The sequence below is a fragment of the Alphaproteobacteria bacterium genome, from assembly GCA_025210155.1.
In the GTDB taxonomy this organism is placed as follows: Bacteria; Pseudomonadota; Alphaproteobacteria; order Rs-D84; family CASDRH01; genus JAOASE01.
On record JAOASE010000006.1, the window covers coordinates 173,015 to 230,685 of the forward strand.

At 28.8% G+C, this 57,671-nt stretch carries 57 protein-coding genes and 2 tRNA genes (2 of these 59 running past the window's edge); 23 read left to right on the forward strand and 36 right to left on the reverse strand.

From position 1 onward, the window contains the following. The 4 genes from N4A44_02485 to metG all read left to right on the forward strand — a co-directional run. Positions 1–234: the end of a tetratricopeptide repeat protein gene (locus N4A44_02485; GenBank protein ID MCT4552509.1), read on the forward strand. It extends 1,413 nt beyond the left edge of the window; 234 of the gene's 1,647 nt are visible here — the last part of the coding sequence; its start codon lies beyond the left edge, outside the window; its stop codon occupies positions 232–234. 70 nt (positions 235–304) lie between these two features. Continuing rightward, positions 305–379, forward strand: a tRNA-Gln gene (locus tag N4A44_02490). Between the two features lie 30 nt (positions 380–409). Continuing rightward, positions 410–1,237, forward strand: a complete 828-nt coding sequence (locus N4A44_02495) for a polyprenyl synthetase family protein (GenBank protein MCT4552510.1) — start codon at positions 410–412, stop codon at positions 1,235–1,237. Positions 1,238–1,298: 61 nt separating this feature from the next. Beyond that, positions 1,299–3,026: a methionine--tRNA ligase gene (metG, locus tag N4A44_02500; protein MCT4552511.1), complete on the forward strand. Its 1,728-nt coding sequence runs from the start codon at positions 1,299–1,301 to the stop codon at positions 3,024–3,026. A gap of 30 nt (positions 3,027–3,056) precedes the next feature. Here the strand turns inward: metG and clpX are convergent, their stop codons facing one another. After that, positions 3,057–4,292, reverse strand: coding sequence for an ATP-dependent Clp protease ATP-binding subunit ClpX (clpX, locus tag N4A44_02505; GenBank protein MCT4552512.1), 1,236 nt, complete (start codon positions 4,290–4,292; stop codon positions 3,057–3,059). A gap of 31 nt (positions 4,293–4,323) precedes the next feature. Then, on the reverse strand, positions 4,324–4,920 hold the full coding sequence (locus tag N4A44_02510) for an ATP-dependent Clp protease proteolytic subunit (GenBank protein MCT4552513.1): 597 nt from the start codon (positions 4,918–4,920) through the stop codon (positions 4,324–4,326). Positions 4,921–5,068: 148 nt separating this feature from the next. Between N4A44_02510 and N4A44_02515 the strand changes: the two genes are divergently transcribed. Further along, positions 5,069–5,554 carry a ribosome maturation factor RimP gene (locus tag N4A44_02515; protein ID MCT4552514.1) on the forward strand — a complete coding sequence of 162 codons (486 nt, stop codon included), beginning with the start codon at positions 5,069–5,071 and terminating at the stop codon, positions 5,552–5,554. Positions 5,555–5,610: 56 nt separating this feature from the next. On the opposite strand, the gene N4A44_02520 is transcribed toward N4A44_02515, so the two are convergent. After that, on the reverse strand, positions 5,611–6,906 hold the full coding sequence (locus N4A44_02520; GenBank protein ID MCT4552515.1) for a D-alanyl-D-alanine carboxypeptidase: 1,296 nt from the start codon (positions 6,904–6,906) through the stop codon (positions 5,611–5,613). Positions 6,907–7,252: 346 nt separating this feature from the next. On the opposite strand from N4A44_02520, the gene N4A44_02525 reads away from it, so the two are divergent. Genes N4A44_02525 through N4A44_02535 form a run of 3 tightly spaced genes read left to right on the forward strand, consistent with a single transcriptional unit; the run spans position 7,253 to position 10,761 of the window. Continuing rightward, the gene (locus N4A44_02525; GenBank protein ID MCT4552516.1) at positions 7,253–7,546 is read left to right on the forward strand and encodes a VirB3 family type IV secretion system protein; all 294 of its coding nucleotides are present in this window, start codon (positions 7,253–7,255) and stop codon (positions 7,544–7,546) included. Positions 7,547–7,560: 14 nt separating this feature from the next. Next, entirely contained in the window at positions 7,561–10,035 is a 2,475-nt protein-coding gene (locus N4A44_02530; GenBank protein ID MCT4552517.1) for a hypothetical protein, read from the forward strand. Positions 10,036–10,047: 12 nt separating this feature from the next. Continuing rightward, entirely contained in the window at positions 10,048–10,761 is a 714-nt protein-coding gene (locus N4A44_02535) for a hypothetical protein (protein ID MCT4552518.1), read from the forward strand. 21 nt (positions 10,762–10,782) lie between these two features. On the opposite strand, the gene N4A44_02540 is transcribed toward N4A44_02535, so the two are convergent. The 3 genes from N4A44_02540 to N4A44_02550 all read right to left on the reverse strand — a co-directional run bounded on the left by N4A44_02540 (position 10,783) and on the right by N4A44_02550 (position 13,744). Next, entirely contained in the window at positions 10,783–11,976 is a 1,194-nt protein-coding gene (locus N4A44_02540; protein ID MCT4552519.1) for an MFS transporter, read from the reverse strand. Positions 11,977–12,063: 87 nt separating this feature from the next. After that, on the reverse strand, positions 12,064–13,107 hold the full coding sequence (locus tag N4A44_02545; GenBank protein ID MCT4552520.1) for a rod shape-determining protein: 1,044 nt from the start codon (positions 13,105–13,107) through the stop codon (positions 12,064–12,066). A 94-nt stretch (positions 13,108–13,201) separates the two neighbouring features. Continuing rightward, positions 13,202–13,744, reverse strand: a complete 543-nt coding sequence (locus tag N4A44_02550; GenBank protein MCT4552521.1) for a TIM44-like domain-containing protein — start codon at positions 13,742–13,744, stop codon at positions 13,202–13,204. Between the two features lie 98 nt (positions 13,745–13,842). On the opposite strand from N4A44_02550, the gene secB reads away from it, so the two are divergent. Continuing rightward, complete coding sequence (gene secB, locus N4A44_02555; protein MCT4552522.1) at positions 13,843–14,277, forward strand: protein-export chaperone SecB; 435 nt, start codon at positions 13,843–13,845, stop codon at positions 14,275–14,277. Between the two features lie 34 nt (positions 14,278–14,311). Here secB and nth read toward each other — a convergent pair whose 3' ends face one another. From nth to N4A44_02575, 4 genes are all read right to left on the reverse strand, one after another. Further along, positions 14,312–14,965 carry an endonuclease III gene (nth, locus tag N4A44_02560; GenBank protein ID MCT4552523.1) on the reverse strand — a complete coding sequence of 218 codons (654 nt, stop codon included), beginning with the start codon at positions 14,963–14,965 and terminating at the stop codon, positions 14,312–14,314. A gap of 12 nt (positions 14,966–14,977) precedes the next feature. After that, a complete protein-coding gene (locus tag N4A44_02565; GenBank protein MCT4552524.1) occupies positions 14,978–15,241 on the reverse strand; it encodes a hypothetical protein in 264 nt (87 codons plus the stop codon). A 90-nt stretch (positions 15,242–15,331) separates the two neighbouring features. Then, a complete protein-coding gene (lpxA, locus tag N4A44_02570; GenBank protein ID MCT4552525.1) occupies positions 15,332–16,171 on the reverse strand; it encodes an acyl-ACP--UDP-N-acetylglucosamine O-acyltransferase in 840 nt (279 codons plus the stop codon). 99 nt (positions 16,172–16,270) lie between these two features. Further along, positions 16,271–16,852: a hypothetical protein gene (locus tag N4A44_02575; GenBank protein MCT4552526.1), complete on the reverse strand. Its 582-nt coding sequence runs from the start codon at positions 16,850–16,852 to the stop codon at positions 16,271–16,273. Between the two features lie 131 nt (positions 16,853–16,983). Between N4A44_02575 and N4A44_02580 the strand changes: the two genes are divergently transcribed. Further along, complete coding sequence (locus N4A44_02580; GenBank protein MCT4552527.1) at positions 16,984–17,949, forward strand: ATPase, T2SS/T4P/T4SS family; 966 nt, start codon at positions 16,984–16,986, stop codon at positions 17,947–17,949. Here the strand turns inward: N4A44_02580 and rodA are convergent. The 6 genes from rodA to rplM form a co-directional block, all read right to left on the reverse strand. Continuing rightward, positions 17,946–19,112 carry a rod shape-determining protein RodA gene (rodA, locus tag N4A44_02585; protein MCT4552528.1) on the reverse strand — a complete coding sequence of 389 codons (1,167 nt, stop codon included), beginning with the start codon at positions 19,110–19,112 and terminating at the stop codon, positions 17,946–17,948. The two genes, N4A44_02580 and rodA, sit on opposite strands and share 4 nt — an antisense overlap. Before the next feature lie 12 nt (positions 19,113–19,124). Beyond that, the gene (mrdA, locus tag N4A44_02590; GenBank protein MCT4552529.1) at positions 19,125–20,954 is read right to left on the reverse strand and encodes a penicillin-binding protein 2; all 1,830 of its coding nucleotides are present in this window, start codon (positions 20,952–20,954) and stop codon (positions 19,125–19,127) included. Position 20,955: 1 nt separating this feature from the next. Further along, positions 20,956–21,486 carry a hypothetical protein gene (locus tag N4A44_02595; GenBank protein MCT4552530.1) on the reverse strand — a complete coding sequence of 177 codons (531 nt, stop codon included), beginning with the start codon at positions 21,484–21,486 and terminating at the stop codon, positions 20,956–20,958. Next, positions 21,467–22,336, reverse strand: a complete 870-nt coding sequence (mreC, locus tag N4A44_02600) for a rod shape-determining protein MreC (GenBank protein MCT4552531.1) — start codon at positions 22,334–22,336, stop codon at positions 21,467–21,469. Before mreC ends, N4A44_02595 begins: the two co-directional genes overlap by 20 nt. Before the next feature lie 131 nt (positions 22,337–22,467). Beyond that, positions 22,468–22,974, reverse strand: coding sequence for a 30S ribosomal protein S9 (gene rpsI, locus N4A44_02605; protein ID MCT4552532.1), 507 nt, complete (start codon positions 22,972–22,974; stop codon positions 22,468–22,470). Between the two features lie 2 nt (positions 22,975–22,976). Further along, positions 22,977–23,447 (reverse strand): 50S ribosomal protein L13, encoded by a 471-nt coding sequence (rplM, locus tag N4A44_02610; GenBank protein ID MCT4552533.1) that lies wholly within the window; start codon positions 23,445–23,447, stop codon positions 22,977–22,979. Between the two features lie 205 nt (positions 23,448–23,652). On the opposite strand from rplM, the gene mnmG reads away from it, so the two are divergent. After that, entirely contained in the window at positions 23,653–25,542 is a 1,890-nt protein-coding gene (gene mnmG / locus N4A44_02615) for a tRNA uridine-5-carboxymethylaminomethyl(34) synthesis enzyme MnmG (protein MCT4552534.1), read from the forward strand. On the opposite strand, the gene N4A44_02620 is transcribed toward mnmG, so the two are convergent. Beyond that, complete coding sequence (locus N4A44_02620) at positions 25,535–26,047, reverse strand: hypothetical protein (protein ID MCT4552535.1); 513 nt, start codon at positions 26,045–26,047, stop codon at positions 25,535–25,537. The genes mnmG and N4A44_02620 overlap by 8 nt on opposite strands. 193 nt (positions 26,048–26,240) lie before the next feature. Here N4A44_02620 and N4A44_02625 point away from each other — a divergent pair, with 193 nt between their 5' ends. Continuing rightward, positions 26,241–26,726, forward strand: a complete 486-nt coding sequence (locus tag N4A44_02625) for a peptidoglycan-binding protein (GenBank protein ID MCT4552536.1) — start codon at positions 26,241–26,243, stop codon at positions 26,724–26,726. A 1-nt stretch (position 26,727) separates the two neighbouring features. Here the strand turns inward: N4A44_02625 and N4A44_02630 are convergent, their stop codons facing one another. Continuing rightward, complete coding sequence (locus N4A44_02630) at positions 26,728–27,471, reverse strand: ComF family protein (protein ID MCT4552537.1); 744 nt, start codon at positions 27,469–27,471, stop codon at positions 26,728–26,730. A gap of 82 nt (positions 27,472–27,553) precedes the next feature. On the opposite strand from N4A44_02630, the gene mnmE reads away from it, so the two are divergent. Beyond that, entirely contained in the window at positions 27,554–28,867 is a 1,314-nt protein-coding gene (mnmE, locus tag N4A44_02635) for a tRNA uridine-5-carboxymethylaminomethyl(34) synthesis GTPase MnmE (GenBank protein ID MCT4552538.1), read from the forward strand. A 59-nt stretch (positions 28,868–28,926) separates the two neighbouring features. Here the strand turns inward: mnmE and N4A44_02640 are convergent, their stop codons facing one another. The 6 genes from N4A44_02640 to ileS form a co-directional block, all read right to left on the reverse strand. Further along, the gene (locus N4A44_02640; protein ID MCT4552539.1) at positions 28,927–31,131 is read right to left on the reverse strand and encodes a DNA translocase FtsK; all 2,205 of its coding nucleotides are present in this window, start codon (positions 31,129–31,131) and stop codon (positions 28,927–28,929) included. Between the two features lie 3 nt (positions 31,132–31,134). Then, positions 31,135–31,305, reverse strand: a complete 171-nt coding sequence (tatA, locus tag N4A44_02645) for a twin-arginine translocase TatA/TatE family subunit (protein ID MCT4552540.1) — start codon at positions 31,303–31,305, stop codon at positions 31,135–31,137. Between the two features lie 18 nt (positions 31,306–31,323). Further along, positions 31,324–32,118 (reverse strand): SPOR domain-containing protein, encoded by a 795-nt coding sequence (locus N4A44_02650; GenBank protein ID MCT4552541.1) that lies wholly within the window; start codon positions 32,116–32,118, stop codon positions 31,324–31,326. A 268-nt stretch (positions 32,119–32,386) separates the two neighbouring features. Further along, positions 32,387–33,154 (reverse strand): hypothetical protein, encoded by a 768-nt coding sequence (locus N4A44_02655; protein MCT4552542.1) that lies wholly within the window; start codon positions 33,152–33,154, stop codon positions 32,387–32,389. Positions 33,155–33,244: 90 nt separating this feature from the next. Next, positions 33,245–34,363, reverse strand: a complete 1,119-nt coding sequence (locus N4A44_02660) for an LptF/LptG family permease (protein ID MCT4552543.1) — start codon at positions 34,361–34,363, stop codon at positions 33,245–33,247. Continuing rightward, positions 34,350–37,448 carry an isoleucine--tRNA ligase gene (ileS, locus tag N4A44_02665; protein MCT4552544.1) on the reverse strand — a complete coding sequence of 1,033 codons (3,099 nt, stop codon included), beginning with the start codon at positions 37,446–37,448 and terminating at the stop codon, positions 34,350–34,352. Before ileS ends, N4A44_02660 begins: the two co-directional genes overlap by 14 nt. Positions 37,449–37,583: 135 nt before the next feature. On the opposite strand from ileS, the gene N4A44_02670 reads away from it, so the two are divergent. The 5 genes from N4A44_02670 (at position 37,584) to rpoD (ending at position 41,802) form a co-directional block, all read left to right on the forward strand. Continuing rightward, entirely contained in the window at positions 37,584–38,324 is a 741-nt protein-coding gene (locus tag N4A44_02670) for an outer-membrane lipoprotein carrier protein LolA (GenBank protein MCT4552545.1), read from the forward strand. Then, positions 38,305–38,742, forward strand: a complete 438-nt coding sequence (gene tsaE / locus N4A44_02675) for a tRNA (adenosine(37)-N6)-threonylcarbamoyltransferase complex ATPase subunit type 1 TsaE (protein ID MCT4552546.1) — start codon at positions 38,305–38,307, stop codon at positions 38,740–38,742. The genes N4A44_02670 and tsaE overlap by 20 nt, the downstream gene beginning before the upstream one ends. 23 nt (positions 38,743–38,765) lie before the next feature. Beyond that, positions 38,766–38,987: a hypothetical protein gene (locus N4A44_02680; GenBank protein ID MCT4552547.1), complete on the forward strand. Its 222-nt coding sequence runs from the start codon at positions 38,766–38,768 to the stop codon at positions 38,985–38,987. A gap of 159 nt (positions 38,988–39,146) precedes the next feature. After that, entirely contained in the window at positions 39,147–39,695 is a 549-nt protein-coding gene (locus tag N4A44_02685; protein MCT4552548.1) for a DUF1013 domain-containing protein, read from the forward strand. Positions 39,696–39,753: 58 nt separating this feature from the next. After that, complete coding sequence (gene rpoD / locus N4A44_02690) at positions 39,754–41,802, forward strand: RNA polymerase sigma factor RpoD (GenBank protein MCT4552549.1); 2,049 nt, start codon at positions 39,754–39,756, stop codon at positions 41,800–41,802. 93 nt (positions 41,803–41,895) lie between these two features. Here rpoD and dnaN read toward each other — a convergent pair whose 3' ends face one another. From dnaN to ruvA, 8 genes are all read right to left on the reverse strand, one after another. Beyond that, the gene (gene dnaN, locus N4A44_02695; GenBank protein MCT4552550.1) at positions 41,896–43,008 is read right to left on the reverse strand and encodes a DNA polymerase III subunit beta; all 1,113 of its coding nucleotides are present in this window, start codon (positions 43,006–43,008) and stop codon (positions 41,896–41,898) included. A 204-nt stretch (positions 43,009–43,212) separates the two neighbouring features. Continuing rightward, complete coding sequence (gene dnaA / locus N4A44_02700) at positions 43,213–44,562, reverse strand: chromosomal replication initiator protein DnaA (protein ID MCT4552551.1); 1,350 nt, start codon at positions 44,560–44,562, stop codon at positions 43,213–43,215. Between the two features lie 287 nt (positions 44,563–44,849). After that, complete coding sequence (recJ, locus tag N4A44_02705; GenBank protein ID MCT4552552.1) at positions 44,850–46,631, reverse strand: single-stranded-DNA-specific exonuclease RecJ; 1,782 nt, start codon at positions 46,629–46,631, stop codon at positions 44,850–44,852. 12 nt (positions 46,632–46,643) lie between these two features. After that, a complete protein-coding gene (locus N4A44_02710) occupies positions 46,644–47,333 on the reverse strand; it encodes an OmpA family protein (protein MCT4552553.1) in 690 nt (229 codons plus the stop codon). Positions 47,334–47,609: 276 nt separating this feature from the next. Then, positions 47,610–49,433 (reverse strand): DNA mismatch repair endonuclease MutL, encoded by a 1,824-nt coding sequence (mutL, locus tag N4A44_02715; protein MCT4552554.1) that lies wholly within the window; start codon positions 49,431–49,433, stop codon positions 47,610–47,612. 3 nt (positions 49,434–49,436) lie between these two features. Further along, complete coding sequence (gene argS, locus N4A44_02720) at positions 49,437–51,191, reverse strand: arginine--tRNA ligase (GenBank protein MCT4552555.1); 1,755 nt, start codon at positions 51,189–51,191, stop codon at positions 49,437–49,439. Between the two features lie 14 nt (positions 51,192–51,205). Then, the gene (locus tag N4A44_02725; protein ID MCT4552556.1) at positions 51,206–51,931 is read right to left on the reverse strand and encodes an SIMPL domain-containing protein; all 726 of its coding nucleotides are present in this window, start codon (positions 51,929–51,931) and stop codon (positions 51,206–51,208) included. 12 nt (positions 51,932–51,943) lie between these two features. Further along, complete coding sequence (gene ruvA / locus N4A44_02730; protein MCT4552557.1) at positions 51,944–52,579, reverse strand: Holliday junction branch migration protein RuvA; 636 nt, start codon at positions 52,577–52,579, stop codon at positions 51,944–51,946. Positions 52,580–52,670: 91 nt separating this feature from the next. Between ruvA and N4A44_02735 the strand changes: the two genes are divergently transcribed. From N4A44_02735 to N4A44_02750, 4 genes are all read left to right on the forward strand, one after another. Further along, the gene (locus N4A44_02735; GenBank protein ID MCT4552558.1) at positions 52,671–53,387 is read left to right on the forward strand and encodes a YebC/PmpR family DNA-binding transcriptional regulator; all 717 of its coding nucleotides are present in this window, start codon (positions 52,671–52,673) and stop codon (positions 53,385–53,387) included. Between the two features lie 227 nt (positions 53,388–53,614). Further along, complete coding sequence (locus N4A44_02740; GenBank protein MCT4552559.1) at positions 53,615–53,815, forward strand: cold-shock protein; 201 nt, start codon at positions 53,615–53,617, stop codon at positions 53,813–53,815. 127 nt (positions 53,816–53,942) lie between these two features. After that, positions 53,943–54,773 (forward strand): enoyl-ACP reductase, encoded by an 831-nt coding sequence (locus N4A44_02745; protein MCT4552560.1) that lies wholly within the window; start codon positions 53,943–53,945, stop codon positions 54,771–54,773. 103 nt (positions 54,774–54,876) lie between these two features. After that, positions 54,877–54,953 (forward strand) — tRNA-Arg (locus tag N4A44_02750). On the opposite strand, the gene N4A44_02755 is transcribed toward N4A44_02750, so the two are convergent. Together N4A44_02755 and N4A44_02760 are read right to left on the reverse strand one after the other, a co-directional pair. Then, positions 54,954–55,304: a GNAT family N-acetyltransferase gene (locus tag N4A44_02755; GenBank protein ID MCT4552561.1), complete on the reverse strand. Its 351-nt coding sequence runs from the start codon at positions 55,302–55,304 to the stop codon at positions 54,954–54,956. Next, positions 55,285–55,917 (reverse strand): hypothetical protein, encoded by a 633-nt coding sequence (locus N4A44_02760; protein ID MCT4552562.1) that lies wholly within the window; start codon positions 55,915–55,917, stop codon positions 55,285–55,287. The genes N4A44_02755 and N4A44_02760 overlap by 20 nt, the downstream gene beginning before the upstream one ends. 76 nt (positions 55,918–55,993) lie before the next feature. On the opposite strand from N4A44_02760, the gene N4A44_02765 reads away from it, so the two are divergent. Next, positions 55,994–56,929, forward strand: a complete 936-nt coding sequence (locus N4A44_02765) for a sensor domain-containing diguanylate cyclase (protein ID MCT4552563.1) — start codon at positions 55,994–55,996, stop codon at positions 56,927–56,929. A gap of 50 nt (positions 56,930–56,979) precedes the next feature. Here N4A44_02765 and N4A44_02770 read toward each other — a convergent pair whose 3' ends face one another. Continuing rightward, positions 56,980–57,243, reverse strand: coding sequence for a desulfoferrodoxin family protein (locus N4A44_02770; protein ID MCT4552564.1), 264 nt, complete (start codon positions 57,241–57,243; stop codon positions 56,980–56,982). An 86-nt stretch (positions 57,244–57,329) separates the two neighbouring features. After that, positions 57,330–57,671, reverse strand: the 3' portion of a protein-coding gene (locus N4A44_02775; GenBank protein MCT4552565.1) for a replication-associated recombination protein A. The gene runs 957 nt beyond the window's last position; only the last 342 of its 1,299 coding nucleotides appear in the window; its start codon lies beyond the right edge, outside the window; it ends in the stop codon at positions 57,330–57,332.

Genomic DNA, 57,671 nt, shown 5'->3' on the forward strand with positions numbered 1-57,671 from the left:
ACAGGGGATTCTAAATCTGCTTTAGAATATTTAGAACCTGCTAAAATGGTAAATAATCAATCTGCTATAATAAACTATCATTTAGCTGTTGTTTATGAGGATTTAAAAAGATATAGAGAGGCATTATATCAATATAAAAAAGCCCTAAGATTTAACGAACAAGATAACAGTTTAAAAGATGAAGAAATTAAAAAATCTAAAGATAAAATAAAGGTTCTTATTAAGAACATATAAAATATTAAATTTTATAAAAAAAATTCTTGATTTTTCTTTTTTTTAGGATTATATTGTTTTCATCTTTTCTTGGGGTGTGGCCAAGTGGTAAGGCAATGGTTTTTGGTACCATGTATCGTAGGTTCGAATCCTACCACCCCAACCATCTATTATTTTTTTCAAAAGGATCTATAAAATGTCTCTATTAAATAAAATCCTTGATCAAACAAAACCAGTAAAAGATTTTTTAGATAAAGAGATATCTGAAAATATTTATCCAGATAATAACTTAATAAAATCAATGAGATACACCCTTCTTGCAGATGGGAAAAGGCTTAGACCTTGGTTGGTTTTGACTTCTGCTGAAATTTGTGGAGCTAAATACGAAGATGCTATAAGAGTTGCTGGAGCGATAGAATGCATACATAGGTATTCTTTAATTCATGATGACTTACCATGCTTTGATGACGATAAGGAAAGATGGGGAATCCCGACGAATCATATGATTTTTAATGAAAATACTGCTATTATCGCAGGAGACTCTCTTCAAAGTAAAGCTTTTGAAATAATTTCTAATGAAAAAACACATAAGGATCCAAGTACAAGGTGTAAATTAATAAACTTATTATCTAATTATATAGGACACTTAGGTATGTGTGGAGGTCAAGAGATAGATACTCAAATGGAACAAGGGAAACTACCTATAACAGAAGATCTAATGGTTAGAAACCAAATCATGAAAACTGGTGCTTTATTTAAATTTTCTTGTAGTGCAGGATGTTTATTAGGTGACAACAGTCCTAAAAAATTAGAGTTATTAGAGAAATATGCTTATCATCTAGGTTTATTATTTCAAATGACTGATGATTTATTAGATAAAGATGGTTTTATGCATATATGGACCAGTGAAAAACTTAGATCTGAAATTGAAAAACATTCTATTGAAGCTCAAAATTCTGCCAGAGAATTAGGTTCTGAAGAAATGTATTCTTTAATAGAAATTCTTAAAAAACGAACTTATTAATTGGCTTTTATTAGTTGATTTAACTTCATTGAGTATATATAATTTATTAAAACAAAAATTTTTGGAGATTTTTATGGCTAAAAATATAGAAAATAAAAAGTATTTAATTACATCTGCCCTACCCTATGTTAATGGAATTCCACACTTAGGTCATATGGTTGGTTGCTTATTACCATCGGATGTTTATGCTAGATTTTGTAGAAATAAAGATAGAGAAACTTTATATATCCTTGGAACTGATGAATATGGAACTCCAACCGAAGTTGGTGCTTTAAAAGAAGGTATGGATGTAAAAGAATATTGTGATAAATACTTCTCTATTCACAAAGAGACTTATGAAAAATTCGATTTATCTATGGATAGACTTGGAAGAACTACTAATGAAAAGCATATAAAGTTAGTTCAGGATGTATTTAATGAGTTAAATAAAAATGGCTTTATATCTGAAAAAGAAATTGAACAAATTTATTCTATAGATGATGATATGTTCTTAGCTGATAGATATGTAGAGGGAACTTGTCCAAAATGTGGTTATGAAAAAGCTAGAGGAGATCAATGTGATGGTTGTGGATCTCTTTTAAATCCAACGGATCTAAAGGATGCCTACTCCACAGTATCAGGAAGTAAAAATCTTGAAGTAAGAAAAACAAAACATTTATTCTTAAAATTATCAAACATGCAAAAGTCAGTCGAATCATGGTTAGATACTAGAGATGGATGGTCTAAAACTGCTTTATCTATAGCACATAAGTGGCTAAAAGAAGGTTTACATGATAGATGTATTACTAGAGATTTAAAATGGGGCGTTCCCGTTCCTTTAGAAGGATATGAAAATAAGGTGTTTTATGTTTGGTTTGATGCTCCTTGGGGTTATGTTTCTATAAGTCAAGAATGGGCTGAAAATACTCAAGATAAAGATAAATGGAATGACTTTTGGTTACCGGAAAATGAAGAGGATGTTAAATATATTCAATTCATGGGTAAGGATAATGTACCATTTCACTCTGTATTTTTCCCTGCTGAAGAGATATCAACAGATAAAAAGTGGAAAACTACAGATATTATAAAAGCATCTAACTTTCTTAATTTTAAAGATGGTAAGTTCTCTAAATCATTAGGAAATGGATTTTCAGCGTTGGACTCTATAGATCAATTCCCTTCTGATTACTGGAGATATTGGTTAATGGCTAATTATCCTGAAAATGATGATACATCTTTTTCATTTGAAAAATTTTCTAGTGATATAAATTCTGATTTAAATAATGTTTTAGGAAACTTTGTATCTAGAGTTATCAAATTTAGTCTTAAAAACTTTTCAGATTATGATGAAGATATTATTGAATTAGATTTTTCTGAATGGGATAATAGATTGGAAAAGCTTGTTTGGGAGTTTGATAATTTAATGGATTCTTTAGAGTTTAGAAAATCCATGGGTAAATTAAGAGAAATTTGGGTTTTAGGTAATGAATTTTTAGAAAATTACGAACCTTGGAAAGTTGCAAAAGAAGATAAAGCTAAAGCCCATGCCATAATGCTTAAAGCTATTAATTACGTTTATCTTTATGCTTTAATTTCTAATTCTATAATTCCAAACACATCAAATAAGATTTTAGAATTATTAGGTAAAAATAAAGAAGATATTAAATTTCCAGTGGAATCAGGAATATTTAATAAAGAAATACTATTTAATATAAAATCTTTTAAAGGTATTAATAATATAGAAGAAATGTTATTTTCTAAAGTAGATAATGATAAAGTTGAAGAACTTTCTGAAAAATATAAGTCTTAATAAAAAACCTCTCAATTGAGAGGTTTTCTTTTATTTTTTATCAGTAATTATATTAGGAGATTTTCCCTTTATTATAGTATCCTCTTCTACAACAACTTTTTTAACTCCTTTTTTATGAGGAATTTCAAACATAGTATCTAGAAGTAGTCTTTCTAAAACAGTTCTTAAACCTCTTGCACCTGTCTTTTTATCTAAATTTTGTTTAGCTATAGCCGTAAGTGATTCTGGAGTGAATTCTAGTTCTACTTCCTCCATATCAAATAAGGCTTTATATTGCTTTGTAAGAGCATTTTTAGGTTCTGTTAATATACGAACTAACTCTTCCTCCGTTTGCTCTCTTAGAGTTGATATAACGGGCATTCTTCCTATAAGCTCTGGTATAAGTCCAAATCTTACTAAATCTTCAGACTCTATTTGTTCAAATAAATCTGAAATAGACTTATTTTTCTTATGAGCAATTTCAGCTCCAAAACCTATAGATGTTTTTTCTTGTCTTTTAGATATAATCTTATCAAGACCAGCAAAGGCTCCACCACATATAAATAACACATTAGATGTATCAAATTCTATAGTTTCTGCTCCCGGATGCTTTCTTCCACCTTGAGGTGGCACATTTGTTTTAGTTCCTTCAATAAGTTTTAATAAAGCTTGTTGAACACCCTCACCCGAAACATCTCTTGTTAAAGATGGATTTTCAGATTTTCTTGATATTTTATCTATTTCATCAATATAAATAATACCTTTAGATGCTTTTTCAACATCATAATTAGCAGATTGAAGTAGTTTTGAAATAACAGATTCTACATCATCTCCAACATAACCAGCTTCAGTTAATGTTGTTGCGTCTGCTATTGCAAAAGGAACATCTAATACTTTAGCTAAAGTTTTTGCTAGCAATGTTTTACCTGATCCTGTAGGACCTATTAACATTATATTAGATTTTTGGATTTCAACATCATTACTGCTTTTAATAAGAGATCTTATTCTTTTGTAATGATTGTGAACTGCTACAGATAATATCTTTTTAGCGTATTCTTGACCTATAACATATTCATTAAGATGATTTAATATTTGCTTAGGTGTTAATATTTTAAATTCATTAAGCTTCTTTTCTTCTTCTTCTTTTAAAATAACATCATTACATAAATGTATACAGTTGTCGCAAATAAAAACAGAAGGTCCTGCTATTAATTTTTGAACTTCATTTTGAGATTTACCACAAAATGAGCAAAATTTAGAAATATCTTTCTCTTTATTAGTTTCCATAGTTATTTTCCTTCATAAAAACCTGTTGAATCTATCTTTTTTCTACAATCTCATCAATAAGACCAAATTTCTTAGCCTCTTCCGGAGACATATAATTATCTCTTTCACAAGCTTCAACCATTTCTTCATATTTTTTATTAGAATTTTCAGCTAAAATCCTTGTTAATTTTTCTTTAGTTTTTAACCCTTCTTTTACTTGAATTTCCATATCAGTTATTTGACCTTGGGCTCCACCTAATGGTTGATGTATCATAACTCTTGAATTAGGTAAGGCTAATCTTTTACCCTTAGTTCCACCTGCTAATATAAAAGATCCCATAGAACAAGCTTGTCCCATACAAATTGTTCTTATATCGCATTTAATATATTTCATAGTGTCATATATTGCCATACCAGCTGTAACAGCTCCACCTGGAGAATTTATGTAAATAGAAATTTCCTTATTTGGATCTTCTGCTTCCAAAAAAAGAAGTTGGGCACAAATTAAAGAAGCCATATTATCTTCAAATTGACCTGTGATAAATATAATTCTTTCTCTTAATAGTCTTGAATAAATATCAAATGCTCTTTCTGAAACACCTGTTTTTTCAACAACCATAGGCACTAGACCAGACATATTTTCAATCATAATAATAAAACTCCTTATATCTTCTTTCTAATGCTTGTATTATAACAAATTAAGCTAAAAATTACCAGTCTAAATATTTTTTTATGTTAAATTAATTTTTTATATATTATAATGCTTTTCATTAACAATTAATTTATGTGAGGTTTGTATGAATTTAGAAGAAAGAATTGAAGATATTATAACTCCTACACTTGAAGATATGGGTTTTTCACCTGTAAGAATTTTAAAAACAGGAAAGGCTCTTCAAATAATGGTTGAAAAAGAAAATGGTGATGCTGTTTCTTTAGATGAATGTAGTAAAATATCAAATGCTCTATCAGCGGTTTTAGATGTTGAAGATATTATTCAAGATAAATATATGTTGGAAATTAGCTCTGCAGGTATGGATAGACCTTTAGTAAAGTTAAAAGACTATAATAAATTTTTAGGTAATCTTGTTAAGGTTGAAGCTAAATTTCCTTTAGAAGATTTTGGTTATAAAAAATTTAAGGGATTTATTAAGTCTGTTAATGATAATTTAATTACATTTGAAAATTCATCAAATAATGATTTAGTTGAAATTGAATTAGATGATATAAATAAATGTAATCTAGAAATAACAGATGACATGATAAAAAATCTTTTAAGAAAATAAAATTAAAAAGAAGCTTTTTAGCTTCTTTTTTTTAAATATTACTAGTCGAATCCAACTTAATTAATAGTTTTTACAAAACATGATTTATTATTAACCTTAAGACTTTCACATATTTTTTCAGCATCTGATAAATTGTTAGAATATATTTGAGATCTGTATATAGGATTATTATTATCTCCTCCAACTTCTATCATGTTTTTATAATTATATTTATTAGATATAATAAAATCAGTTTCTTTAAAATAATTTTCAGCTCTTACTTGTTCTGAGAAAGCTCCTATTTGAACTTTATATTTATATTCTGTAGGAGTAACTTTTACTTCATACACCTTATCATTTCTATTTATTTTTGAATTAGAAATAGGAGATTTGTTTTGAATATTGTTAGTTTTAGCTGTAGCACTTTTATAAAATCTAAATTTAGATCCATTATCTTCTTTATTTTTATTTGGCATTTCAACAAATGAATTTAATGGTTTAGGTTTAGATATATCTGTTGGTTGTGGCTTGTTTTTTTGATTTTTCCAACCTGTATAAGTCATGTTAGTTGTTTTATTTAGTTTTTCAAAGCCATAATCTAATAAATTAACCATCTCTTTATCTCTTTTTGAAGCTGAATTAAAGCCTATTAGAATACCTAATATCCTTTGTCCCTTATCATTCTTAGCAGAAGCTATTAAATTGTATCCTGAGGCAGCTGTATATCCTGTTTTAAAGCCATCAGCACCTTTGTACATATTTAATATGTTATTATGTGTATAAATAGTTCTATCTTTATATTTAAAAGATCTTTGATTAAAATAATGGTAATAGTGAGGAAAATGTCTTTTAATAGCCATAGCTAATAGAGCCATATCTTTAGCAGTAGTAACCTGGTTATTATTATTTAAACCCGAAGAATTCTTAAAAATAGTATCATCCATACCTATTTCATTAGCAACTCTAGTCATTATTTCAGCAAAATCTCTTTCTTCACCTGATATATTTTCAGATAGTACCATTGCACAATCATTAGCAGATTTAATTGTTAATGCTTCTATACAAGTTTTAACAGATATTTTATCCCCTGCTAATATTCCTAATTTGGAAGCTGGTTGATTTGCAGCAGATCTAGAAATTATTAATTTTTGGTCCAATTTTAAAATACCCTGGTCTAACGCCTCAAATGTTATATATAATGTCATTAGTTTAGTTAATGATGCTGGATATATTTTTTCTTCAGGATTATATGATTGAAGAACTATTCCTGAATCCATATCTAATATAAGAGAACTTTTATACTCCCTTGAAAACGAAATATTTGAAGCTAGCATAAATATAGATGTTAAAAGTAGTAGTTTTTTCTTGAACATTATTTACCTCTTTATTTATATATAAATATATAATTATTATATCTCGTTGAATAGTGTAATTATTACATTTTTTAACAAAGTTATCAACATATTTATTTTTTGTATGTTGTTGATTCTTTTCATATTGAGTCTATTTTAAACATTTATATACGAGTCTTTTTTGTATTGTTCGATTCTTGGTTGTGTTTTGTTGATAGTTTATGAGTTTTATAACATTTATATATTTATCAACATTTTATCAACAGCTTTTAAATGTAATATTTTTACTAATTTATTAGAGGGCTTTTTAACCTTGTATTAATTATATTATTTTGTTATAATTTGTAAAGAAGAGAGAGGTTTTTTTATGAAGGAAAGTATTTTAAAAGCAGTTGCGCAACCTCCTAAATTATTTGGGGCGCCGTATTTACCGGCTTTTATTAATTTACTAATTCATATGTTTCTTATTTTACTTCAAGCTTTTAGATTAAAAGGTGATACTATAATGTATATTATTTTAAGTTTAGGTATTACACATGGTTTAATAGTTTTATTTGGTAAGAGAGAGCCTCATATGTCTAATATTATTTTGAGTTATTTGAAAACTCCAAGTGGAAGTAATAATATTTTGAAAGAAAAAGGTGATAAGTTTATACCTTAATATGTGGTGATTAAATGGAATTTGCAGTTATTGATAAATTTATATTAACTGATATTGCTCCTATAAATTATATTTTTGGAGCTTTAGGTGTTTTGGGATTGGCTATTTTAGCTATTTTTTCGCTTTTTAAAATAAAGGGATCTTTTTTAAGAAGAGGGTTTGATACTAAATTAGCTGAATTTATACCCTTTTCTGAAATATTATCTGATGGAAAAACTGTAGAGTGTTCTAATAAAACTTTAGTTAGGGTATTTAAAATGGAAGGTGTTTCATCATTCTTTTATAAGAAAAATTTAAAAAATAATTTATTTGAAGCTAAGCAAAATTGGTTAGATTCTTTCGACAATAAAGATATTTCCTGTCGAATCATAACAATTAGAGAAAAACAGAAAAGAAATGTTAATTCTAAATTTGAAAATAGTATTTTACAAAAAATTAATGATATTTGGTCTAAAAATATAGAAGATATTTATATAAACACACATTATGTAGTGGTTAGTTACGAAGGATCTTCTTTAGAGAAATTAGATGAAATTTGTTACTCTTTTAAGGCTTATTTAGATAATTTTGGAATGAAAGAATTATCTATAACTGATTTTCCAGAAGATAATCCTTTAACTCCTTTTATTAAAGTTTTAAACCCTGTTTCTAAACCTAATATAGATATGAAAGGTGTTTCTGATGATATAGCTGATGCTATAACTTCTGAAGAAGTTTTCTTTTCAAATGAAGGTAATATTAGATTTAGATATGGTACGGAAGAAAAATATTTAGCAGTTATTGGAATTAAAAACATTTCTAATGTTGCAGATGAAGATATGATTGATAAGATATTATCTCTAAATTTCGAATTAAATATATTAGATACATTTTCAGTTGTTTCTTCAGAAAAAGCTAAAAATCTTTTACTTCATCAAAAAAATGCAGTATCAAGTAATAGTTATTCTTATGATACAGGTGCTCAGTTTGATGAAGCTCTTTCTCAATTAGATGAATATGATGAAGAACATCAATCTTTATTTAAATTTTCTCAAACTTTTTCAGTTTATGCTTCTACTGAAGAGGAATTAAATGAAAATGTTTTTGAAATAGTTAAAATTCTTAGATCTTATGGAGTTGTTCCTGTAAGAGAAGGTGTTATTGCACAAGCATCTTGGTTTTTAAATTTTCCAAGTTATGATATAGCTCCTAGAGTTTATAATGTTATGTCTCGCCCTATTTCTTGTTTGATTGATTTTGAGAAACAACCTAGCGGGTTTGATAGATCAGATTGGGGAGATGGATCTATAACAAACTTTTTAACGGCTCAAGGGACTAGTTATCAATTTCAATTTCATGTTTCTCCTAATGATGGAGCTGTTGGTCATACAGTTACTATAGGACCTACTGGTCAAGGTAAGACAACTTTATATGCATTTTTAGCATCTCAAGCTATGAAGAATAATAAATTAAGAACTTTCTTTTTTGATAGATATAGAGGTGTAGAAATTTTTTCTAACGCTATAAATGGAGATTATATAAATTTTAATTTAGGTTCTAAGTTTTTAAATAAGGTGGATCAAAAAAGTAAAGGAGATGATGTTCTTACTAATACTCTTTTTAGTAAAGAAGTAGCTTTAAATCCTTTTAAAATAAAGGATACTCCAGAAAATAGATCTTTCTTAAAAGTTTGGCTAAGAGAATTAGCTTTAGCTACTGATTCTAAATCAGAAGAAGAAATTGCACGAGCTATAACAACAAATTTTGATTATTTAGAATATGAAGATAGAAATCTTAAAAATCTTTATAATTCTTGTTTTTCAGCTAATGGCTATATGAAAAAAGAGTTGAAAAGATGGGTTGAAGATAATGAATATGGTGAGGTATTTAATGCAGAAAATGATTCTATGAGTTTAAATTCTAAATGGACTGCTTTTGATTTTACTTATATTTTAGATGATGAAGTTTTAGCTCCAGCTGTAGTTAGTTATGTTATGAATAGAATTCAGAATGTAACAGCTAGAACAGGAGACCCTTCTTTAATTATAATTGATGAAACAGCTCCATTACTTGCTAATAGTTTATTTAGGAAGAATTTTGCAATAGGTTTGCAGGAAGGTAGAAAGAAGAGACAAGTTTATTTAGCAGCTTTTCAACAACCATCTGTTATAGATAAATTAGGTATGGGTGAGGTTATTAGAGGGCAAGCTCAAACAGAAATATTCTTTAGAAATCCTATGGCAACAGAAGTTGATTATAAAAATTGGAAATTAACACCTAAAGAATTTGCATTTATCCAGGGTAAAATATACAAGGATCTTCCTTATGCAATTTTATTGAGAAAACCGTCTATTAATGAGTCTGTTATTTTAAATGTAGATTTATCATTTTTAGGAAATTATTTACAATTATTTAATTCTGGTAGAAAAAATGTTATTTTAGCTGAGGAATTAAAGAAAACTTATAATGATGAGTGGGTTAATATGTATTTAAAAAGTACTAAAAAATAAAGGTAATATTTAATGAAATCTTCTAAAAATCAGTCGAATCTTAAGAAACTGTATTTAACAATACCATTTTTATTAGTTTCTAAAAGTGCATTTTCTATTGGTTTCTGTTCTAAAGAAAGTATAGATGTTTCATTTAGTGTTGATTATGGTAAGCCTAAATATATAGATATTTCTTCAGGAGGATTAAAAAAACAGACTGCAAAAATAGTTTCTAATCATAAAAATCCAAGAGGACTTACAGAAGCTTCTTTTTCTGAAAAAATGGATATTTCTTTTAGTTTATCTCAATTTGGAAATCAAGTTTGTGTTTATCCTAAAGCTGTTAAAGTTTATATGGGATATCCTTCTTTAAATGTTTATCTTGATAATAAGTATAATAAGAATACTTGTGAATATGATACTGTTTTAGGTCATGAAAATCAACATGTAGAAATATATCAAATGGGTTTGAAAAAGTTTTCAAAGACTATTAGTAAAAGAATGTATGATATTATAACAAATGTTGAGCCTATGAGAGATACAGTCTCTTCATCAAATGATTTATCTAGTAGTCAATGGAGGGTTTATACTAAAAGATTTAATAGAGATATAGGTAATCTTATAGAGAATGATAAGGAATTACAAAAGTATAAAAATCAAATGGATGCTTATATAAAGCGATATAATGCAGCTTTAGATACTGAGAAAAATTATAATAAAACTCAATTGAGATGTAAAAATTGGTAGTTAATTAAAACTACCATTTTTTTAAGATTTTCTAATTTCTTTTTCATTAATAGTTGTTGCTATTAAGGCAAATAATAACATTATAAAGGCTATAGATAACCACATAGTTGTATATCCTCCTAATGTTAAGAATATAGAAGCTAGTCCTGGAGTAATCATTACACCTAGTGATTTTGCAGTATTAAATAAGCTTAAGAATTTTTCTCTTTCATTAACTTTACAAGCTTTAAATAAGTATATTTCTTGTAAAGGTTCAACATATGAAGCTCCAATGTTAGATAACATAAACATTATAAGTAATATAAAAGGCATACTGTCAAATAAAGTAAAACTTATAGCAGATATACCACAAAATAAGAAACCTCTACTGAAGAATATTGCAATACCAGTTTTAGCTACTTTTTTTCCAACTATTATTTCATTTATTATTAAAGGAAGGTAACTAACTCCTAATACAACACCTAATGTTGCAGCGGAAAACCCCTTATTAAGAATTGTTAAACTTTTATATATAGCTATACCCCACCAAACATGTAATCCAACAGACATTAAAAATGCTTTAACTCTATCTTTATTTTTAAAATATACTTTACTATCTTTCCACATTTCTTCTAATTGATTTTCATGTTTTTTATGATGAATTTTACCTTCATCCATAAAGTAGCATCTAACAAATAAATATATTAAAATTAATGCATTTGCTCCAGCTGCTGTGAAAAATGCGAATCCTTTTCCATATTCTTTTGCAATTATACCACCTATTATAGGTCCTAAAAAGATACCTATATTGGAGATAGAATAATATTTACCTTCATTTTTAGCTAATGTTTTATTTGTTGATAAATCTGCTATAAATAAGCCTAATCCTATCATAGATATACTATAGGTTATAATATCCAGAATATCAAAAGGAATATATATAATAAGATATTTAGATGATCCCATACCAATCATTGCTAAAACTCTTATAAAAAGAGTTATTAAAAGTATTCTTACTTTTGAAAATTCAGTATATAATTTGGCGCAATATATACATGTTATCAACATTATTAAGTATCTAATAGAAACATATATCCCAATCACATTGTCATTTTTTAAAAATTCTTTTAGGTATATAGGAGATACAAGAGTATCTAAACTATACCCTAGGAAAAATAACAATCCTAAAAGAGTAAATGTTTTAAAACTAGGTAATGATTGTTTTATTTTTAACATTTATAAATGTCCTTTCAATATAAAAACCCGACAAGATAAGTTGAAGGGTTTTTTATTTTCTAAAATATAATTTACTTTTCCTTACTATTAATAAACAGAAGAAAGAATTACTTTAAAGTCGTTCATAGATTCTAGTACTTTACCAGTTCCTAATGCAACGCATTTAAGAGGATCTTCAGCTATAAACACAGGAAGTCCTGTTGAATGTCTTATTGCAAAATCTAAATTTTTAAGTAATGCGCCACCACCTGTTAATATAATACCTTTATCAACAATATCAGCAGCTAATTCAGGAGCTGTATGTTCTAAGGCAGTTTTAACAGCGTCTATAATTTGTCCTACAGGCTCTGTTAATGCTTCAGCTATTTGAATTTCACTAATTTCCATTTCTCTAGGAACGCCATTCATAAGATCTCTACCTTTTATAGTAATCATTCTTTCTTGTTCATCTTCATCTGGAACAGCACATCCAATAGTTTTTTTAATTTTTTCGGCAGAAGATTCTCCTATTAGAAGGTTATGATTTCTTCTAATGTATGAAATGATTGCTTCATCCATTTTATCACCACCAACTCTAACAGAACGTGCATAAACAATATCACCTAAAGACATGATGGCAACTTCAGTTGTACCACCACCAATATCAACAACCATAGAACCATTAGGTTCTGAAATGTTTAAGCCGGCTCCAATCGCAGCAGCAACAGGTTCTTCAATTAAATATACTTTTCTAGCACCAGCTACTTCAGCAGATTCTTGAATAGCTCTTCTTTCAACAGCAGTTGCTCCAGAAGGAACACAAATAATAATTACAGGAGTTGCTATGCTATTTTTGTTTAAACTTTTTTTAATGAAGTGTTTTATCATTTCTTCAGCAATATCGAAGTCAGCAATAACACCGTCTTTAAGAGGTCTTATAGCTTGGATACTCATAGGAGTTCTACCTAACATCATTTTCGCTTCTTCACCAACAGCAAGAACTTGTTTTCTACCTTTTTTATCATCTGAAATCGCAACAACAGAAGGCTCATTTATAACGATACCTTTGTTTTTTAAATACACAAGAGTGTTTGCAGTTCCTAAATCGATAGCTATATCTGTTGAAAATAAACTTAGTAATTTTGATAACATATTTTTAAATCTCCTACTTTTAATTTCTATCTTATAAAATTTTTGATTTTAAATCAACAAAAAATTAGCTAAAAAGTGCTTTTAAGCGGGAAATTTATCTTTGAAAAGTTTTTATATCGACAACCTCTTCTAGTATCCATTTGTTTCTAGAATTTTTTCTGAATAACCAAAAGTCTTTAACTTTTATTATTTTATTTTTATTTCCTTGGATTATTTTTCCACTTTTATCTGTTTTATAAAACGTTTGAATGCTAGAAAATTCAACAAGTAATTTATTATTTTTTCTACTAGTTATTTTTACGTTTTCAACATCAATAAGATTTCTATTTTCTATTAAATCTTTTTTTATTAAATTTTCTTTTTCAATTTTTAAAGAGTTTAAAAGTTTTTTATCTATTAAGTTTTTAATGTTATCAATTTTATTTTCATAAAAGTTAGAAGTTATTTCTTTAAAATTATTACTTAATTGAGATGATGTGTTTTTGATATTATTTATTAGCTCATCGTTGTTTTTAATTATTATTTTGATAGTTTTATTTTTATCTTTCTTTTTATTTCCTATAATAGAAATTATTATTAATATAAATATTGATATAAATAGGAAATCTAAAGATGTTAAATTGATAGTTTCGTTCATTTATTTTTATCTTTCTTTTTTCAACTTTACTTTTGTTTTATCTCTATATATACTATAGTAATAATTTCGTTAAAATCAAGAAAGAAAGGGTATCTTTTATGTCTAATAAAGTTGATGAAAAGTTTAGAATTGTTGCTCAATATATTAAAGATTTGTCTTTTGAAGTACCAGGGGCTCCAAAATATTTTTTTGAAAAAATTGAAGGTGAAAAACCAGCTATAGAAATTGGTGTGGATATTAAAGTTAAAAAAGTTAATGATGATATATTTACAGTTCTTTTACATACTAAGGTTAATAATAAATTAAAAGATGAAGTTTTATTTTTAGCTGAGGTTGATTATGAAGCTGTTGTTAAATTAAATGTTGAATCTGAAAAAGAAGAAAAAGAAATATTATTAATAGATACTCCATCTATGATATTCCCTTTTGTTAGAGAAATTATTTGTAGTTTAACGAAGGATAGTGGCTTTCCTCCGATAGTACTTAATAGTATAGATTTTAAAGAAATGTATAATAACAAAGTTGCTAAATAATTATAAAAAAACCTCTCAATTGAGAGGTTTTATTTTATATTTTTTCATTAGAAGTGCATAGGTCATAAATAGGACACTTTTCACACAAAGTTTTTTTAGCTTTACATATATATCTTCCGTGAAGAACTATCCAATTACCAACATTAGTTAAATATTCTTTAGGAGTTCTTTTTAAAAGTTCTTTTTCTATTTTTAAAGTGTTTTTCCCAGCGGAATCATCTATAATATTAAGTCTATGAGATAATCTTATTATATGGGTATCTACTCCTATTGTAGGGGTTTTAAACAAGTGGTTTGCAATAACATTAGCTGATTTTCTACCTAGTCCAGGAAGAGCTTCTAATTTTTCAGGGGTATTGGGAATTTTACTGTTATGATCTTTAATAAGTTTTTCAGATAATAAAATTATATTTTTAGCTTTGTTATTGTAGAGCCCAATTGTTTTGATATGATTTTTAAGATTATCAATTCCAAGGGATAACATTTTTTCAGGAGTGTCAGCTATTTTAAATAGTTCTTTTGTTGCTTTATTAACACCTTCATCTGTTGATTGAGCTGATAATAAAACTGCTACAGTGAATGTAAAATTATTTGTTGATATTAAATCAGATGTTGGATTTGGATTATTTTTTTTCCAAACTTCTAGTGTTTCAATCCATCTTTTTTTACTTATTATTTTCTTTCCCATTTTATAACTTTCTTATTGATAATTTATCTTTTCATCTTTATTTTTTAATATAGCATTTTTGAAAAAGTTTTCTATTGTTTTTTCGGCGAAGTATAAACTTTCTTTATCATTTTTAAAAAATTTAGATTTTTTAACCTCTTCTAGCGTCATGAATTTTAACTTATTTATAAGCCCTTTATCTCTAGATTGGATAATTAAGTTTCCCTTCATAAAGATTATCTTTAAGATTTCTATTTCTAATGTATTTTTAGTTGTTTGATCCATGACTGACCTCATAACTGTTTATTTTTAAATTTTATAGGAAAAAAAAGAACTTGTCTAATCAATAGAAAGTTCTTTTATATGAAATATTTATTTAGTGGGAAGTTAGCCTTTATGATTGTGGTGACCAGCTAACCCTCTTCTATTTTCATTTATAAAATCAAAAACCTTTTTAGATTTTTCATTATCTTTGTATTTTTCTTTACATTCTTCTAACTTTTCTTTCCAAGTTTTTTTCTTAGAATAAAATAAGTCTCTATAAAGATTTTTAAGAATTCTTATATCATCATCTGAAAAACCTCTTCTTTTTAAACCTATAATATTTATACCTTTTAATGATGCTGGATTTCCGTCTATTATAGTATAAGGAGCTGCGTCTTGAGTTATTTTTGCACATCCTCCAGTTATAACACTCTCACCTATACTTACAAATTGATGTATTGCTGCAAGACCTGATATTATAGCGAAATCATCAACGTAAACTTCTCCAGCAAGTGTAGCTCTAACAGATAATAAAACTCTGTTTCCTACTTTACAGTCATGTCCTATATGAGCATATTGCATTATAACACAGTTTTCTCCTACAACAGTTCCAGATCCTGTTCTTTCTGTTGGTCCAGGAGTTCCTGCATGAATATTTGCATATTCTTTAATTACAGTGTTTTTACCTATTTCTGTAGTAGTTGCTTCTTCAGGAAGATATTTTAAATCGTTTGAAAAGCCACCAACAGTAGCAAATTGAAACACTTTAACATTTTCGTGCAGTGTTGTTTTTCCTAGTATTTGAGCATTTGAATGAATGAAAACTCCTTTTTTAAGAGTAACAGATTTTTCAACATAACAAAAAGGGCCAATATATACATCTTTTTCAATTGTAGCGCCCTCTTCTACTATAGCACTTGGATGAATTTTAATATTCATTTCTTCTAAATTTTTGCTTTCCATTGATATTCTTTCATCTTTCAACTTTTTATTTGGTTTGATATTAGATTAAAATATAAAAGCTTTTAATTAAAACTTTATTACAATATGTTTCCATTTATTTTATTTTTTGAAATTAATTGATATTATATTGTCTTTATGTTCTTTATCAACATTATTTTTGGATTTATAGTAGCCTATAATTGAAGTTGTTGAAATTTCTATTTCACCATTATCTAATATGATTTTTTCATTAAGATCTTTTATGTTTTCAATTTCTTTTGAAGTTGAATTTACTTCAGCTAATATCATTAAAGAGTTATCTATCAAGGCAACACTATCATAAATTTTATAAGTTTTTACTCCAAGCATATGTAAAGAAGATATTATATCTTGTTGCTTTATTGCTTTTGAAAAATGAAATACGCCAAGAACTTTATTGTAGTTATTTTCGGGTTCTTTATAACCTATAGCAAAAACATCTAAATTTTTATAAATATTAAATGGTTTTTTATCAGATTGAGATAGATCTACTTTATCAAATATTTTTGGCATTTCGTCGTTTTGAGCTAAATATATCCACCAACAATTTGAAGAATGTTTTAACGGTAATAAAGCGGTAGATTTTTTGCTTTTATCTTCTACCACTTTGGATAAAACTTTTAATGGAGATTCTAAAGATATTTTTTTATCTGTTTTTTCCATTTTTTTGTCGTAATTTTTATCTATCACCCTATTCTTTTCTTTCAATATTTTATAAATTTATTTGAAAAAAAACGTAAATGTTTTATAATAGTTATATTGTATCACAATTCTAGAGGGAAATAAATAAAAAAATGAGTTTTGAGGTGTTGAAATCAGCTTTAAAAAACCTTTCTTTTTGGTATGAAAAAGAAGGGGTTGAAGAGGTTGCTATAAATAGGCCAGGGGAAATTTGGATTAGACAATCTGGTAAAAAGAAGGATCCTTGGGTAGTTTATAGTGATGATAGGCTTACTAAGGCGTATTTGGAAGATGTTTTGTATTTAATAGCTAATACTTATGCTATACCTTTTGACCCTGATTTGGGTTCTCCTTTAGTTTTTAGTGATTTACCTGGTGGGCATAGATTCTCAGCTATTTCAGGTAAAAATGTTTTATATGATGAAAATGATATATCTGGTGGAGTTGCTATTTCTATAAGAAAACACAGAGATGATGTTGATTATAGCTTTTCTGATTGGGGATTGGAAAAGGGAGTTAAGCTTCAAAAAGTAGATAAGAAGGTTGTTGAAAATATAACAGATCCCTATGAAAAAATGATGACTATTTTGGCCAATGGAGAGCATTTATTAATTAGTGGAGCTACTTCAACAGGTAAGACTACATTTTTAAATAATGTTTTAAAAGTTCTTCCTAAAGAAAAAAGGATTATAACGGTTGAGGATACTAGGGAATTAATAGTTTCACAACCTAATCACGTTCATTTGTTATTATCTAGAACTCAACAGAGTAATTCATTAAATTATTCTGGTGTTATTGATTTGGTTGTTAGAATGACTCCAGATGTAATTATTGGAGGAGAAATTTCAACAGAGAATGCAGGGGCTATTTGGGAGCTTATGGGAACAGGACATGATAACTGCTTAGCTTCTATTCATGCAGAGTCTCCAGATGCAGCTTATAAAGCTTTTATAGATAGAATAGTTCATACATACCCTAATATAGATAGAGAAAAATTGATGGAAAACATGAGGGATAGAGTTCATGTTGTTCAAATTTCTAGAGATGGAAATATTAGAGTTGTTTCAGAAATAGTTTAGTAGGACTTATCTGATATAACTTTATGTCTATTAAGATATATGTTTTGAACAATACCTATAGATCCTAATACTACTACAGAAGAGGTTCCTCCATATGATACTAGAGCTAGAGGAACTCCAACAACAGGTAATAATCCCATTATCATTGCTAAATTAATAAAGGTATAACAGAATATGTTAAATGATATTCCTATGGCCATTAATTTTAGAATAGGGCTTCGGCTATTTATTCCTATCATAGAACACCTTATGATAAGACTTATATATAGTAATATTAAAATTATTCCACCAACCATTCCAAGTTCTTCAGAAATCATAGTAAATATAAAGTCAGTTTGTTTTTCTGGTAGGAAGTTTAGATGGGATTGAGATCCTTTAAGATATCCTTTTCCTAAAAATCCACCGCTTCCCATTGCTATCTTGGCTTGAGTAATATGATATCCAGCGCCAAGAACGTCGCTTTCTGGATTTAAAAAGGTCATAACTCTTTGCTTTTGATAATCTTGTATATTAGCCCAGATAACAGGCAGGGATATTAATGCTAAGCATAAAACTATAAAGAATTTTTTATATTGAACTCCGCTTGAGAATAGCATAGCTCCTAGTATCATTATTAGAATAAGGGATGTTCCTAAATCGGGTTGTTTTAAAACAAGGGCAAATGGAATTAGGGTTAATATTCCAGGTATTACTAAATTTTTTGTTTTTCTAACTTCTTGTAGAGTTAAACTAGATAGTTGTTTTGCTAATACTAGTATTAATGCTATTTTTATTATTTCAGATGGTTGTATTTTAAAACCTCCAAGAGAGATCCATCTTTGAGCTCCCATACCTATGTGACCGAATAATTGAACATATATTAATGACCCTATGGTTAATATATAAAGGGGTATAGTTCCTTTTAATATATATTTAATTGGGATTAGGGTAGCAATCCCCATACCTACAAATCCAATTAAAAATCTAAGCATTTGTTTATTTGCCCAAGGAGATAAATTTCCATATTGGCAACTTATTCCATTGCAAGCTTCTTTTCCAGCGGAATATAATATTATTATTGAAAATAAGCATATTAATAAGGTAATAGAAAGTAGTACTAAATCTATATTTTTTAGTTTTTGAAAAAAACCTAACTCTCTATGTTTTGATTTATAATAAACCATTTTAATATATCCTTATAAATATTTTTTAAGTACAGCTTCCATTACTTTTTTTCCTATGGGAGCTGCAGTTGTAGATCCACCTTCACCATGTTCTACTATTACAGATATTGCATATTTAGGGTTTTTATGAGGAGCATACCCTATAAATAATCCATGATTTCTGTATTTCCAAGGTAATTCATTTCCTTTTAGAATTCCTGTAGCTCTTTCTTTCATAGAAATTCTTCTAACCTGGGCAGTTCCTGTTTTGCCAGACATTCTATGTGTTTTATATTTTAATTTAGAAGCTAAAGCTGTACCATTTTTTTCATTCATAACTTTAAACATTCCTTTTTTAACAATGTCTAAGTTTTTCTTTTTAACTTCTAATTCTTCGAATTTTATGTCGTTATTTTTACCCTTAATTATAGTTGGTTTAATTTTAAATTTTCCGTTGGCGATTCTTGAAACCATAGTTGCCAATTGTAAGTTGTTAGATAAACAAAAACCTTGTCCTATAGATGTAAGAATTGTATCTCCATGTAGCCAATTTTGTCCAAATGTTTTTATTTTCCAATCTTTAGTAGGTATCTTACCTGAAACTTCACCTGGCAATTCTATTCCAGACGGTTCACTTAAACCAAACATATCAGTTATTTTGTTTATCTTATCAATACCTAATTCAAGTCCTAAATTATAGAAATAAACATCGCAAGAAGTTTGTATTGCGTCTACAAGATTTTGTTCTTCATGTTTTTTCCAACAGTGATATAGGTGTCCACCGTATTCGAATTTTTTACTGCAGTATATTTTTTTTCTTGGATTCCAACCATTTTCTAAAGCTGATAATGCTATCAGAGGCTTTATTGTTGATGCCAAGGGATATGTTCCATCTGTATTTTTATTAAGGAATGGTTTTTTTTCATTGTTCAATAGTTCTTTAAACTCATCATTATTAAAGTTTTTATTATTGAACATGTTTGGATTAAATGATGGTGATGAGCACATACTTATTATTTCACCATTGTTAACATCTACAACGCAAACTCCAGCACTAACATCCATGTCTTCTAGTATTTTTTGAGTTTCTTTTTGAATGTCGCTATCAATAGTTAGTTGGATGTCATATCCTTTTAAACTTTTTTGTTTGTTTTCATTTATTTTACCAACAGTTCTTCCATAGGAATTAACGATAAGATCTTCTTTACCATACTTGCCTCGTAACTCTTTATCGAAGTATTTTTCTATACCTGCTTTTCCAATGATAGTATCAGGATTGTTAAGTGCTTCAGGATGTGTTTTTACAAGTTTATTTAAGTCTCTTTTAGATGGTTTTCCTGTATAACCACTTACATGGGAAATCGAATTTTCAAAAGGATATTCTCTTAAAAAACTTTCCTCTATATATACTCCAGAAAGATCTGTTTTTTTGAAATTAATTTTAGACATTTCATCCCAGTTTAAATTTTGTTTTACTATAGTGCTAAGATGTTTCTTTTTATTTTTAATATCTTTTTTAATTTCAAGCTTATCTTCGTTTGTTAGTTCAATTATATTTCCTAATCTTTCTAGGAAATCATCAGGATCTAATCCTTGGAAGCTTTCTTCAGGAATTAAAACTAAGTTGTACATATTTTTGTTTGTAGCAATTTCTTTATTATTTCTATCTAATATATTTCCTCTTTCTGGATTTATATATTTAATTCTAATTCTATTGTTATCTGATAATTTTTTATATTCTTTACCTTTTATTATTTGAAGATAAAACATTCTTCCAAATAAAACTGAAAATAGAACTAGTTGTCCGCCTGACAGAACTAGAGTTCGTCTTGAAATTGTTCCAGTTAAATCTTGTTTGCTCATTTTATCTTCCTACTAGATCTTTAGTTTTTTTAATTGTTTTTATTATTGCAGGTGTAAGAACTATGCTTAGTAATATTGTATGAAAAATACTTTGTAGATGTAAAGGATAATCCATTAATAGTAAAATAAGAGATTTAAACAATATAAAAAATGTTGCTCCTATCATGGTTAATATAGTGCTTGTTGAACTATCAAACTTTATTGATGATTGGAAATGTAAAAAGAAATTAATTGATATTAATATAAATATATTTAATCCAACATAACTTATTTCTGATAAATCCTTTAATAGTGCTATAACTAGTATTTCAGAGAAGCTTATTTTTTTATCTTCATTAAAAGAAAAGTAAAAAAATGGAATTATAAATAATTCTTTTATTAATTGAGATGTATATCCTATATTTGAAAGAGAAATTAACAATAAAATTAACATAGAAATAATATCTAGGTTTTCTGATATAAATATATTAGTACTAGATTTTTTATGTAGTATACTTCTTCTTTTTTTATGTTTAATTGTTTTCGTTTTCATTATTTTCAATTTCTGAGTTTAGGCTTTCTTCGTATATATTTGTTATAACTTTTATGTATTCTAATTTGTTTATATTATTTTCTAATTTTACTGAAATTTTGTTTTCACTTATATCTTCTATGTATCCTACTAATATGCCTTTAGGTATTTTGTTCTCAAAGCCAGATGTTATTATTTTATCACCAATTTCTATTTCATTATTTTTTTCTACAAATTTTAATTCAGGGTTTTTTGAGTTGTTCCCTGCTAATATAGCTCTATTACCACTGGATTCTATTATTACAGGTATTTTACTTACAGGGTCTGTTGCTAGAATAACTCTAGAGCTTTTTTCACTTACATCATTTATAAAGCCAATAAGAGAATTTTTAGATATAACTCCTTGGTATTTTTCTACACCATTTTCTGATCCAGAATTTATAATTATAGATTTAGAAAAATTACTAGAATTATCTGACGATATGTTTGCAGATATAGTTGTATGCTTTTGAGTTTTTTGAAAATTTAGCATTTCTTTAAGTTTTAAGTTTTCTGCTTCAAGCCATTTCATCTTTTGAAGCTCTAGTTCTTTTTCCCATAATTCTTCTTCGGTCTTTTTTAGTTCATCAATTGATGAAAAAGCTGCTTCTATATTTGAAAGTAAGTTGTAAGTAGCTTTAAATGGATAAGATATTGTTGAATATAATGTGTTTGCGATATCTAAACTTTTTTTATTTTCAATATTTTCTTCTTTTTTTGAATTTGAAGTTATTGTGAAGTATAAAGATGATAATATTAGAAATATTAATAATATCTTTTTAAAAATATTTTTTATAAATTTTTCTTTTGATTTTGTGTTTGAAAATTTCATAAGTATAAACCCTCTTTGATAGTTTAATTTTATAATAAAATTGAAAAAAAGACAAGTTTTAATTTTTTAGTTTTTAAAAGAAAAAAGTCGGAATAAATCCGACTTTTTGAATGATATTTTCTTTGAGAAAATTATCTTTTTGAGAATTGGAAAGATTTTCTAGCTTTTTTACGACCAGGTTTCTTTCTTTCAACAACTCTTGAATCTCTTGTTAAGAATCCAGCTGCTTTAAGATCAGATCTTAATTCAGGATCAAATAAAGTTAATGCTTTAGAGATACCTGCTTTAACAGCACCAGCTTGACCAGAAAGTCCACCACCTTTAACAGTTGCTTTAACGTCGAACATTTTTTCTTTGTTTGCAACTTGGAATGGTTGGTTGATGATCATTCTTAAAACGTCTCTTTTGAAGTAAGCGTCAATTTTTTGACCGTTAATTTCAACATTACCTTTACCAGATTTAATCCAAACTCTTGCAACAGCGTCTTTTCTTCTACCAGTTGCGTAAGATCTTCCTAAAGCGTCTTTTTCTGCTTTTTTAACTTCAGTTTTAGTAGTTTCTGTTGAAACTTTTTCTTCAACTGCAGCTTCTTTGATATCTTTGATATCTACTGTTTTTGTTTCTTTTTTAGCAACCATAATTAACCTCTTTTGTTTTTAGAATTTGCTTTTGATAAATCTAAAACTTCTGGTTTTTGTGCTTCGTGGTTATGAGTTTCACCACAGTAAACGTGAAGTTTTTTCATGAAAACAGCTCTTAGCTTGTTATCAGGTAACATTCTTTCAACAGCTTTTTCAATGATTCTATCTGATTTTCCACCAGCTATTAATTTTTCTGGAGTAGTTTCTTTTAATCCACCTGGGTGACCAGTGTGTCTATAATAAACTTTGTCAGACATTTTTTTACCAGTTAAAGCTACTTTATCAGCGTTAATTACGATAACATTATCACCACAATCAGAGTTAGGTGTGAAGTGAGCTTTGTTTTTACCTCTTAGTAGGTTAGCTATTTCAGCAGCCATTCTTCCAGCAACCATGTCAGTTGCGTCGATAAGGAACCATTTAGATTCGACTTGTCCTTTTTGGAAGCTTTTAGTGAAATTATTTTTCATTATTATTTCCTTATTACTTAAGTTTTTTTAATATGCGGATATTATATTTACCGATTGCTGTAAGTCAAGGGAAAAAAATTAGTTTTTTCAATGTTTTATATTTGTGGTATTTAAATACCCTTATATTAAGTTTCTGATTAATCTGCCTTTTTGCAGGTATTTTATTTCTTGACTTCCTTGACCCTTAATATAAAATATCGTCATTATGAAAAAATATGAGAATAAATATGATGTTATAGTTATTGGAGCAGGGCATGCGGGGGTTGAAGCATGTTCGGCTTCTGCGCGCATGGGCTTTAAAACAGCAGTTGTTACTTTTGATGTGAAAAATATTGGAGAGCTATCTTGTAACCCTTCTGTTGGAGGTCTCGGTAAGGGGCATTTAGTTAGAGAAATAGATGCTTTAGGTGGGCTTATGGGTAAGTTGGCTGATAAAGCAGGAATTCAACATAGAGTTTTAAATGTATCTAAGGGGCCAGCCGTTCAAGGATTAAGAACTCAATTAGATAGAGATATATATAGATCAGCTTCTTTAGATATGTTAAGTGGTTTTGAACATCTTGATATTATAGAAGGTGAAGTTTTAGATATTGTAAAAAATGAAAATAAAATATCTGGAGTGGAGATTTGTTCAAAAGATGGAGAAAAAATTAATTTAGATTGTTCTTCAGTTGTTATTACTACAGGTACATTTGGTAATGGTAAAATGATAATGGGAGAGGAAATAATACCTGGTGGCCGTGTTAATATGGAAGGTGATGATGAACCTTCTGCATCGGGTGTATCTAAATTCTTAAAAGAAAGTGATTTTAATTTAATTAGATTGAAAACGGGTACGCCAGCTAGATTAAAATTATCTTCTATAAATACAAATAAATTAGAAATTCAAGAGGCTGATGAAAATCCAGAATTCTTTAGTTTTCAAACTAAAAACCTGTTGAATCCACAAATTTCTTGTTTTGTAACTAAGACAAATATTGATACACATGATGTTATAGAAAAGGCTGTTGAGAGTGGTTTAGCTCCATTATTTAATGGAGCTATAGATAGTAAGGGTCCGAGATATTGTCCATCTATAGAAGATAAAGTTATTAGATTTCCACATCATAAATCTCATAATATATTTTTGGAACCAGAAGGAATTGATTCTGACTTAGTTTATCCTAACGGTATGAGTACTTCTTTACCTAAAGATGTTCAGCTGAAGTTTTTTAGATCTATGGAAGGTTTAGAAAATGTTGAAATTGTTAGATATGGATATGCTATAGAATATGATGCTATAGATGCTAGAGAATTGGGTGCTGACCTTGGATCTAAAAGGATAAAGGGACTTTACTTTGCAGGGCAAATAAATGGTACTTCTGGATATGAAGAAGCAGCTTGTCAGGGTGTTATTGCAGGTATTAATGCAGGTTTATATTCTAAAGATAGAGATCCATTTATACTTTCTAGGGCAGATGCTTTCACAGGAGTTTTAATTGATGACATTACTACTCATGGTTTGGATGAACCGTACAGAATGTTTACGTCTCGTTCAGAATATAGACTTTCTTTAAGAGCAGATAATGCTGATCAAAGATTATCTTCTAGAGCTATTGATTTAGGCTTGTTATCGGATTTTGAAAAAGATAATTTTAAGAAAAAGTTAGATACCTTATCTTCTTCAAGAAGGGTTATGAACAATTTGGAGATATTTCCATCTGAATTGAAAAAGTATGGAATAGAAGTTCATTCTGGTGGTAATAGATTGACGGCTATGGATTTGTTTAAATATCATGAAGTGAATTTTAAAAAAGTTGAAGAAATATTTCCAGATCTTGTTGGTATGGATTCTGTTATTAAGAGACAATTAGAAATAGAGGGTAAATACCAAGGTTATTTTGCTAGACAGGAAAGAGATATAGCTAGATTTAAAAAAGATTTTGATATGAAAATTCCACAAGTTATAGATTATGATAATATTGATGGATTATCACTTGAGATGAGACAAAAATTAAAGAAAGTTATGCCAGAGACGATAGCTCAAGCTTCTAGAATAAGCGGTGTTACGCCAGCTGCCATAACTATTCTTTTGAGGTTTATTAAATCTAACTAGCTAGAGATAGATATTCTTTTTGTTTGTTGAATTGATTTTCTGAAATTATCTTTTCAGATAGATCATTTTTTATTTTTTCGAAAATTGTTTTGTTATAAGCTTTGGTTATATTTTCTTCGGTTTTGAACATGGAGCTATTTTGCCATATTTTTACAGGTTTTTGAGAATACCAAATCCATCTATATTTTTTAAAAATTGGATTTAGTTTTTCAAAACTTGAGTGATTTTTTTTCTTTAATGATTTTTCAATAAAAAGAGAATTTAATTCTTTGAATAATTCATAGCACCAGGTAAAATTTTCTGGATGCTCAGCCCAAGTGCAGATAGGATTTTTTGAATTTATTGGTTTGTAAAGAGTTTTATTTTTAATTTTAAACCCTTGGCTAAGGGCTGTGGACATTATTTGAGCAAGTTCTAATATTTGTTTATTGGCTCTTAAGGGGCTTGAATACCAAAGTGATTTGGCGCATTTTTTAGGATTTTTATCTAGGATGAAAATATTCATTGGAGACCTCCTTTTGAAGGTTGGTTGGGGAAGGGGTTGATTCGATTCTAGATTCGTTTTTGTTTTATGTTAAATCAAAAAACTTTTCTTTCATTGAAATTTAAATTTAATAAGTTCTTATTTTTTCTTGACTTCTTTAAATATTGTTCTATATATGTTCTTGAGAGTTTTGCTTTTAAGAGGAGAATATTTAATGAAAGACTATGATGAAAATTTTTTAAAAGAAGTTTATAAAGTTTTAAAATCTGAAGGAGGTTACGTTAATGATGTAAGTGATTCTGGAGGAGAAACAAAGTATGGTATTTGTAAAAGGTCATATCCTAAATGCGATATTAAAAATTTAACTAAATATGATGCTATAGAAATCTATTATAGAGACTTTTGGGAAAAAAATAAAATTGGTAAATTACCTTTATCTATTAGGGGTGCTGTTTTTTCTGCTGGTATAAATATGGGTATGAGAAGGGCTTTGAGATTGTTGCAGACTTTGGTTGGAGTTAGTGCAGATGGAGTTATAGGAAAGAAGACATTATTCAATATACTTCATTATGATGGTAATTTAAAGAAAGGTTTTTTGAACATGTGGGAGGATTATTATGAGAGGCTTTGTGTTAGGTTTCCAAAAAATAAAAAATTCTTAAATGGATGGCTTAACAGAGTAGCGGAATATAGAGGTTAATTTATAGGCAGGTTTTTGCAAAAGAAATAGCTATTACCTTTTTTGCACCTGCTTTTTTTAGAGCTTTTGCGCATTCGTTTATTGTGGCTCCTGTTGCGATAACATCGTCTATTAAAATTACATTTTTATCTTTGAATTTATTTTTTTCATTATCATTAATTTTAAATGAGTTTGATACATTTTTAATTCTTTGCTTTGTAGATAATCTACCTTGAGATGTTTTGAAATTATACCTTATTAATCCGTCTCTTATAATTTTCTTTTTTGATAAGTTTGCAACTTCATTTGCTATAAGAAGAGCTTGATTATATTTTCTTTTGGAGTATCTTTTTTTATGGATTGGAGTAGGTGTTATTAAATCATTCTCATTTATTATTTTTTGAAATCTATTAAAAATAATTTTAGCTATTATTTTTGAATAAGATGTTTTATCTCCATGTTTTAGTGGAAGGATAATTTTTTTAGACGCAAAATTATATTTAAATACAGATATGGCTTTATCATAGTTTGGTTTTTTTCTTTGACAATTTCCACAAGTGATTTTCTTTTTTTCTTTTATTGATATTTCGTTTTGATCATAATAAAAAGGCTGACTGCATATTTCACAAAAAGGAGCTTCTATATACTTGAAATTTTTTATACATTTATGGCAAATTCCATCATTAATTTCATTAATGAAGTTGTTGCACATAATACATCTTGATGGGGATGCTATGGATATTATTTTTTTTAATATTTTCAACATGAGAGTTATCATATATTTTTTGTTTTGATTTTTAAAGAAATTATTTTAAAATGTTTTTGAACATTAAGAAAAAAGGTTTGTTATGGAAAATAAAAATACTATTTTTGCTTTAGCTTCTGCTCATGGTGTTGCAGGAGTTTCTGTTTTTAGATTGTCTGGTGAAAGAGCTTTTGAAGTTGCTTGTGATATTGCTAAGTTTGATTCTGTGCCAGAAGTTAGAAAAGCTGTGTATACTAATATATATGATGTTAATGGATTGGTAATAGATTCTGTTATAATGATATTTTTTAGAAATCCAAATTCATTTACTGGTGAAGATGTGGTGGAAGTTCATACTCATGGAAGTAGAGCTGTTATTTCATCGGTTTTAAATAGGCTATCTCAATTTGGTGAAGATGTTAGATTGGCTGAAAGGGGTGAATTTTCTAGAAGAGCATTTGAAAATGGAAAAATGGATTTGACTGAAGTTGAAGGTTTAGGCGATTTGATAGATGCTACCACTGAAGCACAAAGAGTTCAGGCTGTTAGGCAATTAGGAGGAGGTCTTTCTGATATTTATAATAAATGGAGAGAGGATATCCTTGTTATACTAGCTAATTATGAGGCTGTTATAGATTTTAGTGAAGATGATATTCCAGAAGATTTGCAAAAGAAAGCAGATGAAAAGATTTCAACATTAATGAATTCTATAAAATCTCATTTAAATGATGGTAAGAGAGGGCAAATTTTAAGAGATGGTCTTTCTGTTGCTATTGTTGGAAATCCTAATGTTGGTAAGTCTTCTTTATTTAATAAGATGTTGGGTGAAGAGAAGGCTATTATATCTTCTATAGCTGGTACAACTAGAGATGTTGTTGAAGCTGATTTGGATATAAAAGGTTATCCTGTTTCTTTGGCCGATACTGCTGGTATAAGAGAAACCTTAGATGAAATAGAGACGGAAGGTATTAGAAGAGCTTTGAAGAGGGCTGAGAATGCTAATTTACTTATTTGGGTTGCAGATGATTTAAAAGAGTTTTCAACAGATAAGTTTTCAGGTAATATAATAAAAGTTCTTAATAAAATAGATGAAAATCCAGTTGAATCTGTAGAATATGATATCTTTAAGTTATCTATTAAAGAAGAAAATGGGTTTGAAGAGTTTCTTAGCTATTTTGATAAAAAGGTTGTTGATATGATGAGTGTTTCTGATGCTCCATTAATTACTAGAGAGAGACATAGAATTGCTTTGGAAAAAGCAGTAGAGTTTTTAAATGCATCTTTACTTGATGACTTTGTGGAAATAAAATCTGAAAATATTAGGTTGGCAGCTGATGAAATAGGTAAGGTTGTTGGAAGTATTGGAATAGAGGAAATACTTGGAAAAATATTTTCAGGCTTTTGTATAGGAAAGTAAAAGGACAAATATTATTTTGTAATTATTAAAACCCCTCCTGTGTAAATGAGGGGTTTAGTTTATTCTATTAATTTTCTTTTTCCTGTGTTATCAGGTGCGCTTAGGATACCATCTTTTTCCATTCTATCTATTATGTCTGCAGCTTTATTATATCCTATTCTAAGACATCTTTGAACATATGATATGGATGTTTTTTTACTTTCTTTTACTATTTGGATAGCTTGAATGTAAAGATCTTCGTTCTTATCTTCTTTGCTAGGTTTATCTTTATCCTTTCCAAGGATTTTGTTCATAAGATCAGCTCCAGCACCTTCACTAACAGCCTCTTCGCTAACAACAGCCTCTACATAATTCGGTTCTTCTTGACCTCTTAGGTATTCAGAAACTTCTTCTACTTCTTTTTCTGATACGTAAGCTCCATGAACTCTTATTAGCTTTGCACCTCCAGGCATATAGAACATATCTCCCATACCAAGAAGTTGTTCAGCTCCTTTTTGTCCTAAAATAGTTTTACTATCGAAATCAGATGTAACTTTGAAACTGATTCTTGAAGGGAAGTTGGCTTTGATAACACCAGTGATACCGTCTACAGAAGGGCTTTGAGTTGCTAGTATTAAGTGTATTCCTGCTGCTCTGGCTTTTTGAGCAAGCCTTTGAACTGCAAACTCAACTTCTTTACCGGCAACAGCCATTAGATCAGCAAATTCATCAACAACTACAACAATGTATGGCATTTTTTCGAATTTATATTCTTTTCTTTCAAATATAGGGTCTCCTGTTTCAGGATTGAAGCCAATTTGAACTCGTTTGGTATAAGTAGATTTTTTTGAATTTTTAACTTTATCATTGAAGCTTTCTATATTTTTAGCTCCAGTTCTAGACATTTCTTTATATCTTCTTTCCATTTCGTTCATAGCCCATTTAAGAGCAGTAACGGCTTTTGTAGAGTCGGTAACTACAGGAGTTAAAAGGTGAGGTATGTCTTTATAAGCTGAGAATTCAATCATTTTAGGATCTATCATGATGAATTTACATTCATCTGGTTTTAGTTTATATAGCAGTGATAATATCATAGAATTTACACCTACTGATTTACCAGATCCTGTTGTACCGGCAATTAGTAAGTGAGGCATTTTTGCTAAATCAACATACACAGGTTTTCCTGAAATGTTTTGACCTATTGCCATAGGAAGTTTTTGAGATGATTTTGTAAACTCATCATTTTCAAGAAGTTCTTTGTAGAATACAGTTTTTCTTTTAATGTTTGGTAACTCTATACCGATAACATTTCTTCCAGGAAGTTGAGAAATTCTTGTAGAAGATGCCATGTGTAGAGATATATCTTTTTCTCTATTTATTATAGAAGAAACTTTAATTCCTAAGTCTGGTGCAAATTCGAATAATGTAATAACTGGACCAGGTTTTATGCTAGTTATTTGACCAGTTATTTTATGTTTTTTAAGTAAAGCTTCTATCATTCTTGCTTTTTGTTCAAGATTTTTCATAGAAACGCTATCTGTTTGCTTTTTAGGTTCGTCAAGAAGGTTTGTTGTTGGTAGGGTAAATTCTTTTTCAACAATAAGTTCTTTCTGAATGTTTTTCTCTTTTATTTTTTTAACTTTAGTTGTGGTACTTGCCTTTGGTTTTGCTTTTATTTCCTTTATCTTTTCAGGAACTATAACATCATTTTTAATTTCTTTAATATTTTTTCTTAAGATAACTGCTTTAAGTATTTTTAAGAATTTTATTATATTATATTTTCTGATTCTTAAAGATATTAGAGAGGTATAAATGGCTATTATAGATATAATAAATATGCAAATATTGTTGTACGGAGAAAAAAGATTTGTTTCTATGAATGATTTTATTGCAAAACCTACTTTTCCACCTGATGTAAATGGAATTATGGTAAACAATATAGGTAATAGGAATGCTGTTATTAAAAGAGATTTAAAACTTTCCTTTTTGTTAAAAGAATTAAATTCTTTTTTAAAGAAAAATTCTATTAACAAAATAGTGGCTGAAGTTATTATAATTATTGATGTTAAGATTCCAAAGTTTTGAACATAAAAATTTCCAAATATAGAAAATATACTTTCAAAGAATTTTTCTTCTAGTTCAAGAGATGTTGTAGAGTATCTTGAATTGTAATAAGGATTAAAAGATATTACAGAAACAATACTTGTTAATAGGCCTAAAATTATAGATACGTTAAAAATTAATTTAAGTATTTTTGTAAGTATTTCTTTTCTGTTTTCATTCATTTTTTATTTTTTCTTATCCTTAGTTTTTTTACTTTTCTTCTCTTCTTTAATTCCTTTTTTAAAAGAAGAAACCCCTTTTCCTAACTCTTCCATTATGGAAGCTATTTTACCCTTTCCAAATAGTATAAGAACTATAAGTAGGATTATTATTAATTCTGTTGCACCAAATCTCATGTTAAATTCCTTTTAAAATTATTTTGTTACAAAACAACTTATTTGATTGTTTTTAAGTTTTCCACAAAGATCTCTTGCAGATTTTGAATCTTTAATGTTAACAATTCTTAATCTATAGAAAGTTTTTCCATTAACTATGGCCTCTTGAATTGCATGATCTTGTTTTGCAAGAAGAGAAGGGTAGGCAGCTCTATATGTGTTCCATTGTTTTTCAACATTGTTTTTAGATGCTCCAGAAAGAAGTTGTATAGACCATAAGTTTGAATTAGTAGTTTTTATTTTAATAGGTTTATTAACTTTCTTAACTTCTTCTACTTTTTTGATAGGAGCTTTTTTAGGAACTTCTACAGTTTTAACTTTTTTACTCTCTTCTAATAGCTTTGCCTCTTTAGCTTTTCTTTCGGCTTCAGCTTTTTCAGCAGCTTCTTTAGCTTTTCTTTCAGCTAGAATTTTTGCTTCTTTAGCTTTATCTTCTTCTTGTTTTTCAATTAATGCTTGAGCTTCTTCATCAAAAGATCTTGTTGAATCATATATTGAAGTATCTTCTTTAGAAATGTTTTCAACAGTATTAGCTTCTTCTTTAAAGCTTTCTTCATATTTTTCAAATACAGGTATTGTATTTTCAGTCTTTTCTCCGCCTCTAAGGAATAATGAAAAAGTTATACAAGCTAGAAGAATACCAGTTAGAACTGCTATTATAAGAGAAACAACGTTTTGAGGCGCTTTCTTTTCTTCTTCAATTGGAAATTCTAGGTCTATAGAAGAAGATTCTTTAATTTCTTTTTCTATGTCGTTAAAAAGTTTGTCGTCCATTATATTTCTCCCTTATTGAGATTTTAAAATTATTTTTTTGCAGTTATAGTAAAGAAATTCAAATAGTATTGCTGTTAGAAATACAAATGTGAATTTAAAATCTTTTAATTGTAGTAGTTGGCTTGACGTTATCGTTTCATAAAACAAAGATGAAAAAAATCCAGTTTTCATTAATATTATTATACTTATCCTTATTTTAGTTTTTATTTTCATAAATCCTATCCTACTTTGTTTTATTATACTTTAAGATTGAACTTGATGCAAGATTTTATTTGTTCATTTCTTCTAGTATTAATTTAATTTTGCTAACAATATTTTTATTTTCAGATCTTGCTAATTCACTCATTTTATTTATTGCTATAAATAGGTTTATGCTGGAAAATTGATCTCTTATTTTAATTTTAGAATATGTTAGGTTTGGATTTTTTTGTTTTAATAATTTGTAGTTGCTTAAAGAAGTTATAATACTTATATTTTTGTTTATATCTATTTCTTTTAAAGATTCTTTATTTGAGAGTTTTTCAACATTAAAGAATTCATTTGGATTGTGTATGTGGTAGTATAAATTATTATGTTTTTTTATTTTGTTAGAAATGTTAGATAACTCTATTTCGTCTGTTATATATATTTTATGAGATTTTAATTCATTCAGTAAAATATTTTCATTTATGCTTTTAGATGCATTAATTTTTATTAATACTATTTTTTCTGAAGATATTGGGGGAAATAAATATTCAATATTCTTGTTGAATGAGAAGGGTATTCCGATTGCTAAGTCAGAATATGTATTTTTAATTTGTCCCTTGCCTTTGAAACTTGATTTTTTTATAGCTTCTTGAATGTTTGTAGATTCTATGAAATTTAATTTAATAGATGTGTTTATTGCTATGTTTTTTGTTATTTCATGAGAAAGTCCAGATATTTTTTTACTTATATCATTTTTGTTAGTATTATTTTCAACTCGGCAAATATTATTAATGCTTAAAGGACATGTATATGTTATTTTTTCTAAAGAGAAAGATGTCTTTATATTCAATAAAAACGTCGTTGTAAGTAAAAAATGTATGAAAAAAATATTTTTTTTCAATTCTCTCTCCATAAATACTGTTTTAATTATACAATAGAATTAACTTTCTTCAAAGAAGAAAATATATATTGTTGAGAATAATATGGTTATTGTTGGAACTGCTATTATCGACATTATTTGAGGTAGTTTTTCTGATAGTCCCATGGCATAAAATACTTGCTCAAGAAAATATATTATAAATCCAGCTGTTATACCTGCAGATATTCTGAAAAGGAATTTAGCATTTCGATTGTTTCTTGGTAGGGTAAATGCTAGAGCAAGAAATATCATAGATATAAAAGAAAGAGGTGACATAAGTATTTTGTAGAAAAACATTTCATACTCTTTTGTAGATAATCCTATTTCTTTTAAGGTTCTAGAATATTCTGGCAATTTCCAAAATGAGATACTATCTGGATATATTACGTTTTCTTGAAGTTGTTCACTGTCTAATGATGTATTGTATTCATAATATTCTAAAAAGTGTTTTGGACTTTTAGGTTCGTATATATGTGCGTTTTGGAATTTAAATAATCCATATTTATCTAACGTTCCTGTTTCAGCATTTATTTGTTTTATAATTTTGTTTTCATCATTGAAAAGATATATGTCTGCATCTTTAATATGGAATATATTTCCTTTTTGGCTCACTTGTTTTGCATTTATAAAAGTTTGAGTAAGATTGGTTTTTTCTTTTATCCATAGACCTCTTTTAGAGAATAGAAATTCATTGGTTTCTTTCATGCTATATTCTTCAGTAAGTTGTATATGAAGATTTCTTACTTTAGATATTAGTGGATTTATAGCGAAAGCGTAGAATAATCCAGTAAAGAATATCACTTTAATTATTGGCTTTATTATATCCCAAACTGACATTCCAAAAGATCTGAACACTACAATTTCAGAAGTTTTAGAAAACTTGAAAAAGAAGTGTTGTCCTGCTATTAATATTGAAAATGGTATAACTGTTTGAAACGTTAAAGGAACTTCCAACGCTGTATAAAATAGAGTTTGAAAGACACTTATATTTTTAGAAGAAAAACTTCCGAATTTCTCTAAAAATGAAAATAGAAATATCACACCTAATAGGACAAACATAACAAAGATCATGCTTTTAAGGAAGTTCTTTGCTATGTAATTGTCTATTATTTTTTTATTTTTTTTGTTATCTAGTGACATTTATTTCAATTTCTTTTTTATTTATTTCAGTTTTTTCACCGTTGAATCCATTTTTTTCATTTATTGAAATGGCTAACACTTGTTCAGATATGTAGTTGGCATTTTCTTTAATGGCTTCTTTTAAAAGTTCATCAGAAGTATTGAAGTCAATTTCAATTCTATCAGAAATGTTAAAGTCTTTTGCTTTTCTTATATCTTGTATAGTTCTAACAAAATCTCTAGCTAAACCTTCCTTTTCTAATTCAGCTGTGGTTTCGGTGTTAAGTATTACTATAGCAGTATTGTCAGGTAATGCACGTCCTTTAATTCCATCTTTTAATTGAAGTCTTTCTTCGAACTCATTTTCGTTAAGAATTTGACCTGCAATGTGACACTTGCCATCTAGTATTTCATACTCTCCTTTTTTGGATGCTGGTATGATTTGACCTAGATATTTACCTAATCTTTTGCCAACTATAGGAGTTAATACATATAGGAATTTATCAGCATATTCGGAGAAGTTATCTTCAAGTATTACTTTTTTAACATTAGATTCTTCTTTAATTATATCTAATAAGTCCTTAAGATCTTGAAGATTTGTTCCAGCAATTTTTATATCTTGAAGAGGAAGTCTGTTTCGTAATTCTTCTTCTTCTCTTATGTTTTTAGATGCAGAACAAATATTTCTAACTTTATCCATTCTTTCAGCCAAGCTTTTATCAAAGTCTAATTCTATTTGAGGGTATAAAGTTAGGTGTACAGATTCTTCATTTGTTAAATTCTTGAAAATTTCTTCTGCAGTAAATGGCATTAGTGGAGCCATTATTTTGGATAAATTTACTAAAACTGTGTAAAGAGTATTGAACGCTTCTTTTTGAACATCTTTTGAAACTGAAGTTCCCCAGAATCTTTCTCTTGATCTACGGATATACCAGTTATTTAAGATTTCTAAGAAAGCTTCACATTTTTTACATGCTATACCTAGTTCGTAAGTTAGCAGAGCCTTTTGAACATCTTCAGAAAGTTCTTTAAGTTTTAACAGGATATATTTATCCATAGTATCTTTACTATCATATTTTTCTTCAGCAGTTATGTTGTCGGCATTTGCATATAGTGTGAAGAAATGATATGCATTGTAGAATGGAACTTGAGAAGCTCTTGCTGTTTTTCTAACTGCTTCGTCACTAAGATTTACTTGTTCGCCTTTTACTACAGGAGATGAAATCAGGAACCATCTTAATGCATCAGCAGATTCTTTATCCATAAGTTCTGTAGGATCTGTATAGTTTTTCCATCTTTTAGACATTTTTCTTCCATCTGCAGCCATAATTAAACCTGTACATATACAGTTTAGGAATGCAGGTTTTTTATGAAGTAAAGATCCTAATATTGTTAATGTATAGAACCAACCACGAGTTTGATCTAAGCCTTCAACAATAAAGTCTGCTGGAAAGTTATTTTCGAAATGTTCTTTGTTTTCGAATGGATAGTGATTTTGAGCGTAAGGCATAGATCCACTTTCAAACCAGCAATCTAGTACGTCAGGAACTCTACGCATCATAGTTTTTCCTGATGGATCGTCTGGGTTAGGATAAACAACGTTATCTATGTATGGTCTATGTAAATCTTTAACTTCGATTCCACTGGCTTTTTTAATTTCTTCTATAGATCCAAATACATCTAGGCGAGGGAAGTCAGGATTGTCTGATCTCCAAACAGGGATCGGAGCCCCCCAAAATCTTTTTCTTGAAATATCCCAATCTCTAGCTCCTTCTAGCCATTTTCCAAAACGACCTTCTTTTATGTGAGAAGGGAACCAAGTTATTTGTTTATTATTTTTTATAAGTTCTTCTCTATTTTCCTCAACCTTAACAAACCATGATGACATTACTCTGTATATTAGAGGTTCATCTGTTCTATCACAATGAGGGTATGAATGAGTGTATTGTTCTTTTTTAAATAAGATATCTTCTTCTTTTAGGAAGTGGATTATAGTTTCGTTTGCTGCGAAAACATTCATTCCTATGTAATCACGAACTTCTGATGTGAAGTTAGCTCTTTCGTCTATAGGACAAACAACAGGGAATGTTTTTTTATATTCTCTGCAAATTCTTAAGTCGTCCTCACCAAAGCCTGGTGCTATATGTACAGTTGCAGTACCAGAACCTTCTTCGATAAAGTCTCCAGATATTACTTTAAAAGCACCTTCTTCTTTTTTATCTGCAAAATAATCAAACATAGGTGTATAAGATAAACCTATATATTTTTCACCCTTTTGAACATCTATTTTTTCCCAACCTTCAAGTTGCTTTTTGTATTTTTTAAGAGTTCCTTCGTGATTAGAGATTATTATTTTTTCACCACTTTTTTCAAATGTTGCATATTCTAATTCTGGTGACATAGCTAGCGCTAGATTCGATGGCAGTGTCCATGGAGTTGTAGTCCAAACAAGGATTCTTTCTCCAGTTTCTAATTCGAACTTAACTGTTATTGCGGCATCAGTTCTATCTTTATATCCTTGGTTAACTTCAAAGTTTGATAAAGAAGTTTCTGCTGCCCAAGAGTATGGAAGAACTCTGTAGTCTTCATATATAAGGCCTTTATCCCAAAGTTGTTTGAAATTATTTATAACAGATTCCATGTATGGAAGATCCATTGTTTTATAGTCATCATTATAGTCTACCCAACGACCCATTCTATCGAAAACTTCAGTCCATATGTCTGCATATTTCATAACATCTTTTCGACAGTATTCGTTAAATTTATCTATACCATGTTCTTCTATGGCTTGTTTTCCGGCGATTCCAAGGCCTTTTTCAGCTCCCATTTCAGCAGGTAATCCATGACAATCCCATCCGGCTTTTCTTAAAACTCTTTTTCCTTGTTGAGTTTGAAATCTTGCTACTGTGTCTTTTATGAATGATTGTAGCATGTGTCCATAGTGAGGAGTTCCATTTGCAAATGGAGGTCCATCATAGAATGTAAAATCTTCAGCTTCGCTACGAATATTAATAGATTTCTCAAAAGTTTTATTTTCTTTCCAAAAATTTAATACATCTTTTTCTATTTGTGCAAAATTTACTTTAGCGTCTGTCTTTTTATACATCTATTTTTCCTTCGTTATTTGTTGTTATGAAGATTTCATTTTTTATGTTTCCAAAGTTTTATAATTTTATTTCTTTTTCTTGATAAATTCAAGTTTTTTGTTTGAGAGCTTTATTCTTCTTGAATTGTTTTAATAATGTCTTATAATAATTTTGTTATGATTAAAGATGTATTAAATAAAAAATTTAGTTTATTTTTGTTGTCAGGACTAATTGGTCTTGTCGGCTCTTGTTCTAATACTACTTTTGAAAAAGAAGTTGTTTTAGAAAATAAAATTTCTGCGAAAACTAGTTCTAATTTATTTTCTGTGGATAAAAATATTAGTGTTGTTTCTAAAATACAGTCTATTTTGAATGGAACTAGATCTTTCTCAGGTGATTTTAGACAGCAATCTTCTAATGGGGATTATCAATCTGGTAAAATTTGGTTAAAAAAACCTGGTAATATGAGGATAGAATATAATTCTGGTCTATTACTTTTGGCGGATGGTGATAATTTGGTTTATTACGATCCTTCTATTGATCAAAAAACTTTGATAGATCTTGAAACTACTCCAGCAGGTGTTTTGGTTAAGAAAAATATAGTTCTTGAAGGTGGGGATTTAAGTGTTTTAGATTCTTATGAGGTTGATGAAAAATATTTTGTTACTATAGCGTTAAAAGCTGATGCTGGTTTAGGTAGGGTTGAATTTATTTTAGATAAAAAGACAGAGGATATTTTAGGTTGGACAGTTAAAGATGCCCAAGGTGTTTCCACTAAATTTGATATAATAAATTATAAGAAGAATATTTTAGTAGCAAATTCTAAATTTGTTTTGAAAAAGAAGAAGAATTTTGGTTCTTCAGGCGAGGTTGAAAATGGAAGTGATTTCTATTAATTCAGAACAAGAAATGTTGGATTTTTCCAGTCGAATTGCTAAAAAATCTTCGAGGAAAGATGTTTATTTCCTTAATGGAGATTTAGGGGTTGGAAAGACGTTTTTTGCAAGAGGATTTATAAAGGAATTGTGTGGTGAGGATACTATAGTTAGAAGTCCTTCATTTCCTATATTACAAACTTATAAATCTAAAGATGGTGTGGAATTGTTTCATTATGATTTTTATAGACTGGGAAGTCCTGAGGAGATTTATAATTTGGATATTGAACATGCTTTAAGTGAGGCCATTGTCTTGGTTGAGTGGTCTAGTGTTGCTGAAGAATTGTTGAGTGATTTGTTTTTAGAAGATACTAATTTAATTAGATTAGATATTAAGCTTGGAGAAGATGGTATTTCTAGAAGTATTTTAATGAGTTAGTTTTATTTTTAAATTTTAGATATATGTATTTAGATTTTTATTCTAGAGTAGAGGTGTCTCTCTTGGTTCTATTTACTACAGCTTTAGTTTTACATCTTGTTCCTAGATTTTTTAATGCTTTGATGAGTGAAAATCTTGGGATTTATAAAAATGGTGGATTGAAAGTATTTTATTTTGAGAAAAAATGGATTGTTATTTCTTGGTTTTTTTCGATAATATCTGCTTTGTTTTTAATGTTTTTTTAATTTGAATAAGATGTTTTATTATCTGTATTTTTTTTAAAAAAGGTTCTTTTTTGAAAGGACCTTTTCTTTATTACCTTAATATGTCAAATAAATGCTTGATTTTCCGGAAAAAATGACTATAAATTTATAGTAATATTAAAATGATAGGAGTTTATTATAATGAATAATGTTATTATGCCTAAATCAACAGCTGTTTGGTTGGTTGAAAATACTATGTTGACTTTTGATCAAATCGCAGAATTTTGTGATATGCATCCGTTAGAAGTTCAAGCTATTGCCGATGGAGATTCAGGAAATCTTGTTGGATTAAATCCAATCTCTAATAATCAACTTTCTAAAGAAGAAATTGAAAGATGTGAAAAAAATCCAAAAGCTAAGCTTGCTTTAAATAAAGAAATTGAAAAGTTTGTTAAAAAGAGTCGTAAGGTTAAAAACAGATATACTCCTATGTCTCAAAGAAAAAATAGACCAGATGGTATCGCTTGGATTGTTAAAAATCATCCGGAAGTTCCGGATTCTCAAATTTGTAAATTGTTGAGAACGACTAAGCCTACTATTGAAGCTATAAGAAATAGAACTCATGCTAATATTTCAGAAATAACTCCTAAGAACCCAGTTGCTTTAGGTCTTTGTTCTGAATTGGATCTGGCTAAAGCTAGTGAAATGGGTAAAAGAAAGTTGGAGAGAGAAGCTAAAAAGAAAAAGTAGTTATATCTTTTTTTAATTTAGTTGTTCAATTATTAACTTTAAGGAGTGTCTAGTGTCTATGCAAGAAGATTCAATAAATAATGCAGATGGTTTTCTTATTGAAACCTTAGGTGAGAATTTAAAAAAGTTAGTTAAAAAGGCAAAAGACGGAGAAGGTATTTTGCCGAAAAGTCTTGTTATGAAGGCTGTTGAGTTAGATGAAGTTCATGAAGATGAAGTTTCTGACATTCTTTCATTATTGTCTGAGTTAAATTTGGTTGTTGAAGAAAATCCTCAAATGGATGAATCTTTTGATGAAGAAGAATTTTTCTCTGATAACGAAGATGAAGAAAAAGAAGATTTTATTCAAGAAGAAGATGAAAATTTATTCGAAGATAAAGCAAGAAAAGTTGATACTAATTTAGATGCGGATTCATCTTTAGATGATGATTCTGATGAAAACTCAGTTAAAGAACTTGTTGTTAAAAATGGTTCTTCAGTTGTTGAGAATGCTATTAGATCTTCTGATCCTACAAGATCTTATCTTAAAAATATGGAAGGTATACAACTTCTGTCTAGGCAGGGTGAGGTTGCTATTGCAAAGAGAATAGAAGCTGGTATTAAGCTTATGATTGAAGGTCTTTGCGTTACTCCCCTTGCATTAAAAACTATTTTAGAATGGAATGAATTACTTCTTAAGGAAGAAATTCAACTTAGGGATATTGTTAATATAGATATCATGTATAACTCATCTTCTGATGATGCTTTTAGTGAAGTTATGGAAGAAGAGGAAGTTGAGAGTGAAGAGGAAGTTATAGATTCTGTTGATGGAGAAGATGATGATTTTGAAGAAAGCTCATCTATTTCTAATGCTGCAATGGAAGAAGCTCTTTTGCCTCAAGTTAAAGAAGTTTTTGAAAATATAAAAGTTTTATTTGATAAGTTGAAAAAGTATCAAACTAAGAGAATAAAAGCTTTGGTTGCTGGTGAAAAAATTAGTGATACTATTGAAAAGAATTACAAGAAGGTTCATAAAGAATTAGCTAAAGAGTTAGAGCAAATCACTTTTACTGAAAATAGAATTTATGACCTTATGGCAAAACTTACTCTTAAGAGTAGAGAATTAAATGGTCTTGAAGGTAAGATTTTGAGATTAGCTCTTAATTGTAAAATAGATAGAGATGAGTTTATTAAAGAATATACTGGTCAAGAGCTTTCTGATAGCTGGTTAGATTCTGTTTCTAAAAAGAAAGATAAGAAGTGGGTTAAGTTTTATGAAACTCATGCTTCTGAAGTTGAGAAAATTAGAAAGAAGATTTTACAAATTTCTATGGATTCGGGTCTTCCGATTGCTGAGTATAAAAAAATTGTTGAACTTGTTTTAAAAGGTGAAAGAGAAGCTGCTAGAGCTAAGAATGAAATGATTGAATCTAATTTAAGGTTGGTTATTTCTTTAGCTAAAAAGCATCAAAATAAAGGTTTGCATTTCTCTGATTTGATACAAGAAGGAAATATTGGTCTTATTAAGGCTGTTGATAAATTTGAATATAGAAGAGGTTATAAGTTCTCTACTTATGCTGTTTGGTGGATTAAACAATCTATCACCAGATCTATTGCTGATCAAGCTAGAACTATTAGAATACCAGTTCATATGATAGAGACTATTAATAAGTTAAATAAAACTTCTAGAAAGATCTTTAATAAGACAGGTCTAGAGCCTACTCCAGAAGAATTAGCTGAAAAGTTAAACTTACCTGTGGAGAAAGTTAGAAAGGTTCTTAAAATTGCTAAAAATCCAGTTTCTTTAGATTCTCCTATTGGGGACGAAGATGATTCTTCATTTGGTGATTTCATAGAAGATCAAAATGCTCTTAAGCCTATTGATGTTGCTGTTCAATCTAACTTAAAAGAGATTACGACAAGAGCTTTGTCAACACTAACTCCTAGAGAAGAGAGAGTTCTTAGAATGAGATTTGGTGTTGGTATGGCAATGGATCATACTCTTGAAGAAGTTGGTAAGCAATTTGATGTTACAAGAGAAAGAATTAGACAGATCGAGGCTAAGGCTTTGAAGAAGTTGAAACATCCTATCAGAGCTAAGAAGCTTAAGACTTTCTTAGATGATTAGATTTATGAAATCCTCGATTTAGTTCGAGGATTTTTTTATTTAAAAAAAACTCCCGAGATGGGAGCTTTTTAGATTTTTATAAAACATATGATGTTATGCAACTCTCATTGGCATTAAAACATATACTGAATCTTGGTTGCTAGTTTCACTAACTAGAGCAGGAGATGAATTATCTGCTAAGATAAACTTAATATTTTCACCTTCTATTTGGCTAGCTATATCTAGTAAATATCTAGCGTTAAAGCTTGTTTCCATAGCTTCTTCACCGCTGTAGTTAGAGATTAGTTCTTCTTCACCTGAAGTGGCATCAGAAGTGTTTGCAGAGAATGTTAGCATATCATTAAAAGCTTTCATTTTAATAGCTTTAGATTTTTCATTAGATACTGCAGATACTCTATCTACTGCTTCGTAGAATTTTTCACAGTTAACTTCTAATACTTTATCATTATTCATTGGAATAACTTTTTTATAATCTGGGAATTTTCCATCGATTAATTTAGAAGTTAATACGATTCTTCCAAAAGAGAATCTTATTTTGTTATCAGAGATTTCAACTTTGATTTCTTCAGAAGTATCATCTAGAAGTCTTCTTAATTCCATAACAACTTTTCTTGGAATAATAATTCCTTCAAGTCCAGCAGCTCCTTCAGGTAGTAATATATCTTGTCTAGCAAGTCTGTGGCCGTCCGTAGCAACAGATCTAAGGACGTCTTTATCGCCTTCTGTTGTTGAGTGTAAGAAGATACCGTTTAGGAAATATCTAGTTTCTTCTGTAGATATTGCGAATTTTGTTTTATCTATTAATTTGATTAAATCATCAGGAGATAATGAAAATTTATATGGCATGTTAGAAGTAACCATAATAGGGAAATCTTCAGCGTCCAAGCAAGGTAGAGAGAAGATTGATTTTCCAGATGTAATTATTAATGAATCTTTTTGTTGTTCGATATTTACTTCTCCAGCAGGAAGTTTTCTTGCTATTTCGAAGAAAGTATGTGCAGGAACAGTTGTTGCACCTGTTTCAGCTATGCCAGCGTCCATGCTTTCAACTATTTCTAGATCAACATTGGTTGCTACCATTTTAATTCCATCTATAGCTTCAATTTTGATGTTGCAAAGAATTGGAATAGTACTTTTTCTTTCAGTAACAGAATGTAAATGTGTTAGTGTTTGTAACAGATTTTCTTTCGTTGTAGTAAATTTCATTTTGACTTCCTTTTCGTTGGATCAGAACTATTGAGAATAGGTCTATATTCCCTTGATTCGTGCTGATTTGACCTTTTTATTTCTTATAATTAAAATTTATAAGATAATAATAAAAAAAACAAGAGTAAAATAGCTTTTTCTTGCTTTTCTAGTTGCTTTTAATTTATTGATTTAAATATATAAACTGAATTGTTTTATTGGAAATTAAAATCTGCTTTTTAATAGGTTTACTTCTTTAGCGAAAGAGTTGTTTTCATCCATTAATTTTTCTATTTTTTTAATAGAATGAATTATTGTTGAATGATTTTTTCCTCCGAAAGCAGTACCTATTTCAGTAAGAGATTTATTAGTTAATGTTTTGCAAAGATATATTGCTATTTGTCTTGGCATGGCAATTTTTTTAACCTTTGTAACATTACTTAATTCTGAAGTTAGTAAATTATAATGTTTAGCAACTTCTTTTTTGATATCTGAGATTTCTATTTTTGAACCAAAATCAACAAACATATCTTTTAATAGATTATTTAAGAATGATATAGAAATATCGTTTCCAGAAAGGAATGAATAGTTAAATATTCTTGATATTGCCCCACTTAATTCTCTTAAAGATCTTTTGAAGTTAGTTGCTAGATAGTCAACTATTTCTGAAGAAATATGGAAGTTTAATTCTTCAGCTTTGTTTTCAATGAATTTTTCTTTTAACTCTTTGTCTGCAGTTTGAATGTCAATTAGAAGCCCAAAAGATGTTCTAGTAATTAAATCTTTATTAATCCCTTCTATTAAGAAAGGAGATACATTTGAAGATATTATAACTTTGCCATTTTTTTCAACGATATGGTTTATTGTGTGCATAAGTTCTATTTGAGAAGCTTTATTTGTTATAATATACTGAAGATCTTCAATTATAAGTAAATCGTTATTTCTTATAGATTGCTTGAAACCAATAGTATTATTTTCTTTAACACTCTTTCTATATTCAAATGCAAATTTTTCTGCGCTTAGACACTTAACGTTTTTAGATGGGTTAAGTTTGGCAAATTCTGTTGCGAAAGCGTGTAATAAATGAGATTTTCCACATCCTGATGGACCATATAAGTAAGTCATATTCATATTATCTGTTAAAAGTTTTCTTTTGAAAGCAGATATTGCTATTTCATTCGATTTTGATTCGATAAGATTATCAAATGAAAAAGATTCTTTTACACCAGAGATTTTACCTATTTTTGTTAGGTTTTGACTTTCTGTTCTGATTTTTATTTTTGGCTCAGGAGTTGAAGAGAAATTTTCTTCTTCCTGTTCTTTTTTTCTAAAAGTATCTGTGAAGTTGATGTTTTCTATGTTTGCATCAATATCTCTTAAACAAGAAAGAATAATTTCTTTGTAATTTTTTTCTACCCAGTCAGATGAAAATTTAGAAGGAGTTGAGATTGTGATAGAGTTATCTTTTCTTTCAACAATTCTTAATGGTGATATCCAACTGTTAAAAGTACTTTGGTCCATAGTGGATCTCAAAGCTTCTTTTATGATATTCCATTTAGTGTTAAAATTACTCATTATTATAAGTCTCTCTTCCTTATAAGATAAAAATACATTATTTAATGATTTTTAAGATTGTCTTTCCATTTCCATTGTGGATTTGAATAAAATATAGTGTAGGAGTTTGGAAAAATCAAAAGAAAAAAAATAATTTTTTACTTGACCATTTTTTACTTAAATTTTTCGAAATTATCTTTGTTTTTTTCTTGATTTTAGTTGTGTGCTAAGGAAACTCTAGGGATTTAATTTCGATTCTAATTTGATTCGTAAACGATTCGAATTTGATTCGGAATTTTATGACTTTTTTAAGTCTTTGAATTGTCTAAGATTCCTAAATCTTCTAGTATTATTTGAGTGGTTTTTCTACCGTTAAATTCTGATATTTGAATTTTTCCAATAGCAAGGAAATTTTTACCTATATTTTTTTCTAAAGTTTCTCTTATTTTACAAGGAGTTGAGTTGAATATCATGCCTGTAATACTACCTCCGCTATCAGATGAGAAGATAGCTTTGGCAACACCATTTTTTAGTGCTTGAAAGTTCATTAATCTAGCGTTGGAAATTGCAAATTTTGGTTCGGGGTTTCCGATTCCAAATGGAGAAAGTGATTCGATTCGCTCAATCAATTTAATGTTTATTGCTTTTATGTCTAATATACTAGATATGTTTATTACTTTTTTGAAATTTTTATTCTCTAGGAAGTTTGATATATCTGTTTCTATAGCTTTTTTAAAATCTTCTTCATTTTTTTCTTCAAATGTGAAGCCGGCTGCCATTTTATGACCACCACCTTCTTTTAGGATTCCTTTTTCTTTTGCATTTATTATAGTTTGACCAAGGTTATAATCTTTTGAAGATCTTCCAGACCCGTTAAGGATGCCGTCTTTTATTTCAGTAGCTATAAATGTTGGAAGGTTATACATTTCTTTTATCTTGCTGGCAACAATACCAATTATTCCTTTATGCCAATTTTTAGATTTTACGAATATGTATTGTTTTTCTAACATTTCTGGAGTTATTTGAGAAATAGCTTCTTCAAATATATTTCCTTCTATGCTTTTTCTTTCAGCATTATAGTCATTTAATTTTTTAGCATGGTTTTCTGCTATAATTGGATTGGTACATGTTAATAGTTTTGCACCTATTGATGAATCACCAATTCTTCCTCCAGCATTTATTCTAGGACCAAGGATAAAGCCAAGACTATATACAGAAGATTTTTTGCTTTGTGATATTTCAGACAGAGCTTTGATTCCTATATTTTCTTCTTTATCTATGATTTTTAAACCTGTAGAAACTATAGATCTGTTTAAGTCAGTAAGAGGCACTGAGTCACAAACGGTTCCTAGAGCAACTATATCTAATAAATTTATTAGATTAGGTTCTTCTATTTTACTTTCATTGAAGTAATTTTCTTTTTTAAGAGTTGAGTTTATAGCAATACATACAAAGAAAACAACGCCAACAGCAGCTAGATAATGGAAATCTCCATCACTATCTTCTCTTTTGGGGTTTACTGTTGCGTAAGAGTTAGGTAGTTGAGAGGCTTGGTTGTGATGATCTATTATTATAAGATCTACATTGATTTCTTTTGCAAAATCAGCTTCTTTTAGAGATGCTATGCCGCAATCTACTGATATAACTAGATTTCTATCATCTTTTTTAAATTTCTCTATTGCTTGAGTGTTAAGTCCATATCCTTCTTTTTCTCTATCGGGTATGTGAATATCTATATCTAATTCAGGATTAACACTTTTAAGATAGTTGTATAGTAGGCTAGAAGATGTTGCTCCGTCTACGTCATAGTCTCCAAAGATTCCGATTTTTTCATTATTTCTAATGGCTTTAATGATTCTGTCACTTGCCTTTTTCATGTCTTTGAATGAGAAAGGATCTTTTAAATCATTTTTAACTTTTGGATTTAAAAAGGATTCAGCATTTTCTTCAGAAAAACCTTTTTGATCAAGAATTTTGGCAAGAGTTAATGGAATATTTAACTTTTCTTTTATTTTATTAGTATTTTCATCATCAAATGATTTGAAATCCCATTCAAAGTCAGCTACTGATTTTAAGTTTTTAATTTCCAATTTATTCGCCTTTTAATATGTTATAAATATATTTACTTTTCTATTTTCTTTTTCAGGTAAGTTTTTGTTTTCGTTTGAATCTCCAAAGGCAATGGTTTCAATTTTGTTGATACCGTATTTTTTGAATAGATTTGCAGTTTCGTTAGCTCTTTTGTTAGACATTCTTAAATTTATTATTTTACTGTCTATTTTATTGTTTGTATTTGAAGTTGAAGAAGAGTAAGCTTCAATATCTATTTCGCAGTTTTTAGATTTGCAGTTTTCAGCTATTTTTCTAATAGCTTCTTTTTCTGATTTTGTAAAATTAGCGGATCCATTTTTGAAGTATATTGTTTTGACTAACTTTTTTTCTTCAGTTGTAGTTTTATCTAAAAGATCTTTTTCGAATTGAGTTTTTTCTTCAAAATAAGGGTATCCTGCTTTTTCTTTGTGAATATGTGGGCTTGGTTTGTTGAATTCATTTTTATCTTCTAGATCTATGAACGATATTTTGTGAACCCTAGGTTCTTTTATTTCATTGCTGTTTACTTCTATTGTTTGTGTTTTTGAAGTAAGGACTTCTGGTCCTCTAGCGTCTTTTATAGATATGTTCATTCCTTTTGATACGAATAAAGAAGGTCTTTTGTACTTGTCGTTATTTGAGTTTGAAGAACATGATGTTAATAAAATTAAACTTAATAAAATATTTATTTTTTTAGACATAAAATAACTCCTCACTAATAATTATCTCTTATATTTATAATATTTTATTTAGAGAATTTTGCAAGACTTTATTTTGGTTTTGTTCTATATTTATTGTTATGTTGTTGATAGCTTTAAATTCTTTTAAACATACTTACTTGCGGTAAAACGTAAACGATTTCAATGTAAGTTGTTTTTGAAATCTACTTATTTTCCGCCGCTTGCGAACTAAAGTTCTTGCTTGCTGTAAAACGTAAACAGATTAATACTAGTTTTGATAAACTTTTTTAATCTTACTTATTTTCTTCCGAATAGTTTTTCTAGATCGTTTAGAGAAAGTTTTACAAAGGTTGGTCTTCCGTGATTGCATTGACCAGAATTAGGAGTGTCTTCCATTTGTCTTAGTAAAGAATTCATTTCTTCTAGAGAAAGTTTTTTGCCGGCTCTTATGGATGTATGGCAAGCATATGTTTTTATGAAGTGATTTAGCTTGTCTTCAAGAGATTCGGTTCTTGAAAATTCTTCAGCTTCTTCAGCTAAATCTTTTATGGTTTTTGTTATATTGAAATCTCCTAATATTGCAGGAGTCTCTTGAACTGCAATTTCATTGGTTCCAAATTTTTCAATTAGTAAACCTAATTTGTATAGTTCATCTTTTTGATCTAGGAGACTTTCTAACTGAGTTTGAGGTAAAGATATTACTTCTGGTATTAGAAGAGGTTGTCTTTTAATCTCCCTGTTTAACATTTCTTTTTTTAATTTCTCATAGACTATTCTTTCATGGCAAGCGTGTTGGTCTATTACTAAAAGTTCTTCAGATGTTTTCGATATAATGTAATTGTTGCAAATATTTCCCATGGCAGTTCCTAAAGGGAAAGATTCTTCTTCGGATATGTTTGTTTCATTATTTTGATTGAAGTTATTGAAAGAGCTTTCTTGAACAGAGTTTGGCATAGAAAAAGATTTTTTAAATGAATGATTTGTTAGTGGAGATGATATTCTTTTAAAATCTCCGCTTAATTGTGAAAAATTATGGTTTTCACTATTTATATTTTTAACAGTATTTATTTCAGAATTTGAGCTTTCTACTTGTTTTTGTAAATAGCTACGTATATCAGAAGAAGTTGCATTGGCCTCTTCTTCGGCAATTATTTGTCTTATGCTAGAGACAAGTATATTTTTTACAAGATTTGCATCTCTAAATCTAACTTCAGTTTTTGCAGGGTGAACATTGACATCGACTTCAGTTGGATCTATTTCTATAAACAGAGCAAGCACTGGAAATCTTCCTCTTTCTAATACGTCCATATATCCCGCTCTTACTCCAGCAAGAAGTAGTTTATCTTTTACGGGTCTGTCATTTACGAATAGATATTGATATAGAGAATTTGCTTTGTTATAAGTTGGTTTACATATAAATCCAGTTATTTTTAAACCATGTTTTTCTATGTTAACGGGGATTGAAGATTCTTCAAATTCATTTCCTAAAATTTGTTTTAATCTTTCCTTTAGGGATTCTTCTTTATTCTCTTTATTTGTATTTAGGAACTTTATTTTATTGTTATAGTTTATTGATACATTGGGATGTGAAATTGCTAACCTTTGTAAGGTTTCTATTATGGCAGAATTTTCACTTCTATCAGTTTTTAAGAATTTTAATCTAGCTGGTGTCGCAAAAAATAAATCAGAAACTTCTATTTTTGTTCCTTGTGTTATAGCAGAAGGTTTTATGGTTTTGTTTTTTCCACCTTCTATATTTAATTCCCAACTTTCTTTTTTATTATTTGTAGAGATTCGTACTTTTGCAACAGATGAGATTGATGCAAGGGCTTCTCCTCTAAATCCAAAAGTGTGGATGTCAAATAGATCGTCGTTTGGAAGTTTTGATGTTGCATGTCTTTCAATAGATAATTCTAAATCTTCTTTAGACATACCCTTTCCGTTATCGGTTATTGATATGTATGTTTTTCCACCATCTTTGGTTATAACTGTGATTTCTGTTGCGTTTGCATCAATAGAATTTTCAACGAGTTCTTTGATAACAGAAGCTGGTTTTTCTACAACTTCACCAGCTGCAATTCTGTTAACAAGTCCTTCGCTTAATTTTTTGATGATGCCCATAATTTACATTACCTTTACAAATTCTAATCCAATTAAGTTACCAATAGTTTCGATTTCTTTTTTAACTATTTTAAGAATTGCGATTCTATGAGATTTTAACTTTTCATCCGTTTCGTTTGTGATATGGCATTCACTATAGAATTTGCTGAATTTTTGGCAAAGTTCATATATGAATTCGCATAAGTGATGAGGGCTTCTAGAGTTATAAGCTTTAGTAACTGCTTCAGGAGCTTTTGTCATATGAAGCATTAAATCTCTTTCTGATTTGTTTGTAAAATCTTGTAATTTTCCAGTTGAATCTATGTTTTTTATTTTATTAAGTATAGAATTTAGACGAACATAAGAATATAGTATGTATGGTCCAGTTTTACCCTCAAATGAAATAAATTTATCTAGGTCAAATACGTATCCTGATTTAATATCGTTACTCATATCTGCAAATTTTAAAGCAGACATACCTATTTTTCTAGCTAGTTCATTTTTATCTTCGCCTTTGGTATCTCTATCTTTTAAAAGTTCAAGAACTTTATCTTTAGTTTCTTGTATAAGATCTTTTAATTTCATTGTTCCGCCATCACGAGTTTTGAATGGTTTTCCGTCTTTTCCATTCACAGTTCCGAAGGCAATGTGTTCATATATGTTTTCTGGTTTTAATAGTCCAATTTTTTCAGAAGCTCTAAACACTTGTTCAAAGTGAATGCCCTGTCTATTGTCTGTAAGGATTAAAAATCCGTCAGCTTTTTCATCTTCTAATCTGAATTTAACGCCTGCCATATCTGTAGAACCATACATTATTCCACCACCAGATTTTTCCATTATGATTGGAGGCATTTCTTTTTTATCTTCATCTGTTTTTAGTTCTATGATTTTGGCACCGTTATCTAGCTTTAGAAATCCTTTAGATTCTAAATCTTTAATCATATCTATAGCCATATCATTATAGAAACTTTCTCCATACCAAGTATCGAAAGATATGTCTAAATCTTTGTAAGTAGTTTTCAAATCTTCTATAGTTATATTTCTAAAGTGCTTTAAAAGAGCTCTGTAACCTTTGTGTCCATATTGCATATCTCTAGTTATTTCTAAAGCGATATTATTAAATTCTTCATCTTCCTTAGATCTAGTTGAGGCCGCAGGGTATAACTCTTCAAGGTCTTTAATTGTAACAGGGCATTCCTCAGGATATTTCCCATTGAAATTTTCATCGAAGTAAGGAAGGTTTGCTTCTTTGTCTTTTAATAGAGCAATTGTTAATCCATATGGCTTTCCCCAGTCGCCAAGATGGTTATCTCCAATTATTTCATCGCCTGCAAATCTCATTATTCTTTTTAGAGATTCTCCTATAACAGAACGCAGGTGTCCAACATGAAGTGGTTTTGCTATGTTTGGTGATGAGAAATCTATTACTAGTTTGTAATTTTTTTCCTTTGAAAATCCTAACTTTTTATCATTGGAGATTTGGTCTAATTGTTTTGTTAAAAGTTCAGGAGAGACTTTTATATTTATAAATCCGGGTCCATCTATGGAGATAGATTCTATATCTTTATCGTCTTTTAATTTTTCAGCTATTTGTTGGGCAATTTCCCTTGGGTTTTTACCTTCTTGTTTTGCAAGTCTTAGAGCTTCATTGCATTGAAAATCTGAAAGATCTGGTCTGTCAGAATTTTTAACAACGTCTTTTTTTTCTTCAAAAGAAAAGTTTAGGATTGTTAAAATATTTTTTAGTTTTTCATCGAATATTTGTAGTAGATTTTTCATTTTTATTCCTTATTTTATTTAAGCCAATAAGTTATTGTAGAAACAACTCTTACCTTTTTTTCAATTTCGTATTGAACTTCCCATTCGTTTTCATCGTTAGTTCCTTTTATTGAAAAAACACCTTGGTTGGCAGTTTTTATACCACCTATTTTGTCATCTGTATTTTTGGCAAATTCTTCAGCTGATTTTTTTGCGTTTTTAGTGGCTTCTTCAATCATATTTACCTTTATATCGTTTAGTTTTGTAAATATATATTTAGGACCTTCATATGTTTTTATTTTAATACCTTTTTTTATTAATTCTCCATTTTTTCTAGAGATTTTATCGATAAGATTAACATCGTTACTTTTAACTATAATTCCACCAGATATTATGTATCTATTTTTAATTGGATTTTCACCACTGTAATAGTTACTTTCTTTATCTTCTATTTTTATCCTTTGATTTTTAATATCTTCAGATTTAATACCATTAGTAGTTAGATAGTCTCTAATTATTTTTATATTATTTTCAACTTTGCTTTGTTGATCTATAATGTTGTTACCAATTTCTTCAACGTTAATTTCCCAGATGGCTAAATCTGCATTTACTATTTTTTCAGATAGTCCTTTAACTCTTACAGTTCTATAAAATTGACTTTTATAAATGTTTTTTCCTAATATAGCCCCTGAAGAGATAAGTCCCAAAGATAATATTGCAGCTGATATTATTTTTTTATTTTCTTTTATAAATGTTTTCATTACAGCTCCTTTTTAAAATTTATCCATCATTTTTAGTGCCATTCTGATTAGATCAGATGTTTTGACATTTGGTTCTTCTTTTAATATTTGTGCTATTGCATTATATGCAGAGTTTCTGTTGTAGCCTAAGTTAACAAGTGCTGAGATAGCCTCATCTCTTGCAACTATTTTTTCATTAGCAATTATTTGTTCAGTTTGAGCATCGCTTGTTAAAGAGAAATTATCAACAGATACTGAAGCAGGTATTTTGCTTAATTTTTTCTCTAATTCAAGAAGTATTCTAGCTGCTATTTTAGGACCGATTCCATTTGCTCTTCCTACCATGGCTTTATCTTGAGATGAAATTGCAGTATAAAGTTCCGATGGTGTTAGCGCTGACAGAATTGCCATGCCGGCTTTAGGCCCAACACCTTGAACTGATGTTAAAAGTTGAAACCAAACTTTTTCTTCGTCATTCATAAATCCAAATAGATGAATATGGTCTTCTTTTACATTTGTTTCAGTAAATACAGATAGAGTTTCTCCTTTTTGCATTGTAGATAATGCCCTTGAATTGAAGAAGATTCTATAACCAACTCCGCCTGATGTCATTATTATTGCGTGATCTGTGTAAACGCTATCTATTATTCCTTGAATTTTACCAATCATTAGTCTATACTCCTTTGCAAGAGATATTATAGAATATGATTTCTTCATTGTAAAGAGAAGAAAGTGCAGAAAATATAAGAAAGGAACTGATATGGCAGGACATAGTAAGTGGGCAAATATACAACATAGAAAAGGTGCTCAAGATAAAAAAAGAGGAAATCTTTTTACTAAGTTAGCAAAGGAAATTACAATTGCTGCAAAATTAGGAGATTCTAACCCAGATTTTAATCCAAGATTAAGATTGGCTGTTGCGGCTGCGAAAAAATTATCTATGCCAAATGATAATATTAAAAGAGCTATTGATAAAGCATCTGCTGCTGGTGGTGGTGATGATTCTATAACTTATGAAGGTTATGGTCCAAATCAAGTGGCTATAATGGTAGAAACTTTAACAGATAATAAGAATAGAACTTTCTCAGAAATAAGAGCTATTTTTGGTAAAAATGGTGGTAATTTAGGCTCTGAGGGTTCTGTTGCATTTAATTTTGAAAGACAAGGTCTTATTATATATAAAAATGATATAGCTGATTTTGATACTATGTTTGAAGCTGTTGTTGAAGCAGGTGCTGAAAATATGGAAGAGGAAGAAGGTATGTATATTATTACTTGTGAAGTTAATGAACTACATAATGTTTTTAAAGCTTTGGAAGAAAAGTTTAAGGGCGTGGATCCTGAGAAATGTGCTCCAGCTTGGATGCCTAAAATGACAGTGGAATTAGACGATGAAGGTCATGAAAAATTAGCTGCGTTTATAGAAAAGATTGAAGAAAATGATGATGTGCAAAATGTTTTCCATAATGCAATTTAATTTCGTTTTTTAAACATTAAATTTTATATATTTTGAAGGTGTTCGATTGAGCACCTTTTTATTTGCTAGATTTTTTGAAAATAATAATTTATAATCCTTTTAAATTGTTAAGAAGTTTTTTTCTATCTACTTAAAGAAACATTTACTTTTATGTTTTGCTTTCTTTCTTTGTATTTGAAAGGTGGCTTTTTGATCTAAATTAACATTACATATAAGGAAATATTAAAATGAGTAATGGAAAAGTAAAATGGTTTAATGAAACTAAAGGTTTTGGATTTATAGCTGTAGAAGGTGAAAACGATGTTTTTGTTCATATTAGTGCTGTTAGAGATTCTGGTATGCAAACTTTAAAAGAAAACCAAGAAGTTTCTTTTGACTTGGAAACAGGTAAAGGTAAAACATATGCAGTAAACCTTAAAAACGTTTAATCATTTGTATTTTATAGAATAATTAATCCTCTATCAATAGATAGGGGATTTCTTTTTTTCTTGATTTTTTTGTATTGAAGTGTAATAATCCCCTCAAGTTTTAAATAAACACAAAGGAGTTATTACTATGGAAAAACTTATGCAAGGTAAAAAAGTTCTTATTATGGGTATTGCTAATGATAAGTCAATGGCTTGGGCTATTGCTGAGCAATTAAGAGAGCAAGGAGCAGATATTGCTTGTACATATTTACCATTTACTGAAAAAAGAGTTAAACCTCTTGCTGAAAAATTAGGTTCTGAAATTGTTATGCCAGGTGATGTGCAAAATGATGAAGAAATGGATATTTTATTTGCAGAAATTGAAAAGAAATGGGGTAAGTTAGATGCTGTTCTTCATGCGATTGGTTTCTCTAACAAAGAAGAATTAGATAATAAATTTGGTTTTGTTAATACTACAAGAGAAAACTTTAAAAACACTATGGACGTTTCATGTTTCTCTTATATTGATGTTTGTAAAAGAGCTTCTAAATTAATGGTCGATGGTGGTTCTTGCCTGACATTAACTTATTATGGTGGAGAAAAAGTAGTTGATAACTATAATGTTATGGGCGTTGCCAAAGCAGCTCTTGATATGTCTACTAAATACTTAGCTGCTAATTTAGGTCTAAAAGGAATTAGAGTAAATGCTATTTCTGCAGGTCCAATTAAAACATTAGCTGCCATGGGTATTTCTGGATTTAGATTGATGCTTAAATTAAATGAATTAAACGCTCCATTAAGACGAAATATTGTTCTTGATGATGTTGCTAAAGCTGGTATGTATATGATGTCAGATTTATCTTCGGGTGTTACTGGTGAAATTCATCACGTTGATTGTGGTTTCAATGTTATGGGTGGTATGACTGCTGATACTATTGAAGAACAAACAGCTATTCTTAAAGAAGCTATAGAAAAATAATTTTTCTATAAGTTAATATTTTAAAACCTCTCATATTGAGAGGTTTTTTATTTTGTTGATTTTTTTTAAAAGGTTGTGTATAGTTCTTTTAATTCTTAAGTGTGTACCCGTAGCTCAATTGGATAGAGCGTTTGACTACGGATCAAAAGGTTGAGGGTTCGAGTCCTTCCGGGTACGCCATTATTGAAATTCTAATTTCATCATGATAGCATCACTACCGTCTTTATAATATTTTTTTCTTGTGGAATATTCTTTGAAATTATATTTTTTATATAAGTTTATTGCTGGAATATTATTTGAAGAAACTTCTAAAAAAATTTCTTTTTTGTTTTTTTCTTTTGCACTGATTATAAGTTCTTTGATAAGAATTTGTCCATATCCTTTTTTTCTGAATGGATTTTCAACTTCTATATATAATATTTCGTAAAAATTATCTATATTTAGGAAACTTAGAGTTCCTACTATTCTTTTGTTTACGATAATTTCCCAATCTATTTGAGCTTTTTTTGTTTTATGTTTTTTTAATTGCATAGTGAGGTCTTATGTATAGGGCTTTTAATTCAACAGGTTTTATGTTTTTTTGTTTATTTAAGAAATCATTAAGCAAGTTTATGTTGATATTTTTTTGATTCCATATTTGAATGTTTTGATTGCTTAGATTCAATTCAACATTACTTAGGATTATTGTGTTTTCGTATTGTTGTAATAAGTTTTCTATTTCATCGAAGGTATATTCATAGGTATTTGTAATGGGATTTTTTTCTTTTGAAAAAAGTTGAATGAAATAATTGTTTTTCTTTCCTGAATCTATAGCGCATAAAATGTAATCACAATTTTTTATTTCTGTTGTGTTTAACATGTATTCGAATGTTGTTAGTGATTTTAAAGGTATGTTTTTAGCAACGGAAATTCCTTTGGCTAGAGATAGTCCGATTCTTATAGAAGTAAATGATCCTGGTCCAATTATACATGATATATTTTTAATATCTTTATTTTTTGCAGCCTCTATTGATAGTGGTAAAATTTTGCCTATTTGATCTTTTCCACTATCTAAAAATAGATCAGTATTTTCACTGCTATTTTTTGTTAAATATGATATTGATGGCTTATTTATAACCGTATTTATAAGAAGTGTGTTGCTCATAAAATGCCTTTACTCTTAGTTGGAATTATAGTATAATCTTATTTGAGAGCTTAAGAAAAAGCAAGGGAGAAATGTTATGCAAAAAGAATTCTTGTTTCCTCATAATTTACCATTAAATGATAAAGATGTTCCAGCAATGTTTGAAAAAGTTTTTGAAATTGCTTCTGAGCCTATGATAATTTTAGATCAGGTTGGTAAGATAGTTTCTGTTAATCCTTCTTTTTATGAAACGATAGGTTATAATTTAGAAAGTGTTCTAAGGAAAAATATTTCATTTTTATTTTCTGGTTTTCCAGATGGTAATGGTATAAATGCTTATGAAAAATTTTTAGATGAATTGATTAGAACTGGTTACTGGCATAATAAAATAGTTGGTAGAAAAAAATCTGGTGGAGTGGTTCATTTTGATGCTAGATTTCTTGAGATAAAAGATGAGAGAGAATATGGCAAATATTATGTTGGAGTTTTATCGTCAATATCTAATTTTTTCCATAGAGAAGGGGTGGAATATAATCCTCTTAGGGATAGTTTGACTAGCGCTTATAATGTTCATGCATTTTCTGAATTTATGGAAAGAACTTTGTTGAGAGCTAAAGAGGGTGAAGCAGATTTGTCACTTCTTGTTTTGAATGTAGATAGATTTTCTGAGTTTAATGAAAAGTATGGGCTGATAGAGGGGGATAAGGTTCTTTGTTCTGTCGCAGATGTACTTAGAAAGAATTCTTCTAAAATTGACTATGTTGCAAGGCTTAAAGATGATAATTTTGGTTTAGTAATTTCAAGCAAACATTCTCAGCCTCAACTAGAGAAAATGATTAATGCAATATTTGTGGATTTATGTGAAAAGGATTTGTTTGGAGATAAAATTGCAGACTTATCATTCTCAATAGGAGTTGCTTGTCATCCAAATTCTGGAGAAGATGTTTCTGAACTGATTAAATCTTCTGTTAGAGCAATGAAGGTTGCTAAAAATAATGGTGGTAATCAAGTGGTTTATAATAAGTACTTATAAACATGATTTTTATAAAAAAATATAAAGCTCCTTAGAAGGAGCTTTTTGTATTATAATTCTTTTTTGCTTTCCCATGTGCCGTGTAGGTTGCAGTGTTCTCTAGCTATAATAGTTTTAGTTCCTGCTGGAATTTTAAATTCTACTATAGGTTGGTCGTTAGGCTTAAGATTTTTTCTTTCAATCTTTCCATCAGCTTCTAGCTCAACCCATTCTATTAAATGAGCTTCACTCATAGGGTGAATTATTTCCCCTACTTGAACTATGATAGTTTCGCCTTTAACTTTTATTACTGGTTCGTGTTTTTCAATAGACATGACTAAAATCCTTCGTTTTGTTACTTTATTATATATTAGGTGTGAAAAACTACCATTTCAAGTATTAAAATATTTTTTGAATGAGATTATCGTTTAAGTTTGTTGATTTTTTCTTTTAAGCTCTTCCAAAAATTCATTCTTTTAATAATATCTTTTTCAAAACCCCTGTCGTTTGGTCTATAGAATTCTATTGGTTTGAAGTTTTCTGGCCAGCAGTTTTGTCCTGAAAAGGCATGAGGGTAGTCGTGATCGTATTTATAATTTTCACCATATCCTAAATCAGCCATCATTTTTGTTGGGGAGTTTAGAATGTTTTTAGGAGGTACTGTGTTATTACTTCTTTTTGTTTCGACTAGTAGTTCGTTTCTAGCAACATAATTTGCATTTGATTTAGGGGCGTTTGCTAAGTAAATAACTAATTGAGTTAA

What these genes read in the sequence shown, in the direction of transcription:
- N4A44_02495 (MCT4552510.1), top strand. Translation starts at nt 410, where the DNA reads ATGTCTCTATTAAATAAAATCCTTGATCAAACAAAACCAGTAAAAGAT.
- clpX (MCT4552512.1), bottom strand. Translation starts at nt 4,292, where the DNA reads ATGGAAACTAATAAAGAGAAAGATATTTCTAAATTTTGCTCATTTTGT.
- N4A44_02510 (MCT4552513.1), bottom strand. Translation starts at nt 4,920, where the DNA reads ATGATTGAAAATATGTCTGGTCTAGTGCCTATGGTTGTTGAAAAAACA.
- N4A44_02515 (MCT4552514.1), top strand. Translation starts at nt 5,069, where the DNA reads ATGAATTTAGAAGAAAGAATTGAAGATATTATAACTCCTACACTTGAA.
- N4A44_02520 (MCT4552515.1), bottom strand. Translation starts at nt 6,906, where the DNA reads ATGTTCAAGAAAAAACTACTACTTTTAACATCTATATTTATGCTAGCT.
- N4A44_02525 (MCT4552516.1), top strand. Translation starts at nt 7,253, where the DNA reads ATGAAGGAAAGTATTTTAAAAGCAGTTGCGCAACCTCCTAAATTATTT.
- N4A44_02530 (MCT4552517.1), top strand. Translation starts at nt 7,561, where the DNA reads ATGGAATTTGCAGTTATTGATAAATTTATATTAACTGATATTGCTCCT.
- N4A44_02535 (MCT4552518.1), top strand. Translation starts at nt 10,048, where the DNA reads ATGAAATCTTCTAAAAATCAGTCGAATCTTAAGAAACTGTATTTAACA.
- N4A44_02540 (MCT4552519.1), bottom strand. Translation starts at nt 11,976, where the DNA reads ATGTTAAAAATAAAACAATCATTACCTAGTTTTAAAACATTTACTCTT.
- N4A44_02545 (MCT4552520.1), bottom strand. Translation starts at nt 13,107, where the DNA reads ATGTTATCAAAATTACTAAGTTTATTTTCAACAGATATAGCTATCGAT.
- N4A44_02550 (MCT4552521.1), bottom strand. Translation starts at nt 13,744, where the DNA reads ATGAACGAAACTATCAATTTAACATCTTTAGATTTCCTATTTATATCA.
- secB (MCT4552522.1), top strand. Translation starts at nt 13,843, where the DNA reads ATGTCTAATAAAGTTGATGAAAAGTTTAGAATTGTTGCTCAATATATT.
- nth (MCT4552523.1), bottom strand. Translation starts at nt 14,965, where the DNA reads ATGGGAAAGAAAATAATAAGTAAAAAAAGATGGATTGAAACACTAGAA.
- N4A44_02565 (MCT4552524.1), bottom strand. Translation starts at nt 15,241, where the DNA reads ATGAGGTCAGTCATGGATCAAACAACTAAAAATACATTAGAAATAGAA.
- lpxA (MCT4552525.1), bottom strand. Translation starts at nt 16,171, where the DNA reads ATGGAAAGCAAAAATTTAGAAGAAATGAATATTAAAATTCATCCAAGT.
- N4A44_02575 (MCT4552526.1), bottom strand. Translation starts at nt 16,852, where the DNA reads ATGGAAAAAACAGATAAAAAAATATCTTTAGAATCTCCATTAAAAGTT.
- N4A44_02580 (MCT4552527.1), top strand. Translation starts at nt 16,984, where the DNA reads ATGAGTTTTGAGGTGTTGAAATCAGCTTTAAAAAACCTTTCTTTTTGG.
- rodA (MCT4552528.1), bottom strand. Translation starts at nt 19,112, where the DNA reads ATGGTTTATTATAAATCAAAACATAGAGAGTTAGGTTTTTTTCAAAAA.
- mrdA (MCT4552529.1), bottom strand. Translation starts at nt 20,954, where the DNA reads ATGAGCAAACAAGATTTAACTGGAACAATTTCAAGACGAACTCTAGTT.
- N4A44_02595 (MCT4552530.1), bottom strand. Translation starts at nt 21,486, where the DNA reads ATGAAAACGAAAACAATTAAACATAAAAAAAGAAGAAGTATACTACAT.
- mreC (MCT4552531.1), bottom strand. Translation starts at nt 22,336, where the DNA reads ATGAAATTTTCAAACACAAAATCAAAAGAAAAATTTATAAAAAATATT.
- rpsI (MCT4552532.1), bottom strand. Translation starts at nt 22,974, where the DNA reads ATGGTTGCTAAAAAAGAAACAAAAACAGTAGATATCAAAGATATCAAA.
- rplM (MCT4552533.1), bottom strand. Translation starts at nt 23,447, where the DNA reads ATGAAAAATAATTTCACTAAAAGCTTCCAAAAAGGACAAGTCGAATCT.
- mnmG (MCT4552534.1), top strand. Translation starts at nt 23,653, where the DNA reads ATGAAAAAATATGAGAATAAATATGATGTTATAGTTATTGGAGCAGGG.
- N4A44_02620 (MCT4552535.1), bottom strand. Translation starts at nt 26,047, where the DNA reads ATGAATATTTTCATCCTAGATAAAAATCCTAAAAAATGCGCCAAATCA.
- N4A44_02625 (MCT4552536.1), top strand. Translation starts at nt 26,241, where the DNA reads ATGAAAGACTATGATGAAAATTTTTTAAAAGAAGTTTATAAAGTTTTA.
- N4A44_02630 (MCT4552537.1), bottom strand. Translation starts at nt 27,471, where the DNA reads ATGTTGAAAATATTAAAAAAAATAATATCCATAGCATCCCCATCAAGA.
- mnmE (MCT4552538.1), top strand. Translation starts at nt 27,554, where the DNA reads ATGGAAAATAAAAATACTATTTTTGCTTTAGCTTCTGCTCATGGTGTT.
- N4A44_02640 (MCT4552539.1), bottom strand. Translation starts at nt 31,131, where the DNA reads ATGAATGAAAACAGAAAAGAAATACTTACAAAAATACTTAAATTAATT.
- tatA (MCT4552540.1), bottom strand. Translation starts at nt 31,305, where the DNA reads ATGAGATTTGGTGCAACAGAATTAATAATAATCCTACTTATAGTTCTT.
- N4A44_02650 (MCT4552541.1), bottom strand. Translation starts at nt 32,118, where the DNA reads ATGGACGACAAACTTTTTAACGACATAGAAAAAGAAATTAAAGAATCT.
- N4A44_02660 (MCT4552543.1), bottom strand. Translation starts at nt 34,363, where the DNA reads ATGTCACTAGATAACAAAAAAAATAAAAAAATAATAGACAATTACATA.
- ileS (MCT4552544.1), bottom strand. Translation starts at nt 37,448, where the DNA reads ATGTATAAAAAGACAGACGCTAAAGTAAATTTTGCACAAATAGAAAAA.
- N4A44_02670 (MCT4552545.1), top strand. Translation starts at nt 37,584, where the DNA reads ATGTCTTATAATAATTTTGTTATGATTAAAGATGTATTAAATAAAAAA.
- tsaE (MCT4552546.1), top strand. Translation starts at nt 38,305, where the DNA reads ATGGAAGTGATTTCTATTAATTCAGAACAAGAAATGTTGGATTTTTCC.
- N4A44_02680 (MCT4552547.1), top strand. Translation starts at nt 38,766, where the DNA reads ATGTATTTAGATTTTTATTCTAGAGTAGAGGTGTCTCTCTTGGTTCTA.
- N4A44_02685 (MCT4552548.1), top strand. Translation starts at nt 39,147, where the DNA reads ATGAATAATGTTATTATGCCTAAATCAACAGCTGTTTGGTTGGTTGAA.
- rpoD (MCT4552549.1), top strand. Translation starts at nt 39,754, where the DNA reads ATGCAAGAAGATTCAATAAATAATGCAGATGGTTTTCTTATTGAAACC.
- dnaN (MCT4552550.1), bottom strand. Translation starts at nt 43,008, where the DNA reads ATGAAATTTACTACAACGAAAGAAAATCTGTTACAAACACTAACACAT.
- dnaA (MCT4552551.1), bottom strand. Translation starts at nt 44,562, where the DNA reads ATGAGTAATTTTAACACTAAATGGAATATCATAAAAGAAGCTTTGAGA.
- N4A44_02710 (MCT4552553.1), bottom strand. Translation starts at nt 47,333, where the DNA reads ATGTCTAAAAAAATAAATATTTTATTAAGTTTAATTTTATTAACATCA.
- mutL (MCT4552554.1), bottom strand. Translation starts at nt 49,433, where the DNA reads ATGGGCATCATCAAAAAATTAAGCGAAGGACTTGTTAACAGAATTGCA.
- argS (MCT4552555.1), bottom strand. Translation starts at nt 51,191, where the DNA reads ATGAAAAATCTACTACAAATATTCGATGAAAAACTAAAAAATATTTTA.
- N4A44_02725 (MCT4552556.1), bottom strand. Translation starts at nt 51,931, where the DNA reads ATGAAAACATTTATAAAAGAAAATAAAAAAATAATATCAGCTGCAATA.
- ruvA (MCT4552557.1), bottom strand. Translation starts at nt 52,579, where the DNA reads ATGATTGGTAAAATTCAAGGAATAATAGATAGCGTTTACACAGATCAC.
- N4A44_02735 (MCT4552558.1), top strand. Translation starts at nt 52,671, where the DNA reads ATGGCAGGACATAGTAAGTGGGCAAATATACAACATAGAAAAGGTGCT.
- N4A44_02740 (MCT4552559.1), top strand. Translation starts at nt 53,615, where the DNA reads ATGAGTAATGGAAAAGTAAAATGGTTTAATGAAACTAAAGGTTTTGGA.
- N4A44_02745 (MCT4552560.1), top strand. Translation starts at nt 53,943, where the DNA reads ATGGAAAAACTTATGCAAGGTAAAAAAGTTCTTATTATGGGTATTGCT.
- N4A44_02755 (MCT4552561.1), bottom strand. Translation starts at nt 55,304, where the DNA reads ATGCAATTAAAAAAACATAAAACAAAAAAAGCTCAAATAGATTGGGAA.
- N4A44_02760 (MCT4552562.1), bottom strand. Translation starts at nt 55,917, where the DNA reads ATGAGCAACACACTTCTTATAAATACGGTTATAAATAAGCCATCAATA.
- N4A44_02765 (MCT4552563.1), top strand. Translation starts at nt 55,994, where the DNA reads ATGCAAAAAGAATTCTTGTTTCCTCATAATTTACCATTAAATGATAAA.
- N4A44_02770 (MCT4552564.1), bottom strand. Translation starts at nt 57,243, where the DNA reads ATGTCTATTGAAAAACACGAACCAGTAATAAAAGTTAAAGGCGAAACT.